The 55122-nt window shown below is 47.4% G+C and carries 69 protein-coding genes, 2 pseudogenes and 1 riboswitch (2 of these 72 running past the window's edge); of the genes and pseudogenes, 12 read left to right on the top strand and 59 right to left on the bottom strand.

What is annotated here, in order from left to right; translation table 11 throughout:
* The 13 genes and pseudogenes from sigX to MJQ52_RS00350 all read right to left on the bottom strand — a co-directional run.
* Positions 1–230, bottom strand: the start of a protein-coding gene (gene sigX / locus MJQ52_RS00410) for an RNA polymerase sigma factor SigX (RefSeq protein ID WP_003153399.1). 355 nt of this gene lie to the left of the window's left edge; only the first 230 of its 585 coding nucleotides appear in the window; the start codon lies at positions 228–230; the stop codon falls past the left edge of the window.
* Positions 231–420: 190 nt separating this feature from the next.
* Positions 421–2202, bottom strand: a complete 1782-nt coding sequence (locus tag MJQ52_RS00405; protein ID WP_094247826.1) for an ATP-binding protein — start codon at positions 2200–2202, stop codon at positions 421–423.
* Positions 2199–2919 (bottom strand): annotated as a pseudogene (resD, locus tag MJQ52_RS00400) (DNA-binding response regulator ResD). Before resD ends, MJQ52_RS00405 begins: the two are co-directional and overlap by 4 nt.
* Before the next feature lie 81 nt (positions 2920–3000).
* Positions 3001–4176, bottom strand: a complete 1176-nt coding sequence (gene ccsB / locus MJQ52_RS00395; protein WP_003153395.1) for a c-type cytochrome biogenesis protein CcsB — start codon at positions 4174–4176, stop codon at positions 3001–3003.
* An 18-nt stretch (positions 4177–4194) separates the two neighbouring features.
* Entirely contained in the window at positions 4195–5823 is a 1629-nt protein-coding gene (gene resB, locus MJQ52_RS00390) for a cytochrome c biogenesis protein ResB (RefSeq protein WP_094247825.1), read from the bottom strand.
* Entirely contained in the window at positions 5820–6359 is a 540-nt protein-coding gene (gene resA, locus MJQ52_RS00385; RefSeq protein WP_003153391.1) for a thiol-disulfide oxidoreductase ResA, read from the bottom strand. The genes resB and resA overlap by 4 nt, the downstream gene beginning before the upstream one ends.
* Positions 6360–6443: 84 nt before the next feature.
* A complete protein-coding gene (rluB, locus tag MJQ52_RS00380) occupies positions 6444–7178 on the bottom strand; it encodes a 23S rRNA pseudouridine(2605) synthase RluB (RefSeq protein ID WP_015388055.1) in 735 nt (244 codons plus the stop codon).
* Between the two features lie 93 nt (positions 7179–7271).
* Positions 7272–7808, bottom strand: coding sequence for a spore maturation protein SpmB (gene spmB / locus MJQ52_RS00375; RefSeq protein WP_003153387.1), 537 nt, complete (start codon positions 7806–7808; stop codon positions 7272–7274).
* A gap of 4 nt (positions 7809–7812) precedes the next feature.
* On the bottom strand, positions 7813–8403 hold the full coding sequence (locus tag MJQ52_RS00370) for a nucleoside recognition domain-containing protein (RefSeq protein ID WP_003153385.1): 591 nt from the start codon (positions 8401–8403) through the stop codon (positions 7813–7815).
* Positions 8391–9542 (bottom strand): D-alanyl-D-alanine carboxypeptidase family protein, encoded by a 1152-nt coding sequence (locus tag MJQ52_RS00365; RefSeq protein ID WP_003153383.1) that lies wholly within the window; start codon positions 9540–9542, stop codon positions 8391–8393. Before MJQ52_RS00365 ends, MJQ52_RS00370 begins: the two co-directional genes overlap by 13 nt.
* A 112-nt stretch (positions 9543–9654) precedes the next feature.
* Positions 9655–10140, bottom strand: coding sequence for a DUF3907 family protein (locus MJQ52_RS00360; protein ID WP_003153380.1), 486 nt, complete (start codon positions 10138–10140; stop codon positions 9655–9657).
* An 89-nt stretch (positions 10141–10229) separates the two neighbouring features.
* Positions 10230–10823: an SMC-Scp complex subunit ScpB gene (gene scpB, locus MJQ52_RS00355; RefSeq protein ID WP_094247824.1), complete on the bottom strand. Its 594-nt coding sequence runs from the start codon at positions 10821–10823 to the stop codon at positions 10230–10232.
* Positions 10813–11569 (bottom strand): annotated as a pseudogene (locus MJQ52_RS00350) (segregation/condensation protein A). The gene scpB and the pseudogene MJQ52_RS00350 overlap by 11 nt, the downstream one beginning before the upstream one ends.
* A gap of 207 nt (positions 11570–11776) precedes the next feature.
* On the opposite strand from MJQ52_RS00350, the gene MJQ52_RS00345 reads away from it, so the two are divergent.
* Positions 11777–11866: a YjcZ family sporulation protein gene (locus MJQ52_RS00345; RefSeq protein ID WP_003153376.1), complete on the top strand. Its 90-nt coding sequence runs from the start codon at positions 11777–11779 to the stop codon at positions 11864–11866.
* An 87-nt stretch (positions 11867–11953) separates the two neighbouring features.
* Positions 11954–12475, top strand: coding sequence for a DUF309 domain-containing protein (locus tag MJQ52_RS00340; protein WP_003153375.1), 522 nt, complete (start codon positions 11954–11956; stop codon positions 12473–12475).
* 65 nt (positions 12476–12540) lie between these two features.
* Here the strand turns inward: MJQ52_RS00340 and ribT are convergent, their stop codons facing one another.
* From ribT to MJQ52_RS00295, 9 genes are all read right to left on the bottom strand, one after another.
* The gene (gene ribT / locus MJQ52_RS00335) at positions 12541–12915 is read right to left on the bottom strand and encodes a GNAT family N-acetyltransferase RibT (RefSeq protein ID WP_003153373.1); all 375 of its coding nucleotides are present in this window, start codon (positions 12913–12915) and stop codon (positions 12541–12543) included.
* Positions 12916–13031: 116 nt separating this feature from the next.
* Positions 13032–13496, bottom strand: coding sequence for a 6,7-dimethyl-8-ribityllumazine synthase (gene ribH / locus MJQ52_RS00330; protein ID WP_003153372.1), 465 nt, complete (start codon positions 13494–13496; stop codon positions 13032–13034).
* 32 nt (positions 13497–13528) lie between these two features.
* Complete coding sequence (locus MJQ52_RS00325) at positions 13529–14725, bottom strand: bifunctional 3,4-dihydroxy-2-butanone-4-phosphate synthase/GTP cyclohydrolase II (protein WP_094247822.1); 1197 nt, start codon at positions 14723–14725, stop codon at positions 13529–13531.
* Between the two features lie 14 nt (positions 14726–14739).
* On the bottom strand, positions 14740–15387 hold the full coding sequence (gene ribE / locus MJQ52_RS00320) for a riboflavin synthase (RefSeq protein ID WP_003153370.1): 648 nt from the start codon (positions 15385–15387) through the stop codon (positions 14740–14742).
* Positions 15368–16483: a bifunctional diaminohydroxyphosphoribosylaminopyrimidine deaminase/5-amino-6-(5-phosphoribosylamino)uracil reductase RibD gene (gene ribD / locus MJQ52_RS00315; protein ID WP_014305330.1), complete on the bottom strand. Its 1116-nt coding sequence runs from the start codon at positions 16481–16483 to the stop codon at positions 15368–15370. Before ribD ends, ribE begins: the two co-directional genes overlap by 20 nt.
* 131 nt (positions 16484–16614) lie before the next feature.
* A riboswitch (FMN riboswitch) is annotated at positions 16615–16761 on the bottom strand.
* A 118-nt stretch (positions 16762–16879) separates the two neighbouring features.
* A complete protein-coding gene (locus MJQ52_RS00310; RefSeq protein WP_003153366.1) occupies positions 16880–17224 on the bottom strand; it encodes a hypothetical protein in 345 nt (114 codons plus the stop codon).
* Between the two features lie 247 nt (positions 17225–17471).
* On the bottom strand, positions 17472–18047 hold the full coding sequence (gene lepB / locus MJQ52_RS00305; RefSeq protein WP_032861567.1) for a signal peptidase I: 576 nt from the start codon (positions 18045–18047) through the stop codon (positions 17472–17474).
* Between the two features lie 80 nt (positions 18048–18127).
* Complete coding sequence (locus MJQ52_RS00300; protein WP_014305331.1) at positions 18128–18619, bottom strand: CcdC protein domain-containing protein; 492 nt, start codon at positions 18617–18619, stop codon at positions 18128–18130.
* A gap of 149 nt (positions 18620–18768) precedes the next feature.
* The gene (locus MJQ52_RS00295) at positions 18769–19200 is read right to left on the bottom strand and encodes a peptidylprolyl isomerase (protein ID WP_003153363.1); all 432 of its coding nucleotides are present in this window, start codon (positions 19198–19200) and stop codon (positions 18769–18771) included.
* A gap of 284 nt (positions 19201–19484) precedes the next feature.
* Here MJQ52_RS00295 and MJQ52_RS00290 point away from each other — a divergent pair, with 284 nt between their 5' ends.
* Positions 19485–20384, top strand: coding sequence for a DUF1002 domain-containing protein (locus tag MJQ52_RS00290; RefSeq protein WP_003153362.1), 900 nt, complete (start codon positions 19485–19487; stop codon positions 20382–20384).
* A gap of 44 nt (positions 20385–20428) precedes the next feature.
* Here the strand turns inward: MJQ52_RS00290 and lysA are convergent, their stop codons facing one another.
* The 24 genes from lysA to MJQ52_RS00170 all read right to left on the bottom strand — a co-directional run bounded on the left by lysA (position 20429) and on the right by MJQ52_RS00170 (position 40620).
* Positions 20429–21748, bottom strand: coding sequence for a diaminopimelate decarboxylase (lysA, locus tag MJQ52_RS00285; protein ID WP_014305333.1), 1320 nt, complete (start codon positions 21746–21748; stop codon positions 20429–20431).
* 124 nt (positions 21749–21872) lie between these two features.
* Positions 21873–23354, bottom strand: a complete 1482-nt coding sequence (locus MJQ52_RS00280; RefSeq protein ID WP_003153360.1) for a spore germination protein — start codon at positions 23352–23354, stop codon at positions 21873–21875.
* Positions 23308–23916 carry a stage V sporulation protein AE gene (locus MJQ52_RS00275; RefSeq protein WP_088037390.1) on the bottom strand — a complete coding sequence of 203 codons (609 nt, stop codon included), beginning with the start codon at positions 23914–23916 and terminating at the stop codon, positions 23308–23310. Before MJQ52_RS00275 ends, MJQ52_RS00280 begins: the two co-directional genes overlap by 47 nt.
* A gap of 3 nt (positions 23917–23919) precedes the next feature.
* On the bottom strand, positions 23920–24270 hold the full coding sequence (gene spoVAE / locus MJQ52_RS00270; protein ID WP_003153356.1) for a stage V sporulation protein AE: 351 nt from the start codon (positions 24268–24270) through the stop codon (positions 23920–23922).
* Positions 24271–25287: a stage V sporulation protein AD gene (gene spoVAD, locus MJQ52_RS00265; protein WP_025649812.1), complete on the bottom strand. Its 1017-nt coding sequence runs from the start codon at positions 25285–25287 to the stop codon at positions 24271–24273.
* Between the two features lie 11 nt (positions 25288–25298).
* Positions 25299–25751 carry a stage V sporulation protein AC gene (spoVAC, locus tag MJQ52_RS00260; protein WP_003153353.1) on the bottom strand — a complete coding sequence of 151 codons (453 nt, stop codon included), beginning with the start codon at positions 25749–25751 and terminating at the stop codon, positions 25299–25301.
* Between the two features lie 12 nt (positions 25752–25763).
* Positions 25764–26189 (bottom strand): stage V sporulation protein AB, encoded by a 426-nt coding sequence (locus MJQ52_RS00255; protein ID WP_003153350.1) that lies wholly within the window; start codon positions 26187–26189, stop codon positions 25764–25766.
* The gene (locus MJQ52_RS00250; protein ID WP_094247821.1) at positions 26179–26799 is read right to left on the bottom strand and encodes a stage V sporulation protein AA; all 621 of its coding nucleotides are present in this window, start codon (positions 26797–26799) and stop codon (positions 26179–26181) included. Before MJQ52_RS00250 ends, MJQ52_RS00255 begins: the two co-directional genes overlap by 11 nt.
* A gap of 125 nt (positions 26800–26924) precedes the next feature.
* Complete coding sequence (gene sigF / locus MJQ52_RS00245) at positions 26925–27692, bottom strand: RNA polymerase sporulation sigma factor SigF (RefSeq protein WP_003153348.1); 768 nt, start codon at positions 27690–27692, stop codon at positions 26925–26927.
* An 11-nt stretch (positions 27693–27703) separates the two neighbouring features.
* Positions 27704–28147: an anti-sigma F factor gene (gene spoIIAB, locus MJQ52_RS00240; RefSeq protein ID WP_094247820.1), complete on the bottom strand. Its 444-nt coding sequence runs from the start codon at positions 28145–28147 to the stop codon at positions 27704–27706.
* A complete protein-coding gene (gene spoIIAA, locus MJQ52_RS00235; RefSeq protein ID WP_007409411.1) occupies positions 28144–28497 on the bottom strand; it encodes an anti-sigma F factor antagonist in 354 nt (117 codons plus the stop codon). Before spoIIAA ends, spoIIAB begins: the two co-directional genes overlap by 4 nt.
* Before the next feature lie 95 nt (positions 28498–28592).
* Positions 28593–29762 carry a D-alanyl-D-alanine carboxypeptidase family protein gene (locus MJQ52_RS00230; RefSeq protein ID WP_003153342.1) on the bottom strand — a complete coding sequence of 390 codons (1170 nt, stop codon included), beginning with the start codon at positions 29760–29762 and terminating at the stop codon, positions 28593–28595.
* Positions 29763–29898: 136 nt separating this feature from the next.
* Positions 29899–30717: a purine-nucleoside phosphorylase gene (locus tag MJQ52_RS00225; protein ID WP_003153340.1), complete on the bottom strand. Its 819-nt coding sequence runs from the start codon at positions 30715–30717 to the stop codon at positions 29899–29901.
* 12 nt (positions 30718–30729) lie between these two features.
* A complete protein-coding gene (deoB, locus tag MJQ52_RS00220) occupies positions 30730–31914 on the bottom strand; it encodes a phosphopentomutase (protein ID WP_071391665.1) in 1185 nt (394 codons plus the stop codon).
* 167 nt (positions 31915–32081) lie between these two features.
* Positions 32082–32972, bottom strand: coding sequence for a site-specific tyrosine recombinase XerD (xerD, locus tag MJQ52_RS00215; RefSeq protein WP_012117897.1), 891 nt, complete (start codon positions 32970–32972; stop codon positions 32082–32084).
* Positions 32973–32979: 7 nt separating this feature from the next.
* Positions 32980–33207: a YqzK family protein gene (locus MJQ52_RS00210; protein ID WP_003153331.1), complete on the bottom strand. Its 228-nt coding sequence runs from the start codon at positions 33205–33207 to the stop codon at positions 32980–32982.
* Between the two features lie 114 nt (positions 33208–33321).
* Positions 33322–33771 carry a ferric iron uptake transcriptional regulator gene (gene fur / locus MJQ52_RS00205; RefSeq protein WP_003153330.1) on the bottom strand — a complete coding sequence of 150 codons (450 nt, stop codon included), beginning with the start codon at positions 33769–33771 and terminating at the stop codon, positions 33322–33324.
* Between the two features lie 112 nt (positions 33772–33883).
* On the bottom strand, positions 33884–34528 hold the full coding sequence (gene spoIIM, locus MJQ52_RS00200) for a stage II sporulation protein M (RefSeq protein ID WP_007409404.1): 645 nt from the start codon (positions 34526–34528) through the stop codon (positions 33884–33886).
* Between the two features lie 76 nt (positions 34529–34604).
* Positions 34605–34832, bottom strand: coding sequence for a hypothetical protein (locus tag MJQ52_RS00195; RefSeq protein WP_003153326.1), 228 nt, complete (start codon positions 34830–34832; stop codon positions 34605–34607).
* Between the two features lie 56 nt (positions 34833–34888).
* Positions 34889–35179, bottom strand: a complete 291-nt coding sequence (locus MJQ52_RS00190; RefSeq protein WP_003153325.1) for a hypothetical protein — start codon at positions 35177–35179, stop codon at positions 34889–34891.
* 112 nt (positions 35180–35291) lie between these two features.
* The gene (locus tag MJQ52_RS00185) at positions 35292–36605 is read right to left on the bottom strand and encodes an NAD-dependent malic enzyme (protein WP_070082058.1); all 1314 of its coding nucleotides are present in this window, start codon (positions 36603–36605) and stop codon (positions 35292–35294) included.
* A gap of 12 nt (positions 36606–36617) precedes the next feature.
* Positions 36618–38024: a Na+/H+ antiporter NhaC gene (nhaC, locus tag MJQ52_RS00180; RefSeq protein WP_077722549.1), complete on the bottom strand. Its 1407-nt coding sequence runs from the start codon at positions 38022–38024 to the stop codon at positions 36618–36620.
* Between the two features lie 141 nt (positions 38025–38165).
* Complete coding sequence (gene aspA / locus MJQ52_RS00175) at positions 38166–39593, bottom strand: aspartate ammonia-lyase (RefSeq protein WP_003153322.1); 1428 nt, start codon at positions 39591–39593, stop codon at positions 38166–38168.
* Positions 39594–39630: 37 nt separating this feature from the next.
* Complete coding sequence (locus MJQ52_RS00170) at positions 39631–40620, bottom strand: type I asparaginase (protein WP_003153321.1); 990 nt, start codon at positions 40618–40620, stop codon at positions 39631–39633.
* A gap of 176 nt (positions 40621–40796) precedes the next feature.
* On the opposite strand from MJQ52_RS00170, the gene MJQ52_RS00165 reads away from it, so the two are divergent.
* Complete coding sequence (locus tag MJQ52_RS00165) at positions 40797–41150, top strand: helix-turn-helix domain-containing protein (protein ID WP_003153320.1); 354 nt, start codon at positions 40797–40799, stop codon at positions 41148–41150.
* Between the two features lie 10 nt (positions 41151–41160).
* Here MJQ52_RS00165 and MJQ52_RS00160 read toward each other — a convergent pair whose 3' ends face one another.
* Both MJQ52_RS00160 and MJQ52_RS00155 read right to left on the bottom strand, forming a co-directional pair.
* Positions 41161–42324, bottom strand: a complete 1164-nt coding sequence (locus MJQ52_RS00160; RefSeq protein WP_094247819.1) for a TIGR00375 family protein — start codon at positions 42322–42324, stop codon at positions 41161–41163.
* The gene (locus tag MJQ52_RS00155) at positions 42324–42878 is read right to left on the bottom strand and encodes an NUDIX hydrolase (RefSeq protein ID WP_003153317.1); all 555 of its coding nucleotides are present in this window, start codon (positions 42876–42878) and stop codon (positions 42324–42326) included. The genes MJQ52_RS00160 and MJQ52_RS00155 overlap by 1 nt, the downstream gene beginning before the upstream one ends.
* A 78-nt stretch (positions 42879–42956) precedes the next feature.
* Here MJQ52_RS00155 and mciZ point away from each other — a divergent pair, with 78 nt between their 5' ends.
* A complete protein-coding gene (mciZ, locus tag MJQ52_RS00150; protein ID WP_003153315.1) occupies positions 42957–43079 on the top strand; it encodes a Z-ring formation inhibitor MciZ in 123 nt (40 codons plus the stop codon).
* A gap of 62 nt (positions 43080–43141) precedes the next feature.
* Positions 43142–44062 carry an aldo/keto reductase gene (locus MJQ52_RS00145; RefSeq protein ID WP_071391661.1) on the top strand — a complete coding sequence of 307 codons (921 nt, stop codon included), beginning with the start codon at positions 43142–43144 and terminating at the stop codon, positions 44060–44062.
* 32 nt (positions 44063–44094) lie between these two features.
* On the opposite strand, the gene MJQ52_RS00140 is transcribed toward MJQ52_RS00145, so the two are convergent.
* Entirely contained in the window at positions 44095–44319 is a 225-nt protein-coding gene (locus MJQ52_RS00140; protein WP_070082061.1) for a YqkE family protein, read from the bottom strand.
* A 122-nt stretch (positions 44320–44441) separates the two neighbouring features.
* On the opposite strand from MJQ52_RS00140, the gene MJQ52_RS00135 reads away from it, so the two are divergent.
* Positions 44442–45356: an alpha/beta hydrolase gene (locus MJQ52_RS00135; RefSeq protein ID WP_025649815.1), complete on the top strand. Its 915-nt coding sequence runs from the start codon at positions 44442–44444 to the stop codon at positions 45354–45356.
* Positions 45357–45395: 39 nt separating this feature from the next.
* On the opposite strand, the gene MJQ52_RS00130 is transcribed toward MJQ52_RS00135, so the two are convergent.
* The 5 genes from MJQ52_RS00130 to MJQ52_RS00110 all read right to left on the bottom strand — a co-directional run bounded on the left by MJQ52_RS00130 (position 45396) and on the right by MJQ52_RS00110 (position 47837).
* The gene (locus MJQ52_RS00130) at positions 45396–45635 is read right to left on the bottom strand and encodes a DUF2552 family protein (RefSeq protein WP_003153307.1); all 240 of its coding nucleotides are present in this window, start codon (positions 45633–45635) and stop codon (positions 45396–45398) included.
* Positions 45610–45972: an iron-sulfur cluster biosynthesis family protein gene (locus tag MJQ52_RS00125; protein WP_094247818.1), complete on the bottom strand. Its 363-nt coding sequence runs from the start codon at positions 45970–45972 to the stop codon at positions 45610–45612. Before MJQ52_RS00125 ends, MJQ52_RS00130 begins: the two co-directional genes overlap by 26 nt.
* A 72-nt stretch (positions 45973–46044) precedes the next feature.
* Complete coding sequence (locus MJQ52_RS00120; RefSeq protein WP_094247817.1) at positions 46045–47013, bottom strand: bifunctional GNAT family N-acetyltransferase/GrpB family protein; 969 nt, start codon at positions 47011–47013, stop codon at positions 46045–46047.
* Positions 47010–47354: an antibiotic biosynthesis monooxygenase family protein gene (locus MJQ52_RS00115; RefSeq protein WP_003153298.1), complete on the bottom strand. Its 345-nt coding sequence runs from the start codon at positions 47352–47354 to the stop codon at positions 47010–47012. The genes MJQ52_RS00120 and MJQ52_RS00115 overlap by 4 nt, the downstream gene beginning before the upstream one ends.
* 12 nt (positions 47355–47366) lie before the next feature.
* Positions 47367–47837, bottom strand: a complete 471-nt coding sequence (locus tag MJQ52_RS00110; RefSeq protein ID WP_003153297.1) for a GNAT family N-acetyltransferase — start codon at positions 47835–47837, stop codon at positions 47367–47369.
* A gap of 215 nt (positions 47838–48052) precedes the next feature.
* Here MJQ52_RS00110 and MJQ52_RS00105 point away from each other — a divergent pair, with 215 nt between their 5' ends.
* The 5 genes from MJQ52_RS00105 to MJQ52_RS00085 all read left to right on the top strand — a co-directional run bounded on the left by MJQ52_RS00105 (position 48053) and on the right by MJQ52_RS00085 (position 51347).
* On the top strand, positions 48053–49279 hold the full coding sequence (locus tag MJQ52_RS00105) for a DNA polymerase IV (protein ID WP_094247816.1): 1227 nt from the start codon (positions 48053–48055) through the stop codon (positions 49277–49279).
* 14 nt (positions 49280–49293) lie between these two features.
* Positions 49294–49638 carry a YolD-like family protein gene (locus MJQ52_RS00100; protein WP_071391657.1) on the top strand — a complete coding sequence of 115 codons (345 nt, stop codon included), beginning with the start codon at positions 49294–49296 and terminating at the stop codon, positions 49636–49638.
* Between the two features lie 99 nt (positions 49639–49737).
* Entirely contained in the window at positions 49738–49944 is a 207-nt protein-coding gene (locus MJQ52_RS00095) for a YqzH family protein (protein ID WP_003153294.1), read from the top strand.
* 73 nt (positions 49945–50017) lie between these two features.
* Positions 50018–51088, top strand: coding sequence for an AI-2E family transporter (locus MJQ52_RS00090; protein ID WP_094247815.1), 1071 nt, complete (start codon positions 50018–50020; stop codon positions 51086–51088).
* Between the two features lie 91 nt (positions 51089–51179).
* Entirely contained in the window at positions 51180–51347 is a 168-nt protein-coding gene (locus MJQ52_RS00085) for a DUF4083 family protein (protein WP_024085556.1), read from the top strand.
* A gap of 1 nt (position 51348) precedes the next feature.
* On the opposite strand, the gene MJQ52_RS00080 is transcribed toward MJQ52_RS00085, so the two are convergent.
* The 5 genes from MJQ52_RS00080 to MJQ52_RS00060 all read right to left on the bottom strand — a co-directional run.
* Entirely contained in the window at positions 51349–51738 is a 390-nt protein-coding gene (locus MJQ52_RS00080; protein ID WP_025852786.1) for a VOC family protein, read from the bottom strand.
* A 24-nt stretch (positions 51739–51762) separates the two neighbouring features.
* Positions 51763–52722, bottom strand: a complete 960-nt coding sequence (gene coaA / locus MJQ52_RS00075; RefSeq protein ID WP_003153290.1) for a type I pantothenate kinase — start codon at positions 52720–52722, stop codon at positions 51763–51765.
* A gap of 75 nt (positions 52723–52797) precedes the next feature.
* Positions 52798–54147 carry a D-serine ammonia-lyase gene (dsdA, locus tag MJQ52_RS00070; RefSeq protein ID WP_094247814.1) on the bottom strand — a complete coding sequence of 450 codons (1350 nt, stop codon included), beginning with the start codon at positions 54145–54147 and terminating at the stop codon, positions 52798–52800.
* A gap of 16 nt (positions 54148–54163) precedes the next feature.
* Positions 54164–54940 (bottom strand): SDR family NAD(P)-dependent oxidoreductase, encoded by a 777-nt coding sequence (locus tag MJQ52_RS00065; RefSeq protein WP_071181824.1) that lies wholly within the window; start codon positions 54938–54940, stop codon positions 54164–54166.
* A 5-nt stretch (positions 54941–54945) separates the two neighbouring features.
* Positions 54946–55122 carry the 3' end of an MBL fold metallo-hydrolase gene (locus MJQ52_RS00060; RefSeq protein WP_071181825.1) on the bottom strand. 783 nt of this gene lie beyond the right edge of the window, so 177 of the gene's 960 nt are visible here — the last part of the coding sequence; its start codon lies beyond the right edge, outside the window — the gene reads right to left on this strand; its stop codon occupies positions 54946–54948.

Raw genomic sequence — 55122 nt, 5'->3', positions numbered from 1 at the left:
CTGATCGTCTGCTGCTTGCGGAACCAGTCAATCGCCACATGGCGTGCGATGGACAACAGCCATGTTTTTTCACTGCTTCTTCCTTCAAATGTATGATAGGAATTCAAGACGCGGATATACACTTCCTGCGTCAAATCTTCAGCCTGCGACTTATCTTTTACCATATAAAATAAAAATTGATATAAATCTTGATGGTATGCATCGTATAATATCTGAAAGGTTTCTTCCATGGGAAACCCCTCCGTTCACTTTTTTGTCGTAAAAATGCGTTGAAAAGTTACATTACAACTATATTACGAGAAACTGGAATTTGGAAGGGAATTTATATTAACATATTCTTAAATTTTTAAAGGAGAAACAAACAAAAAACACCCGCAGAACATGCGGGTGTTTCGTATGGAACAAGATTGTTCGTCAATTTCAGACGTCATCCTGCACTTTTGTCGGAATATAAAATGTAAACGTCGTCCCTTTGTCGATGCTGCTGTGAACCGCAATTGAGCCGCCGTGGGCTTCCACGATATTTTTTACGATGGCGAGTCCGAGTCCGGTCCCCGCCCTGCCTCTTGTTCTTGCTTTGTCCGCTTTATAAAAACGTTCAAAAATAAAAGGCAGATCCTCTTCCGGTATTCCCGAGCCGGAATCTTTGATATCGATTTTCAGTCCGTCTTTTACGGTCTGAGCCGCGATATGAACGCTTCCGCCTGACTCCGTATGGCGCAGCGCATTATCTATAAGGTTGGTAAACACCTGTTCCATTTTGTCTTCGTCAAAGACACACTCCGGCTGAGACACCGAGATGTCCTCTGTGAGCGAAACGCCTTTTTCCTTCGCTACCCCAGAAAATTTGCGGGAGATCTTCTCCAGAAATTCATGCAGGTTTACCGTTTCATAGCGCAGACCCGTATGTCCGGATTCCATTCTGGCTAAATCCAGCAAATCATTGACGAGCCGGCCCATGCGAAGAGATTCATCATAAATGATCTGCGCGATTTCTTTTTTCTCCTCTTCGGTGCTTGCAATGTCGTCCACTATTGCTTCACTGTATCCCTGCAGCATAGAAATCGGGGTTCTGAGCTCATGACTGACATTGGCAATGAAGTCTTCACGCAATTTATCCAGCCTGCGCTCTTCGGTCATATCACGGAGCACGGCCACGGCGCCGCGGACGTGTGATTCCGCATAAAGAGGCGACATCAATAAAACCCATGACCTTCCTTGAAGCGTCATTTCAATCATTTGCTCTTTTTCCGTGTTCACTGCATTTTGAAATAGCTCTTTTGCTTCAGGGGGAAGGTTGTCTCCTTCTTTAATGTTCATGTTCTGCTCATAATACCATGCCTGCAGAAAACGTTCGGCCGGCGGGTTGGTCACCAAAATGGTGCCGTCGATATTAATGGTGATGACCCCGTCTGCCATACTGCTTAAAATATTGGACAGCTGTTCTTTTTCCTGATTCAGCGCGTTAATATGGAAATTGAGCTGCCGTCCCATCTGATTAAAGGCAATGGCCAGTTCCCCGATTTCATCTTGGGTCAGAATCGGAATTTTTGTATCAAACTTTCCTTTCGCCAAGTCTTGGGCGCCTTCCCGCATTTTCCGAAGGGGATATGTCACCCTGCTGGATAAAAAGAACGCGAAAAACGTTGTCAAGACGATGGCAATGCCCGCCGCAAGAAAAATATACCGTGTCGTATGTTTCGTCGTATCTTTGACGGCAAGCAGCGATTGGGATAAAAAGACCATGCCTTTTTTGCCGTCTTTTTCATAGGGCACTCCGACGATCAGCCGTTCGTTATCCGAACCGGCATTTTTGGGGACCGCGCGTTTGCTTACTTTATTGCGGTCTGTCAGCGCCTTGTGCAGATCCCGGTCATGTTTAATCTGCTCTAATGTAATAGAGGATAAATGATTATCGTCATTGGGCGAATACCAGACATGCTTATCATCCTGAATAATCGCGATGCTCGTTAAATTGTCCGCCAGTTCCCACGTGATGGATCTGGCAAGCGGCTGGTCTTCATGATTTTCTATTATGACCGCAATTTTATCGGCAAGCTGCGTTAAATCTTTTTCCGCTTCTTCAACGTGGTAATTTTCTATAAATTCCAGAAGCAGCACCGTTAAAATAAATAAAACAATTAACACGAGTGAAAGAATGGTAAACCAAAGCTTTCCTACTACGCTTTTCCAAAACTTCATTCAGCGCCTACCTCAAATTTGTATCCGACTCCCCAGACGGTGACGATTTTTTTCGCCGCTCCCGGGGACACTTTGTTTAATTTTTCACGGAGCCGTTTGACATGAGTGTCCACTGTTCTGAGGTCTCCGAAAAATTCATACTGCCACACTTCTTTTAAAAGCTTTTCCCTGTCATACACTTTATCCGGTGTTTTCGCCAGGAAGTACAGCAGTTCATATTCCTTCGGCGTCAGGCTCACCTCCGTGCCGTCCGCAGTCACCCTGTGAGCATCGTGATCAATGGATAGATGCGAGAAGACGAGCACATTTTTTGTCGGGGTATTGGCTGTCAGATAAGATGTTTGGGAAGCCCTTCTTAAAAGCGCCTTTACCCGAAGCACCACTTCTCTCGGGCTGAAAGGCTTGACGATATAATCGTCCGTACCTGCTTCAAATCCCTGGACGCGGTTGGCTTCTTCCCCTTTTGCCGTCAGCATGATAATCGGGGTCGCTTTTTTCTCTGAGCTGCCGGCATACTTCTATTCCGTCCGTTCCCGGCATCATTAAATCCAAGAGCACCAGATCATAATCTGATGCCAGCCCCATTCTAATGGCCTCGTCTCCGTTTTCCGCTTCTTCAATCACATAGTTTTCCCGTTCAAGGTACATTCTTAAAAGGCGTCGAATTCTGGCTTCATCATCTACTACTAATATTTTAGTTTCATTTGTTTGATCCATCGTTTTCCCCCTGCTTTCCTTCTGTTACTTTCATTTTAACAAACTATGCGGCAGCTTGAGAACTGTATCGGCTTTTTGCATCTATGCGTACGAATGAAGTCCGGCAAGCACGAGATTCACAAAAATTAAATTAAACATAATAATGGCGAAGCCGATGACGGCAAGCCACGCGGACTTTTCGCCATGCCAGCCTCTTGACAGCCGCAAGTGCAAATACGCTGCGTAAAATAAAAAGGTGATCAGCGCCCATACTTCCTTCGGGTCCCAGCCCCAAAAACGCGTCCATGCAAGCTGCGCCCAAATCATCGCAAACACAAGCGCGCCGAGTGTGAATACCGGAAAACCGATGGAAACAGCGCGGTAGCCGACTTCATCGACCAAGTCCAGATTCACATTTTTGACGAGCGGGCTTATAAGAGCGCTGATTCTCTTTCTGAATATCAGCCTGAGCGCCCCGTATAAAACGAGACCTGCGCCAAACGACCAGATCACCGTATTGACCTTTCTGCCTGAAAAAATGGCCGGAAGCTCAATAAGCGGCTTCATTGCGCCTTCCGTAAGCAGTTCTCCGTCATGCGGGCCGACAAGCGCAGGCATATCATATATCATCACGCTTTTAGCCTCTTTTTTATCCACCCAATTAAATTCTGCTTTGTAGTCCGCCAGCCGGAATGCCGACGTGACGGCGATAAATGCCACGGTCGTCACGAGTATAAACATGATGACTTCAAGCCAGAACGTTTTTTTGCCAGGTCTGGATTGGTCGACATGCTTTAACAGGAAAATGACGCCGGCTACAAAACTGATCGCAAGAATCGCCTGCCCGAGCGCAGCCGTCGTGACGTGAATGTACAGCCAATTGCTCTGCAGTGACGGAATAAGCGGCGTGATGTCTGTCGGAAACATGCTTGCATATGCGATAAGCAAAAGCGCGATAGACAATGTGAACATGCCTAATGAAGGCAGTCTGTAAATAAAGTAAATAATAATAAAAGCGAGAACAAGCATCATGCCGAATGACGTCGTAAATTCAAACATATTGCTGACAGGAGCATGTCCGCTTGCCGACCATCTCGCAATGAAATAGCCGAGATGACAAAGAAATCCGAAAATGGTTAACGTGATTCCGATAGCCGACCAGCGGCCCTTACCGTCCTTCGCACCTTTTGTTCCCCGGATGGCGCCGCCGAAAACCGGGACGGCAATTAAATAAATCAAAAAGGCAGCATAAAGAAAATTTGCGCTCAGCTCCGCCATGACACCACTCCTTTTTCACTAGGCCTGATTTTTGGCCAATTCTTTTTGATCGGCCGGCTCTTGAATCCCGGTCCCGCTAAGAACAAATTCGATATCCTTTTTCAGACCGAACCAGTTTTTGTTCGTATGTCCCGCCACAAGCACTTCATGATCACCTGTTTTGATCCAGATCCTTCTGTGCTGCCAGTACATCCCTTGAATGACGCCGATCATAAAGATCGCGCCGCCGACGGCAAGCACCCATAAGGTTAAGTCTTTTCTGACAGTGAGTCCTGTAATGTTTTTCGTTTCCACATGGTCGAATTTTAATTTGTACTTGTTACTTTCGGAACCTTCAACAGTCTGCTGAATCGCAACAAAACTTTTCTCCCCTTTCGGCTTGTCGGGAGCCGTGATTTTAAAGACAAAAGCCGGATTGTTAGGAACCTTCGTTTTCGTGCTCGGTTCTCCGTCCTTGTTAAAATAAAAATCAGGAAGATAACTGGCGATCTGCACTTTGTAACCGTTACCAAGATCGTAGTCCGTGTCGGGATCAAGAAGATTGATCTTCAGTTTGCCGAATGACTGTTTTGTTTTTTGGTCGATCAGCTGAAATACCATCTGGTCGAGCTGGTTTTCTTTATAGTCCACCTGATACACAGAATAGGAGTCAAAGCGCAGCGGTTCATTGACGCGGATATTGTTTTCTTTGACTCTTTTAAGCTTCGGCTTTTCACCGAATACAATGCCGCCTTCCCTCTTGTACAAAACCGCGTCCGTTGTGAAGGATTTGGCGACTTTGCCGTTTCCGGCTCTGTCAATGGCGTCGGCGAATACTTTTTTCTCAGTGTCTTTGTTATATGTCTGCATCGTGAACCGGTTGTTTTTTAAGTAATATTTGCCGTCAGTACCGGGGATCTGGGCGGTTTCGCCTTCACGGACCCAGAGCGTTTCATCGACATACATACCGGGTACAAATCTCAGCATGGCTCCGATCAGAAAAATGATCAGGCCGATATGATTAACGTAGGGCCCCCACCTTGAAAAACGGCCTTTTTCCGCCAGGATGCTTCCCTCTTGTTCTCGCACTCTATAATGCTTTTTTTTCAATCGTGTTCTGAGGCCATCAGCCGCATCCCCGCTCAGCTCGGTTTCTGTCCGGCTGTATAGACGCTGCCTCTTCAAAAAGACCGGATTCCGCCGTACTCCTTGATTTTTCAGCGCCCTGTACAAAGGAATCACCCGATCCAGGCTGCAGATGACCAGTGATATGCCAATGGATGCGATCAGGAGCATATACCACCATGAGCCGTACAGGTGATGAAACCCCAGCAAATAATACAGTTGGCCGATTATGCCGTACTGCTGTTCATAATATGTATCCGGCTGGGCGCCCGGCGGCAGATAAGCTTCCTGCGGAAAAACCGTGCCGAAAGCAGATGCCGCCAGAGTAATGACAATCAGCCATATTCCGACTTTTACGGAAGAAAAGAAGTTCCATACCTTATCTACGATTGTTTTGTTATATGTTTGCGAACGCCTTGCGCTGCCGTCGTACCGCATATCGGCAAGCGGCGATTTTTGATCATCAAGCGGCTTCCCGCACGACTCGCACAAAACCGTCCCGGCTGGATTCACGTGCCCGCATTCACATTTGACCTTTTTCATGAAGACGCCTCCGGCTTAATTAAATTCATATAGTCATGAACCATGCGTTCTGTCATCGTGCCGGTCACCACTTTCACGACTTTTCCGTCGGGATTGATCAAAAATGTCGTCGGAATAGGTGATACGCCGTACGCGTCCAGCACTTGCCGGTCAGTATCAAGCGCAACCGGGAAATTGACGCCGTATGTTTTCATAAAATTATGTACTGCAATTTTTGATTCGCCGACATTTACCGCAACCACCTCGACACCGAGGTCTTTAAAATGCTTGTATTGATTCTCCATGTAGGGAAATTCCTGCTTGCACGGCTCACACCACGTTCCCCAGAAATTCAGAAAAACACCTTTCCCTTTTAACTGACTCAGTTCTATGAGTCTGCCCTCTGTATCTTTCAGCGCGAAATTCGGGGCTTTGGACCCCTCAGATATACGCTCTCCGTTTGTGTAAACGGCATTATAGATGGTATATCCGAGCGCGCAGAGTAAGATGAGAAGGATGCCGGTCCGAATGAATAAACGCCGCCGTTTTTTGTTCATTGTACACTGCTCCCCTCCCCTGTCTGCAAATCCATTCAATTATATCATCTACACGTTTTGTAATTTTTGAAGGTTATGTGAAAATTAGAAAGCGTTTTTACCGTGTTCAGCTAAAGCCCGCAGCCTTTTCACCTCATGCGGCGTCAATTCTCTTGCGTCTCCTGTGCGCAGACCTCTTAAATCTAAAAATGCGTATTCTTCACGTTTGAGTTTCAGCACGTCATGACCGATCGCCTCAAACATGCGGCGGACCTGTCTGTTTCGGCCTTCATGAATCGTCAGCTGAATAATGCTCGTCTGCTTTCTTTTGTCCAGGGAAAGCATTTTCGCTCTGGCCGGCGCTGTCTTGCCTTCTTCAAGCTGAATGCCGCGCTCAAGCTTTCTCAGAAGTTCCTTGGAAGGAATCCCCTTCACTTTGGCGACGTACGTCTTATCAATTTCGTATTTCGGATGCATGAGTTTGTTGGCAAACTCGCCGTCATTTGTCAGCAATAAAAGTCCGCTCGTATCATAATCAAGCCTGCCGATCGGATAAATGCGCTGCGGCACTTCTTTGAAAAAGTCGGTCACCACTTTCCGCCCTTTGTCGTCATCAGCTGCTGAGATCACTCCTCTCGGTTTATAAAGCAGAAAGTACACGGGTTCTTCCCGCTCCACCTTTAATCCGTTTACTTCAATCTGATCAGAACCGGTCACTTTTACGCCGAGCTCTGTTATTACTTTTCCATTCACCTTTACTTTTCCTTCTTTTATCAGCTCTTCTGCCTTTCTGCGTGATGCCACGCCGGCATGAGCAATAACTTTTTGCAGTCTTTCCATGTCGTTCACCTCAAGTATAATCTTACTTTTTTCCCCTTGAACAAACAAGCTTTTTCAAGGAGAGTTATTCTGATATATAAAAAGCGCCTGATTTCAGGCGCTTCCAAATAATAACGTAACTATGATGATTGATGCAACCACCCCGATCAGATCAGCAAGAAGACCAACCTTTAAAGCATCCCCCATTTTTTTGATGCCGACCGCCCCGAAATACACCGTCAGGACATACAGCGTCGTGTCAGTCGATCCCTGCATGACCGAGGCCAGTCTGCCGATAAATGAATCAGGACCGTACACGGCGATCAGATCTGTCGTCATGCCGAGCGCCGCCGTCCCCGAAATCGGGCGGATCAGAGCAAGCGGCACGACTTCTGCGGGAATGCCGAGCGCTGTAAAGAAAGGCTTGCACAGCCCCATGACAAAATCCAGCGCGCCTGAGGCCCGGAATACGGTAATCGCCACCAGCATCCCGACCAAATACGGAATGATGGAAAACGCAATCTCAATTCCTTCTTTTCCGCCTTCAACGAATGATTCATACGTCGGCACTTTTTTGATCGTGCCGTATATCAATATACCGGCGATAATAATCGGAATCATGGCTAAAGACAGCCAATTCACCATTTCCATTCGCTTACCTCCCTTTTCTTTTGCGGCGGTACCAGAAGTAGCGGTCAATGAAAATCGCGCCGATTCCCGAAATTAAAGTCGCTAAGATGGTCGGCCCGACGATATCGGTCGGTGATTTCGCCGAATAAGCCATGCGCACGGCAATGACGGTTGTCGGTATCAATGTAATACTCGAAGTATTTACCGCCAAAAAGGTAATCATGGAACGGCTGGCCTCAGACTTACCTCCATTCAGCTTTTTCATCTGCTCCATGGCTTTAATGCCGAGCGGTGTCGCCGCATTTCCCAGTCCGAAAAAGTTTGCCATGAGATTTGATAAGATGTATCCCATCGCCGGATGATCAGGGGGAATATCGGGAAACAGCTTAGAGATAAACGGGCGGCACATTCTGCTGAATATATCCAAAAGGCCGGACTGCTCGGCTATTTTCATCAGGCCGAGCCAGAAGACGAGGACGCTCATTAATCCGAACGAGATCGTAACCGCTTCTTTCGCTCCTTTAAAAACAGCTTCATTCACATCCTGCAAAGTACCGTTAAACATCGCAAAGACAAGTCCGATTACTGTCAGACATACCCAGATTAAATTGACCATGACGAACCGCCCGCCGCGCTCATAAACAGGCTCGTAAACGTCTCAATGAAGTGCTTTTTCGGTTTTTTATGGCGCTCGTTTTCATAATAGACGGGAATCTTGGCGATCACTTTCCCATCATGCATAACAGTCATCCGGCCGACGACATCAGGAATGAGAGAGGCGTCCTTTTTCCAGGCTTTTTTCGGTTTTATTAAGGTTGTGCGGATTTTTACATCGTCGATTTCATCCTCTTTTAATAAATATTTGACATCCCGGGCAATAAAAGCGTGTTTTCCGTAAAACGTCTTTTTCAGCTTCGGGATGCCGCCTTTTTTAGCGACGACATAGGTTTTATAGTGCTCAAAGACATAATTAAACATATTCATATGGTCATCCCAGTCATCCGGATCATTTATGGTGACCGCGATGAGATCCGTTCCGTCTTTTGAAGCCGTCGAAACGAGCGTCCGTTTCGCGATTTTTGTGTAACCCGTTTTTCCGCCTGTGCTGTAACGGTAGAGCCCAGTCAGAAGCTTGTTTTTATTTTTCCATACCCGGTCCATCGTTTCCGCCTTATACACTTTTGTGCCTGAAACGGTCCGGTATTCCTTGATTTTCATCGCGTATTTAGTCAAAAGCGCCATGTCATACGCCGTAGAATATAAATTTTCATGGTCGTCCAGCCCGTGCGGATTTTGAAATTTTGTATTTTCCATCCCGATTTGCTCGGCTTTTTTGTTCATCATAAATACAAAACCGTCAAGGCTTCCGCCGACATATTCCGCTATTGCCGCAGCGGCGTCATTTCCTGATCTCAGCATAAGCCCGTAAACGAGATCTTTCAGCTTTACTTTTTGTCCCGGCTGAAGATAAATGGCTGAGCCTTCCGTTTTCACAGCATTCGGGGAAACCGTCACGGTCTCTTCCATCTTCCCTGATTCAATCGCCAGCACCGCCGTCATGATTTTCGTAATGCTTGCAATCCGCCGCTTATGATGTTCATCCTTGGCGAATAACACCCTGCCAGATGCTCCGTCGATAATAATCGCGCTTTTTGCGCTGACATGTATTTGGGCATGTGCCGTATTGCCGTCTGTAATGGAAAAAAGAATAACAAAAGTCAAAAGAAATACGGCAGCTTTTTTGAGAAAGCGCATGAATGCTCACGTCCTTGTTGTGGGTTTGTACAAGTTTATGCGCCTGTCCATGACTTATGAATACCAATTGCATCACTTTCACATAAAAAAACTCTCCCAAAAGGAAGAGTTTTTATCTGACTGATGCCATATTTGAGCCTGATGCTTCATATTGCGCCAATTCTTCCCGCATGCGCAGAAATTCACTGCTGAGCGAAAGCAGAAGGCTCCGCAGCGAGTCCGGCACTTGCTGGTAGAATTCAATCGCGCTTTGGCCTGTATAAGCGGCGCGGCTGTTTTCGTACCATGTATCCTTTTTCGGCATGAAAAACTCTTCCACGCACTGATGATACACTTTATACAGCGTTTTTTCCGCTCTCACCTCATGAAACGGCTCCTGCATTAAGAGCCGCCGGCAGGCTTCCTGGGCGCCTTCGCAAAAGACGGTCATCCTCCTCAGCACACTGAGCACGTCGCGGCAGTATGCCTCATCCGCCTCTCCTTGAGCCCGCATCTCCGGCAATGTTGTATGATTTAAATAGCTGCTGACCATCGTGACAACCTCGGCTAAAAATTCACCAGTTTCTTCAGTATGGGCCCTCACAATCGAATTTCCCATTTCCGTCCGTTTCCTTCCTCTCTTGTACGTCGTCATTTGCGTCATTCATCAATGGCCTTTCCCTACTATCGTATGATGAAAAACGGTTATTATTTAATATCCTCAAAAGTTTGGTTGAAGTTTTCAAAGAATAAATCGGCTTCCTCCTGGAGAACGTCTTCCTCCGCATTTTCAGGAAGCGGCGGGAGCTCATCCAATGTTTTTAAGCCGAATTGTTCAAGAAATACCGGTGTCGTGCCGTATAAAATCGCCCGGCCGGGACCGTCGGCGCGGCCCACCTCACACAGCAGCGCTTTTGACACGAGGCTGTGCAGAATCCGCTCAGACTTCACGCCCCGGATATCTTCAATTTCCGCCCGTGTGATCGGCTGCTTGTACGAAACGATCGCCAGCACTTCCAAAGAAGCCTGTGACAGCCCTTTTGACGGCACTTCGATTAGTTTTTTCAAATAAGGCACGAATTCTTTTTTCGTTCCAAGCATATACGTATCCGCATATTCGGTAAGCTCGATGCCTCTGTCGTCTTCCTTGTACTGAGCGGCCACTTCTTCCATGATTCCGGCCAGTTCCGCTTCTTCTATTTCAAGCACCGTCACCAATTGCTTTTTGGTCAGTCCTTCATCACCCGCCGCATACAGCAGGGCTTCCACAATCGCTTTCCAATTCACGATATCAAACGCCATGAATGGATTCACTCCCCGTAATGTATATATCTGAAAAGTTTTCTTCCTGTTCAATGATAATCTGCTGATTTTTCATCAGTTCCAGGACTGCTAAAAACGTCACGACGAGATGGTCTTTTTGCCGAGAAGGAAAAAGCTCCGTGAAGTTTATTCTTCTCCCCGCCGTTTTTAAGCTTTTAACGATTTCGTTCATTCTGTCTTCAATCGGTATTTCCTGTCTTGTAATGGTCGTTTCTTTCGGCCGCGTGATTTTTTTACGCTGAAGCACCTTTTGAAACGCGCCGATCATGTCATAAACGGTCACCGACAGTTTCTGCTCGGTCTGTTTGATTTCTTTTGCATACTCACTTAAATCACTCGGCGGCTTTGTAAATGACTTTTGTCTTTCTTCTTCCCGCTCTTTTAAATCCTTCGCAGCGGTTTTATACTTTCTATACTCAATCAGCTTTTCAATCAGCTCGTCCCGAGGGTCTTCTTCTTCAAGCATTTCGTCTTCAAACAGCTCTTCCTCTTGTTTCGGGAAGCAGCATTCTGCTTTTAATGCTGAGAAGCGTCGCCGCCATGACCAGATATTCACTGGCGACATCAAGTTCAAGCTCTTGCATTGTATGTACATATAATAAATATTGTTCAGTAATGGTTGCCACGGGTATGTCGTATATGTCGATTTCAAGACGGTTAATCAGATGAAGCAGCAGGTCCAATGGGCCTTCAAACGTATCAATTTTCACTTGATATTCTACCATTATCTCACCATTTTCAGTATCACTCTCATTGCCGGAAAAACTGGCTACCCTTTAGTATAATCCACCGAAATGCTCTCGTCCAATACTTTTATACACGTCCTCCGTTATTTAGAAAATACTGAAAAAGAAGATATACGCCTATACCTTTAAAGGCGGATGCACATATGATAGCCGTGTAAACTTGAAACAAAGGGAGGCTGATTTCACATGAGCGGAGCTTGTTTCGGCGGAGGTTTTGCATTAATTGTTGTTCTGTTTATTTTGCTCGTTGTCGTAGGAGCATCTTACATCTGCTAGTTCCTCAGGCTTCAGACACCAAGCCGCTCTTTTTTCCTTTTCATAGCGCTGTGGTACACTGGTTTTAGCATAAAAGGAGGAAGCGGCTTGTATCCTAAAGCTTATATCGGCTTTTTGGCCGAATTTCACGCATCAAGAGATTATTTTGAGTGTCATGAACTGTTAGAGGAATATTGGAAAGAAAGCCCGGCTGAAAAGCGGAGCATTCATTGGGTCGGCCTGATTCAGCTTGCCGTCGCTCTGTATCACCAGCGCAGGGGAAATGAAGCCGGGGCGAAACGGCTGATTGCCAACAGCTTACGTATTCTGCGGTCTGAAAAGCAGGCGGTCTGTTCTCTCGGGCTCAGCCATCCGAAGCTGATTGAGCTGATAGAAACGCTGTCAGACGATATAGAAGCGGGCCTGCCTTACAGAAGTGTTATGCTTCCGATTACAGATGAAGCCCTGAAAGAAGCATGTCTTGCCGAATGCCGCCGAAAGGGCTATACATGGGGGCAAGACGGCGTATCAGATACCTTTCTTATCCATAAACACCGCCTGCGGGACAGGACGGATGTCATTAAGGAACGCGAACGGGAAATTGAGAGAAGAAAAAAAAGCAGAGGCTGACGGTCAGCCCTGCTTTTTCTATATCAAAACAGCTCCCGAAACCGTGAAGATTCCGGGAGCATTTGTCAGTTATTATATGAGATATCCTGATCTTTTTGATGTTGACAGCGTTCAAAAAAGCTTTGCGTTAATTCATTCGGAACGAGTGCCTCCGTTTTGAACAGACGTTTTAAGGCGTCCATCATTTGCTTTCCGATTCCTTGATGGCGGTGAGAAGGATTCACGCTGATATGCCGGATTTCAACCTCTGAGTCCTTTTTTTCGACTCCGATCGCTCCGACGATATCTTCATCCTCTTTCCAAAGAAAGAGCTGGCGGCCAGTATCCGTTTCATAGTCCTTTATTGTCTGCTGAAGCTGCTTGAGATCTTTTTCATTCGGCATAAATGACAGAAGACCCATCGCAATCTTTTCAAACGATTTTTTATAACGAATTAACATAAAAACCCCTCTATATCCAAAATGTCCATTCATGTCCTATCAAACGGATACATAAAGGCGATCCGTTTTCTCACATTATATCATTTTCGCCGCGGTTTTAAACGCTTTTCAACAAATTATTCAAATGAGCGGTTTAAATTTGCCATTTCAATGGCAGATACTGCACAATCCGCTCCCTTATTTCCGGCTTTTGTTCCGGCTCGTTCGATGGCCTGCTCAATGGTTTCAGTCGTCACGATGCCGAAGATAACCGGGACGCCCGTCGCCGTTCCCGCCTGGGCGATGCCTTTTGCCGCTTCATTGCAGACATAGTCATAATGCGTTGTCGCTCCTCTGATAACCGTGCCGAGCGTAATGACGGCATCGTATTTTTTCGTTTCCGCCATTTTCTTTGCCGCAAACGGGATTTCAAACGCTCCCGGCACCCAAGCGACGTCAATGTCATTTGATTCTACACCGTGGCGAAGCAGCGTGTCTTCCGCTCCGCTTAACAGCTTGCTCGTTATAAATTCATTAAATCTGCCGACGACGATTCCGATTTTAAGTCCTGTTCCTACTAGGTTTCCTTGTATGATATTCATATGTTATCCATCCTTTTTTGTGAGATTTGTTTTTAGAAATGAAGCAGATGTCCAAGTTTTTTCATTTTGGTCTGTAAATACTGTTTGTTATGCTCACTCGCTTCCATTTGAAGCGGCACCCGTTCTGAAATGCTGAGACCGTATCCTTCGAGGCCGGCGATTTTCCGGGGGTTATTGGTTAAAAGTTTCATATGCTGAACCCCTAAGTCGCGGAGAATCTGGGCGCCGATGCCGTAGTTGCGCAGATCAGGCAGAAAGCCGAGCGCTTCGTTCGCTTCAACCGTGTCGTACCCTTGTTCCTGCAATCGGTACGCCTTCAGCTTATTGATTAAACCGATTCCTCTGCCTTCCTGGCGCAAATACAATAGAACGCCGCGGCCTTCTTCAGCAATTTGCGCAAGCGCGGCATGAAGCTGAGGTCCGCAATCACAGCGATGGGATGCAAACACATCGCCCGTCAGGCATTCTGAGTGCACTCTGACAAGAACGGGTTCGCTGCTAAACGGGACATCCCCCATGACAAAGGCGAGATGTTCTTTTCCGTCAACCTCGTTTGTATATCCGTAAACTCTAAACGTGCCGAAGTCAGTCGGCAGCGTAATATCAACTTCTCTGTTCACAAGTGTCGTAATGTTGTAACGGTACTCTATTAAGTCTTTTATCGTAATCATTTTCAGCTGGTGGCGTTCGGCGATTTCGGCTAACTCCGGCACTCTGGCCATTGTGCCGTCTTCATTCATAATTTCACAAATGACGCCCGCTCCCTGAGATCCGCAGGCTTTTGCAAGGTCAACGGCTGCTTCCGTATGGCCCGCCCGCTTCAGGACGCCTCCTTTTTTTGCGATTAAGGGGAAAATGTGGCCCGGACGCTGAAAATCGTCAGACACAGATTCCTCGTTCAACAGCGCCTGAATGGTAAAAGAACGTTCTTGAGCGCTGATGCCCGTTTTTGTCAGCCTGTGGTCAATACTGACCGTAAACGCGGTCTCATGTGAGTCCGTATTATGATCGACCATCGGGTGAAGATCCAGCCGGCCGGCGATGTCTTCAGACAGCGGCGTGCAGATCAGGCCTCTCCCATGGGTCGCCATAAAATTCACCACTTCAGGCGTGGCATGCTCAGCCAGCGCTACGAAATCTCCTTCGTTTTCTCTGTCTTCATCATCGACAACAATGATGACTTCACCTTTTTTCAGCGCCTCTAACGCCTCTTCTATCGGATGAAACATATCGATCTTCCTTTCTAAAAGCCGTTCTCGCTTAAAAAGGCTTCCGTGATAGTTTGATTGCTTTTCGTTTGTTCTGTTTTGTGCAAAAAGCGGTATAAGTATTTGCCGATCATGTCACACTCAATATTTACGGTCGATCCGACTGTTTTCGTCTGAAAAATCGTTTCTGAGATGGTATGCGGAATGATGGATACCGTCACGCTTTCATCTGATAGACCGAAAATCGTCAGGCTCACGCCGTCTACCGTAATTGAACCTTTCAATACGAGCGTTTTTGTCAATTCCGGCGAAAGTTTTAAATCGTAATAGACCGCGTTGCTTTTTTTCTCGATCCGCGTAATTTCCGCCGTTCCGTCCACATGCCCTGATACAAAGTGGCCGCCGAACCGTCCGTTGGCGGACATCGCTCTTTCCAGGTTTACTTTACTGCCTTTTGACAAGCCGTTCAGCGAAGTGGATTTCACTGTTTCCGGCATGACATCAACCGTAAATTGATTGTCAGAAAATCCGGTTACGGTCAGGCAGATGCCGTTTACCGCAATGCTGTCGCCAAGTTTCACATCACTTGTCACTTTTGAAGCGGCGATGGTTAATGCCATGGAAAGGCCTGTCTTTTTGATTGCTTGGATCGTGCCTGTTTCTTCAACGATTCCTGTAAACATCGTCACCATCCTTTCCATCTTTAGGTATGGCCGTCAGTTTTATATCCGGCCCGATTTGGGTGATTTGTGTGAATTGCAAATGGGGGACATCTTTCATTGATTGAAAACCTTCACCGGAGATCAAGCTGGGAGCAAGCGTTCCTCCGATTAATTTAGGGGCGAAATAGAAATGAAGCTCTTGGAAACAGCCTTCCTTCACAAAACTTCCGTGTACGGATGCTCCGCCTTCCACATAAACGGACATTATGCCGTTTTCAGCGAGAACACTGAGCACCTCAGGGATGTGAATGCGGTCTGTTTCCAGCGGAAAAACTTTTATTCCGAGTGCGGTCAGCCGGTCTTTCTTTTGCACGTCTGCACCTTTGGCCGTAAATATCCATGTCGGCGCAGCGCCGTCAGTGAGCACATTTGCCGTTTCAGGAATGGTCAGCTTTGTATCGAGAATCACTCTGACCGGCTGCTTCACCGCATCAGGAAGCCTGCAGGTCAGGCTCGGATTATCGGCTTTGACTGTGCCTGCTCCGACAAGAATGCTTTGATGCGATTTCCTGTATTGCTGGGCATCAAGCCTTGCCGCCTCTGATGTAATCCATTTGCTGTCACCGGTTTCGGTCGCTGTTTTCCCGTCAAGGCTCGCGGCCGCTTTCAAGGTGACATACGGAAGTCCGGTCCGCATGAAGTGAAGAAACATTTTATTCAGCTCTTCTGCCTGCTGCCTGAGAAGGCCGGTTTTCACTTCGATGCCCGCTGCTTCCAGCATTCCGATGCCTTTTCCGGCTACAAGCGGATTCGGATCTTTCACAGCAATGAACACCCTTTTTATCCCCGACTTTATTATCAGTTCGGCGCATGGCGGTGTTTTTCCGTAATGGCTGCAAGGCTCCAGCGTCACATACAAATCGGCGCCTTTTGCGTGTCTGCCGGCCATATTAATCGCGTGAACCTCGGCATGCGCTTCTCCGTATTGCAAATGGGCGCCCATTCCGACGATCTGTCCGTTTTTGACGACGACAGCGCCGACAAGAGGATTGGACTGTGTCTGTCCTTCACCGCGTCTGGCAAGTTCTATTGCCGTATTCATATAATATTCATCCATCGTTATCCCTCCCTTCTTCCACGCAATTTGGCGTCAAAAAAGCCCCGAATGTTTACACAGTTCGGGGCTTTGCCAGTTTTAATCCATAGGAAATAAGACTATACAGTAAGTTTATTTTTTGCATAGCTTCTCTCATCCTTCTCCCATCCAGACTTTCACTGTCGGCTTCAGCTTTTCACTGAATCCACCGTATACAGATGCATACGGGTCACGGGCTGTAAAGCGCAAAGCGCCTTATTACCGCCGGTCGGGATTTTCACCCAGCCCCGAAGGATACAATCAATATTTTTTTGTCCTTATCCGCTATTATAACATCCTTTGCGGCAGGCGCAATGAATTTGCACCTCATTATTCAGAAAAATAAAAAGCGCCCTTTCCCATAAAAGGCGTCTTTATTTATTCGTTCACTTTGACGACCTTCAATAAGCCGTCAATCCGGTTTGATTTGCTGAAATACGCTTTAATCTTATCACCTTTTTTTACATCGGAGAGATCCTGCTTCAGCTTGTCGCCGTTAAAAATAATTTTTGTGCCGTTCGCTGCCGTACCGTGGTACTCAGTTCCTTCGATTTTCGTAATTTTATATGTTTTGACTGTATATTCTTCTTTTTCCTGGGACAGGGTTTGTCCGATTGCAGTCGGCACGTCTTTCAGTTCAATATCGTTTATGACCATATAACCGCCCGCTAATAACAGCAGCAGTACAAGTAAAATGGCTGCTTTTGTTTTAATTCTTCCCATTTTTCTACCTCCAGCCCGTATCAATCTATTCATTACTATGTCATATTCCTTTTTTTCATGAATAGAAAACCGTTCTTCCCTGCGTGAGTTATTCATATAACGTTTCATAAAGGGAAGATGTTTCATGTATCTGTAAAACTTTCTATCTATTAAATAGATATACGAATTTATGTTCTGTTTTTGAGGGTGGAGAGATAAATTTATATAAAAAAAGCAGTTTTCTCATGAAGAAAACTGCCTGTACGGTTTATTTCGTCTTGCGAATTTCGTTAAACGGGAAGAAGACGAATTTTGATGTGCCCGCTATTTGTTTTTTTGTAAAAAGACCGAGGCCGTTGCGGCTGTCCATAGATTCTCTGCGGTTATCACCCATGACGAAATATTTGTCGTCCGGCACTTTCACCGGGCCGAAGTCTTCTGTCAGCCGGTCATAGCCGTCTTGCTTCGCCTTGTGCTTATTTGCCGCTAAATACGGTTCGGACACTTTTTTGCCGTTGATATACAGCTGATCGTTTTTCATTTGCACCGTGTCGCCGGGAAGTCCGATAATCCGTTTGACATAGTGCTCATTTTCTCCGTTCAGCACGACGATCTGGCCGCGTTTGAAGTCGCTTATGTATTTGACCGTCATATTGACAAAGATTCTCTCGCGGTCATGCAGCGTCGGATCCATTGATCTTCCATCAACGAGATAAGGGGCAAATAAAAAGTTTCGGATGAGCAGTGCCAGAACGACAGCGATGATAATGGCTTTCGCCCAATCAAGTACGGCGCTTTTTTTAGAAGTTTTTTCTTTTTCTGATTTCAAGTGATTTCCTCCCATTAGCCATGGTCATTTTTATTTTACCATGAATCCCTGCACAGAGGGCAAATAAGCCCCGCACCCCATCCATTTTTTTCATTTTATAAGCCGGATCTGCTGATTTTACGGTATTTCACGAAGCTTCCGATCCGCCAAATGCACAAATACACAAAAGCAAGCTCCATCGTTAAAACGGCGAATTCCGCCGCGTCAATGCTTTTGAAATATTGGCTGAGCGCGATACGGATCGCAATAATCGCGATAATGACATATTTAAAGTTTTTATTCCGCTTGGAGTAGACAAAGCCGTCTTCCCGGATTTCATAGGCGGTTTGCGACAGCATGATGATACCGAATACCGCGCCTAACAGTCCGGCGATGGCGAGCTCCCAAAGAGCGGGAAAATGAAACGGCTTTCCCGGGATATTCATGAGCTGGCTGATACTGAATGTGAAAATGACGGCGATAATCAAAAGCGGGAGAATGATGCCTAAGCCGCCGCCTTTAATCGGCCTGTTTCCCTTTTTTACCCTGAACCAAATCATAAGTGCGAGAATGATAATGACAAATAAAACGGTTGCCAATTGAACCAACGTTTCTACCTCTTTTCATTGTTGTAATCGGTCTTTTTCACTATACCAGAATGATCACCGATGTTCATATATGTATTTTTTCATGATTTACACATGAGAATTTTCATATACATAAAAAAACCCGCCTGAAAAAGGCGGGTTTTCCGTCATTATCCTTCTACACGGATTTCTTTCATTTTGTCTCCGTTAGACATGTTTTTCGCATGCTCTAAACCGCTTGTCACTTTTCCGAATACAGTATGAACGCCGTTTAAATGCGGCTGCGGCTCATGTACGATGAAGAATTGGCTTGAACCCGTGTCTTTACCGGCATGCGCCATTGATAAAGAACCGGCTTCGTGTTTATGCGGATTGCCTTCTGTTTCACATTTGATCGTTTTTCCGCTTCCGCCCATGCCTGTCCCAGTCGGATCTCCGCCTTGGCTGACAAAGCCCGGAATCACGCGGTGGAAAATAACGCCGTCATAAAAGCCCGTATTCGCCAGATTTTCAAAGTTAGCGACTGTATTAGGCGCTTCATTCGGATAAAGTTCAAATTCGATTCTGCTGCCGTTTTCCATTTCGATGTAACCAGTTTTCATTCTCATTCCTACTTCCGTATTGTTTTTTGTCAAAGCCTTCTTTAATATGAATTTCAATTGTAAGCCGGCTTTCTTTTTGATATTCTTTTGAAGGAAGAGGCCTCTGCTCTTCTTTTCGCGGCTATTATACCACACCTTCAGCCGGAAAACGAATCTCCCCGCTTCCGCAGAAAGAAAATGAAACCAGAACAGCTTCACAGCCGTCTATGTATCGGAACTGCTTCACGCAGGTCCTCACAAACCGCTTCAAAACGGCATTTGTGAAAAGAAGGAGGTTAACCGCTTTGAAAAAAATGTGGATTGGATTGCTGGCGGCGGCCGTTGTATTGTGCACAATACCGAAAATCAGCCTGGCCGATGCCGCAGTCGGAGATGTCATCGTCACACTGGGGGCGGATCTGTCAAACGAAAACCGTCAGAAAGTGCTTGACGAATTAAATGTCCCTGATAACGCGACAAAAGTGACGGTCACTAATAAAGAAGAACATGAATATCTGGGAAAATATATATCGAATGCCCAAATCGGCACAAGAGCCATCTCTTCGTCATCCATTACGGTGGCAAAGAAAGGGTCCGGGCTTGACGTTAAGACCCATAATATCGATTCCATTACGGATGAAATGTACTTAAACGCCCTGATGACAGCAGGAGTGAAAGATGCGAAAGTATACGTGACGGCGCCGTTTGAGGTATCAGGCACCGCAGCATTAACGGGAATCATCAAGGCATATGAAGTCTCATCAGACAAAGCGATTTCAGAAGATGTAAAACAGGTCGCCAACCAAGAGCTTGTCACCACTTCAAATCTCGGGGATAAAATCGGGGATAAAAACGCCTCCGCGCTTATCGCAAACATTAAAGATGATTTCGCGAAAAACGGTGTGCCCGATACAAAAGAAGGAATCGAGAAAAAGGTCGATGATGCGGCTTCAAACCTTAATATTACACTGACTGACGCTCAAAAAGACCAGCTCGTTTCATTGTTTAATAAAATGAAAAATGCCAAGATTGATTGGGGCCAAGTCGGCAGCCAGCTCGATAAGGCAAAAGACAAAATCACGAAGTTCATTCAATCCGATGAAGGCAAAAGCTTTGTTCAAAAAGTTATTGATTTCTTCGCTTCGATTTGGAATGCGATCGTGTCTGTATTTACAGGAGACAGCGGATCAAGTTCTGACAGCTGAACGCAAAAAGAGACCGGACGCCATTGTTCCGGTCTCTTTTTTATTTATTGTTTGACCCCCGTCTTAAACGGCAGATCCAGTTTTACAATGTCTTCATAAGTTTCTCTTCTAATGACAAGATGCGCTTCGCCGTCTTCCACAAAAACGACGGCGGGACGCGGAATACGGTTGTAGTTGTTAGCCATGCTGTATCCGTACGCTCCCGTGCAGAAAACGGCGAGAAGATCGCCTTCTTTCACTTCCGGAAGGTCTATATCCCAAATGAGCATATCCCCGCTTTCACAGCACTTACCCGCGATGGATACCGTTTTATCGTGGTGTTCTCCGATTCTGTTTGCCGATACGGCTTCATATTTCGCCTGATACAGCGCAGGACGGATATTATCGCTCATGCCCCCGTCAACCGCTGCATATTTACGGGTGCCGGGCACTTCTTTTTGCGAACCGATGGTATAAAGCGTCGTTCCGGCATCTCCGACGAGCGAGCGTCCCGGTTCAATCCAGATCTCCGGAATGTCAAAAGCGTGCAGCGCTGCGTTTTCTTTTACCGCTTCGATAATTTTTTCCACATAAACGGCGGGATGAAGGGGTTCATCCTCTTCCGTGTAGCGGATGCCGAAGCCCCCCCCTAAATTCAGCACTTCAGAGACAAAGCCGAATGATTCTCTCCATTCATTGAGTTTTGCAAAGATTTTTTCTGCGGCCAGCACAAAGCCCGCCGTATCAAAAATTTGCGATCCGATGTGGCAGTGAACGCCGAGAAGGCGGATATGGTCTGACTGCAATACTTGTTCAATCGCCTTTTCTATTTGCCCGTTATGCAGATCAAAACCGAATTTGGAATCTTCCTGCCCCGTTGTAATATAATCATGCGTATGGGCCTCTACCCCCGGAGTGATCCGGAGAAGCACATCCATTGTGCGCCCTGATTTGCGGCACAGTTCCGCGAGTAAGGATATTTCATAAAAATTATCAACGACGATGCAGCCGATTTGATGATCGAGCGCCATTTTCAACTCTTCTTTGCTTTTGTTGTTGCCGTGAAAATGAATCCTGTCAGCCGGAAAACCAGCCGCAACCGCCGTAAACAGCTCTCCGCCGGATACAACGTCCAATGAGAGCCCCTCCTGCTCAGCGAGCTGTATCATCGCAACGGAAGAAAACGCCTTGCTCGCGTACGCGACCTGCGCCTTTAAATCCGCGTCAATGAATGCCTGTTTAAAGCTTTTAGCGCGCTCACGTATTAAAGCCACATCGTAAACATAAAGAGGCGTGCCGTAATGCTCCGCTAAATACAGCGCGTCCACACCTCCGATTTCCAAATGACCTAGTTTGTTTTGTCTGCTTGTGCCATGTAAGAACAATGCTCATTCCCTCTTTCTGATCCGCCTATGGGTGAAAAGGACAGCTTCTTTTGAGCTGTCCTTATACAAGTCCCGTATAAGTTAAGACATACAATATCATAATCTTCTGTCGGTTTCAATGCGATTATGAACCGCTTGGCTGTCTTTGACGGTCTTTCGGGTGAACAATGCTCGGTCTGACTTTCGCTCCCGGCACTGTCGTCCGGACGAGCACCTGCCACAGCGCCTTGCCGTTAAACGGTAAAAACGGCCATAAATACGGCGTATGAAACGAACGGATATTCGCCATTATGATCAGCAGCAATGTAAAGCCTATCACAAAGCCTTTCACTTGGAAAATGGCCACGAGCACCATTAAGATGAGGCGTATCATTTTATTGGCGAGGCTGAGCTCATAGCTCGGCGTGGTAAATGATCCGATGGCGGCGATCGATACGTACAGAATCACTTCTGCTGAAAACAGCCCCACCGCTATGGCGATTTGACCGATCAGCACCGCCGCAATCAGACCCATGGCGGTGGATAAAGCGGTCGGCGTATGGATCGCGGCCATCCTGAGAAACTCAATCCCCAAATCGGCTAAAAAGATTTGCAGAATGATCGGGATGTGCGTATTTTTATTTAAACCGATAAAATCCAATCTTTCAGGCAGAAGAGACGGTTCGAGAACAAAGAGAAACCAGATCGGAAGCAGAACCGTTGAAGCGATAATACCGAAGAACCTGATCCATCTTAAAAATGTTCCCACTGAAGGCGCCTGCCTGTATTCTTCCGCATGCTGAACATGGTGAAAAATCGTTGTCGGCGTTATGATCACGCTCGGTGACGTATCAACGACGATGATGACGTGCCCTTCCAAAATGTGATTGGCGGCCACATCCGGCCGCTCCGTGTATCTGACCATCGGAAACGGGTTGTAGCCCTGTTTGACGATGAATTCTTCCACCGTTTTATCAGACATCGTCAATCCGTCAATGTCAATCGCATTCACTTCGTTTTCGACGATGCTGACAAGGTCCGGATCCGCGATGTCTTCTATATACACAATGGCAAGATCGGTCTTAGAGCGCTCGCCGACTTTCGTAATTTTGACGCGGAGCCTTTCGTCCCTGATTCGTCTTCTGATCAATGCTGTATTAATGACGATATTTTCGATAAAACCGTCTCTTGCCCCGCGGACGACCTTTTCCGTATCCGGTTCTTCCGGTGTGCGTCCGGGGTAACTTCTGACGTCAACGATAAAGGCGAAGCCCGCGTCTTCAACGATAACGGCCACAAGTCCGGAAAGCACTTGATCTGTTGCTTCGTCGAGCGTTTTGACTTTTTGGACCTGCTGATTGACAAGCCTGTTTTCAACAACGTCAATCGCTTCATCCGCATTCTCATCATAATTATTGACGTCGACGAGCTGTTCCATTAAATGAATGATAAACAAAGTATCGGTTAATCCGTTGACAAAGTAAATCTGGACTTCCCGGTCTAATACTCGAACTTTGCGGACGCCGACATCATAGCTCGTTCCCATACCGACGCGGTCTTTAAAAAATTGTTCATTTTTTCTAGGATCCCGGTATACCTTGATCATGTTTTCCGGTTTTTCCGGCATGACTTTCGCTCCTTTCTAAAATGAATTCGACCGCCTTCATCGTAATCGGCGAGCCTTTGGATATGTCATCTTTTCTCCCCATCTTTCCTATGTCGCCGATGCCCACAATGAGAGGAACGTCCAATTTATCCAGACAATACACCGTATCTCCGTTCATTCTGTGCTCGTCCATTTCTCTCATTCCGGTTTTATCGACGCCATACTCCGTCACTTCTCCATCACGGTCAATGGAGACATCGACTTTCGTCCATTCAGCCTGATGGGTCTTAGAAGCGACCGCAATCACCCCCAGCACTTCAATGTCCCGATGTGAGGCGACATATTTCAGCGCCGTTTCGCCCGGCCCTTCCCCTTGCAGGCCTGAATCGTCAAACATGACAAACACCGGGTCATTCGGCGCGGCTTTAATCAGTTGAACAAGTTCGGGGCCGCTTCTGGTTGACGGATTGCCCTTTGATTGGGAAATACACCGCCCGCCTGCTTTTTCCGCGGCATATTCAATTGTTTTGGCGGCGTATACGTCCCCGTCTGTCACAAGAATGACCTTCCGTTTCGTCATCAGGCATTATCCTTTCGGTTTAAAAATAATGGCTACAAGAAATGCGAATAAAATCGCTGAAGATATACCGGCGGAAGTAAGTTCAAAAATCCCCATGGCGATCCCGATAAATCCATGCTCGTGAGCTTGATGCATGGCGCCGTGCAATAAGCTGTGACCGAAGCTGACAATGGGAACCGTCGCGCCCGCACCTGCAAATTCGATAAATTTGTCATATATTCCGAACCCATCCAACAAGGCGCCGATGACGACAAAAGTTGTCATCACATGGGCGGGTGTCAGTTTAAAAATGTCAAGCAGCAGCTGACCGATAATGCATATGATTCCCCCGCAAACAAAAGCCAACAGATATTCCATTTATGATGCACCTCCCGCCCGCTCAAATACCACACCGTGCGCGATGGTCGGAATGGTTTCTTTCTGCTGGATCATTGTCGGACTTAAAAGCGCTCCTGTCGCGACAACGAGCACCCTGTTCAGAGCCCCTGATTTTAATTGATTAAAAATATGTGTGTACGTAACAAGCGCGGAGCAGGCGCAGCCGCTTCCGCCCGCAAACACCTGCTGGTCCGGCGTATAGATGAGAAGACCGCAGTCATCGTGTTTCGTTCCGACGGGATAGCCTTCTTCTTTGAGCAAATCTTTCACGATCGGCGAGCCGACGCCTGAAAGGTCTCCCGTTAAAATCAGATCATAATCATCCGCCGTGCGGTTTAAGTCCTGCAGGTGCTGTTTGATTGTGTCGGCGGCAGCTGGCGCCATGGCGGATCCCATATCGAACGGATCTGTTATTCCGAGGTCGCTTACTTTTCCCACTGTTGCGCTTGTAATCTTGATATCAGAAGGGTTTTGGCTGATGATGACCGCCCCGCCCCCCGTGACCGTCGAAGTGGCGGTATCCGGTTTTTGCCCGCCATATTCCGTCGGATTGCGAAATTGCCGTTCTGCGGTCGCGTTATGGCTGCTCGTGGCTGCGATCGCCCGGTTCGCAAAACCGCCGTCAATGAGCGCGGATGCGACGGCAATCGTTTCCATTGATGTCGAACAGGCGCCGAACAGACAGAGGAACGGGATTTTCAGATGTCTGGCGACGTAGTTGGCGGTCACATTTTGATTTAAAAGATCCCCCGCGAGTAACAAATCAATATCGCTCTTTTTCAAATTCTGTTTTTGCAAAGCTGAGTTGATGGCATCTTCCATTAACTGACGTTCCGCCATTTCCCAGTTTTTCTGATTGCAATGCATTTCATCGTATGTCTTATCAAACAGCGAACCGAGCGGGCCGTCTTTTTCTTTCGGTCCGGCTGCCGTCCCCGCCGCATTTACAAATAACGGGTTTTCAAACACCCAGGTTTGCTTTCCGGTTAATTTCATTTTTTCTCCTCCTACGAAAACAGTTTTTCACAAGCAAACCGTATCAGGCCTACGATATAGGCTGCCACGACGCCGAACACAATGACGTTTCCCGCCAATTTAAACATGTTTGTCGCTACTCCGAGCACGAGTCCTTCACTTCTGTGTTCCAGAGCCGCGCTTGTCATACTGTTTGCAAAACCCGTCACCGGCACGGCTGAACCCGCTCCGGCAAACTGCCCGAGTCTGTCATAAATGCCGAATCCGGTCAAAAGGGCGGAAATTAAAATAAGAGTGGCGGCCGTCGGGTTGCCCGCTGTTTTTTCATTAAAATTAAAAAAGTGGATGTAAAAGTCTTGAAGAGCCTGCCCGATCAGACAGATCAAACCGCCGATCAGAAAGGCTTTGACGCAATTCCAAACATATGGCGGTTTCGGCTGATAGTCTTTCACTTTTGTTTTGTAATTTTCTTTTAAGTTTGTCACGTCGGTTCCTCCTTATGAATGATGGATAAAATACAGCCAATGAAATAAAGAGCCGGCTATTTTGCCGAACACAATGGCCATCAGCAATATGATGATTTTGCTGCCGAAGCCGATCCGTTTGGCAAGAATGGGAAGCACATTCAGCACTTCTGTAAGCGCTGCGGCCAGCATGCCGATAAACATGCCGGCCAAAAGCCCGACCGGAACGGCCAGCCATTCAGATAAAAAAAAATGATTCATATTTAAGGTTTCCCAGCCGCCGAACACAGCTCCTGAAATAACAGCTCCTTCGTAGGCCTGTACAAAGCGCATTGTTTTTGTCAGCTGCATAAGGCGGGGGACGATTCCCATAACGGTTAAAAAAGCCACAAAGCCCGCGCCCACGGTCAGCCCTCCGCCAAGCCCGACAAATATAACGAAAAGAATGCTAACGATCATGCAGATCTTTCATCGTCTCTTCATTTTCGTGCATTGCGACATAATGATCGAGATCAATCTGATAATTAAACATCTCGACTTCCAGCGGGCTTGGCTCTTCATTCAGGCGTTTTTTGAAGATGTGATTAAAAAAGACGATCATACCGAGACCGAGGCCGATGCTGTATGGAATCTGAAGCAGATACGGGTATTCATTCCGTTCGCCCGTTATGATTTCATATAAGGCGATATGAACTTCTCTCATACTGACATCTTCATGAAAATTCATAATGGCAAGACATGAACCGATAAAAAGCAGGAGCCAGACACCGACGAATAAAACGGCTGACAGCTGCTTTTTCTGGTAATGGATTTCCACTATCGTTTCAGCGCCGCCGACGGTCTGTACATCAAGCGCGGGAAAAGCGGTATTAATGGTTTTCAGCACTTTTATGATGTCCAGCACGACGATATTTTTGTCTTTTTTCGTGACCTTATACAGCGGCAGTGCCGACAGTTTTTTTTTCAGCTTTTGCTGTCCCGCAATCTGCGCGGCGTCGCCGACTGTGATGATATCTCCGGTATGAGCCTTCACGCGGTGGCGAAGTCTGAGAAATATTCGTCTTTCCACTTGCATCACCATCTTTCGGGTGGTTATATATGTAGTATGTGGTTCACTTTTGTTCTCATTCATCAGCGGCAAAAGACCATAAATTACCACCGATGCACAAATAAAAAAAGCCGGCCCGTAAAAGGTCAGCTTTCCGTATGATCCATCTGCACTTTAATCTGCTTTAATATTTTTTTCTCCAGCCTCGATACCTGAACTTGGGAAATCCCGAGCCGTTCGGCTACTTCCGACTGTGTCTGATCTTTATAATATCTCAGATAGACAATGAGTTTTTCCCGTTCTTCCAAATCACTGATCGCTTCCTTGAGGGCGATTTTGTCAAACCACTTCTCTTCTGAATGATCAGCGATCTGATCAAGCAGGGTGATCGGGTCTCCGTCATTTTCATACACGGTCTCATGAATGGATGAAGGCGCCCGCACCGCTTCCTGCGCAAGCACCACATCCTCCGCATCAATTTCTAAATGATCCGCAATTTCCTGAACGGTCGGCACTCTTCCGTATGTTTTTGACAGTTCATCTTTCGCCCGGCGTATTTTATTGCCGAGCTCTTTTAAAGATCTTGATACTTTGACGGTTCCGTCATCGCGGATGAAGCGCTGGATTTCTCCGATAATCATCGGCACGGCATAAGTTGAAAAACGGACATCATAGGACAAATCGAATTTATCAACGGATTTTAATAATCCGATACAGCCGATCTGAAACAGATCGTCCGGCTCATAGCCTCTGTTTAAAAACCTTTGAACGACGGACCACACAAGACGCATGTTTTTTTCTATGAGGAGGTCTCTTGCCTGCTGGTCGCCCTCTTGGCTCTTTTTGATTAATTCTTTGACTTCATGGTCCTTGAGCTGCGCGTTTTTGCTGTTTTTCTTAACCTCCACATCCATAACAAATCTCCTTAATTACAAAGCGCTTTGCTTTTTGTTGATAGGTGTTTTGTTAAGCGTATCGTCGTTCCCATCTCCGGCGAAGAATCAATCGTGACATCATCCATAAAGTTTTCCATAATGGTAAAGCCCATACCGGAGCGCTCAAGCTCGGGTTTTGTCGTAAAGAGCGGCTGGCGCGCTTCCTCAAGATCTGTGATCCCGAGGCCTTCGTCACGTATGGTCAAATAGACGACATGATCCTCCAGCGTAACGGAGATGTACACCTTTCCGTCGCAGTTTTCTTCATAGCCGTGGATGATTGCGTTTGTTACCGCTTCTGATACGACGGTCTTGATTTCCGTCAGCTCATCCATCGTCGGGTCGAGCTGTGCGATAAAAGAAGCAACCGTTACGCGCGCAAACGATTCGTTCTGACTGAGGGCTGAAAATTCAAGATGCATCTCGTTTTTCATGATGCCACCCCCAACGTTAAAAGCGCTTTTTGTTCCGATTGTTCGAACCTGATGATTTTAAACAGGCCGGACATGTCAAACAGACGTCTCACCGCGGGCGAAATCGCGCACACGACCATTTCTCCGCCGAGCTGTTTAATTTGTTTATAACGCCCTAAAATCACGCCGAGGCCGGAGCTGTCCATGAAGGTAAGATCTTCAAGGTTCAGCACAATGTGACGGATGCCGTCAGCCTCCAGCGATTCAGTAACCTTTTGTTTTAATGATTCTGCCGTATGATGGTCGAGTTCACCTGTTAATCGAATACAAAGCACGGATTCTTTGACATGAAAGTCAATTCCAAGGCTCATGCTCATTCCTCCTTGATATGATCGGATAATGAGTGTTTCGATTTTCGGGAAAGCAATTCCTTCACTATGACAAAACTAGTGCCCGTTCGCCACGATTATTTAAATTTTGTCCAATCTCCCATCGTCCGCTTCAGAAAAGTGAGAAAACCCGCTTTTTCCATGTCGTCTTTTGCCGTGACCGGGCTTTCAACGAGCACCTTTCCGTCTTTTTTCAGAACGAGGCTGCCGAGCACCTCTCCTTTTTTAACCGGAGCCGTTACATTGCCGTTGATTTTCACTTCTTTTTTTACTTTGTCCATGTTCTCTCCCTTTTTGGCCAGAAGAGAGATCGGCTCAGATGTGGTCAGCTTGATCAGTTTCTGTTTTCCTTTTTTCACTTTTACCGTTCCGACGATTTGATTCCGTTTGTACAGCGGGTGTGTTTTGAACTGGCTGAAGGCGTAATCAAGCATTTTGGTCACTTGGGCGTTTCTTTCTTTCGGGGTGCTGGCTCCGAAAACGACAGCGATGACCCTCATATTTCCTTTTTTAGCGGTAGCGGTTAAACAATACTTCGCTTCGCCTGTAAAGCCCGTCTTCACGCCGTCTACACCCGGGTAAAATTTGATCAGCCGGTTTGTATTGACGAGCCAGAACTTTTTGTCTGTATTTTCTCTTAAATAATCCTCATACGTTCCCGTAAATTGAGTGATTTTATCGTACTTTAATAATTCCTTCGCCATTTTCGCCATGTCATAAGCAGAGCTGTAATGGTCTTTTTCAGGCAGTCCCGTCGGGTTTTTGAAGGAGGTATCTTTCAATCCCAATTCTTTTGCTTTTTTGTTCATCCGGCTGACGAAATCCTCTTCTGAACCGGCGATATACTCCGCCATTGCGACAGATGCGTCATTTCCGGAAGCTATCGCAATTCCTTTGAGCATTTCTTTTACCGTCATTTCTTCTCCGGGTTCAAGGAAAATCTGTGATCCGCCCATAGACGCGGCGTGTTCACTCGTCCTGACTTTATCGCTCATCTTTATTTTCCCTTTGTCAAGCGCTTCCATGATTAAAAGCATGGTCATGATTTTTGTCATGCTTGCCGGCGCCAGACGCTCCCGGCTGTTCTTGTTATAAAGAATGCTTCCCGTATCGCGTTCAATCAGCACGGCGCTTTTGGCTTCATGAGCGAGCTCCGATGTATGTTTTCCGTCCGGCTTTGCAAAAGCGGACGGTGCTGATGCCGTTAATAAAATGCCAATCAACAAAGTGGATATAAGACGTTTCATCTCCAAAGCCCTCCATTTCATAATCCTTTTTATTTTTTCCAAATCCGGTGGTTTTATACGCCTCATCTGGAAAATGTTTCGTGTTGAGGGCACAAAAAAACAGCTGCTTCCGAAGAAACAGCTGACTTATGCTGACTTATTTTTGAGATCGTGCGACTACGGCTTTGACAAGCTTCAAAAAGCCGCCTTTTACTTTTTCCGTCATTTCCATTACTTCTTCATGGGATAACGGCTGGTCAAGAATACCTGCCGCCGCGTTGGAAATGCATGAGATGCCGAGCACGCGCATCCCCGCGTGGTTGGCGACGATGACTTCCGGCACGGTCGACATGCCGACAGCGTCAGACCCCATCGTTCTTAAAAACCGAACCTCAGCAGGTGTTTCGTAAGACGGCCCCGTAACAGCTGTATACACACCTTTTTGAACAGGAATGCCCAGCTCATCGGCCGTTTTTTCAGCCAAGCTTGACAGCTCTTTGTCATAGGCTTCTGACATGTCCGGGAATCTCGCTCCGAATTCAGCTTCGTTCGGCCCGATTAACGGGTTGGTGCCTGTAAAGTTGATATGGTCTGTAATAATCATCAGATCGCCGGCGCGGAATTCAGTGTTGATACCGCCGGCTGCATTCGTCACGACGAGAGATTCAACGCCGAGCGCTTTCATCACGCGGACGGGAAATGTGACCTGATCCATCGAGTAGCCTTCATAGTAATGAAAGCGGCCCTGCATCGCGATGACCTGCACGCCTTCAAGCGTTCCCATCACAAGCTGGCCGGCATGGCCTTCTACCGTTGAGACCGGAAAATCAGGGATCGTTTCATATGTAAGCTTGACGGCTCCTTCAATTTCATCGGCCAATACGCCGAGCCCTGATCCTAAAATCAGACCGATCTTTGGTGTTTCTTTCACGTGTTCTTTAATAAATGCAGCAGCACGTTCGATCTTTTGTTTCAAAAAAAAGTCCCCCTACTGTAATCTTGATAAAAAGCTTTTTCCGTATTCCGGCTTTTCCGTTTTGAAATTATCCGCAATGGTTGCGCCGATATCGGCAAATGTTTCCGCAAGCGGCAGCTGTTCAGTGTGTTTGTGCTTTTTGCTGTAAACAAGAAGCGGCACATACTCCCGCGTGTGATCCGTGCCGTGATGGACAGGATCATTGCCGTGATCCGCAGTGATGATCAGCAGATCGTCTTCTTTCATTTTTTCAAACACTTCCGGAAGCCTCGCGTCGAATTCCTCAAGCGCTTTTCCGTACCCTTCCGGATCGCGGCGGTGTCCGTACAGCGCGTCAAAATCAACGAGGTTGGCAAAGCTCAGGCCCGTAAATTCTTCACCGAGCGTTTCAATCACTTTGTCCATGCCATCCATATTAGATACCGTGCGGCGGGAAGATGTAATGCCTTCTCCGTCATAAATATCAGAAATTTTGCCGATGGAAATGACGTCTAATCCGCTGTCTTTCATTCCGTTCATTACCGTGCGGCCGAACGGTTTGAGCGCATAATCATGACGGTTCGGCGTGCGTTTGAAGCTGCCCGGTTCTCCGACGAACGGTCTTGCGATAATCCGGCCGACCATGTACTTCGGATCAAGCGTCAGTTCTCTGGCCGTTTCACAGATGCTGTACAGCTCTTCCAGCGGAACGACATCTTCGTGAGCCGCAATCTGCAGCACGGAATCTGCTGATGTATAAACGATCAGCGCACCCGTTTCCATATGTTCTTTTCCGAGCTCGTCCAGAATCGCCGTGCCTGAAGCCGGCTTATTTCCGATGATTTTCCGTCCTGAACGCCGCTCAAGTTCCCGAAGAAGTTCATCCGGAAATCCTTCCGGGAACACTTTAAACGGTTTTTCAATGTAGAGGCCCATAATCTCCCAGTGCCCCGTCATCGTATCTTTCCCGTTTGACGCCTCCTGCATTTTTCCGTAGTACGCAAGAGGGTGCTCCGTTTTTTCCACGCCCTTAATGTCTCCGATCAGTCCGAGACCGAGCTGCGCCATATGGGGCATATGTAAGCCGTTCATGTGCTCTGCGATGTGTCCGAGCGTATTTGCGCCTATATCATTAAAATCGGCAGCGTCCGGCGCTTCACCGATTCCGACAGAATCCATTACGATCAAAAATACCCGGTTATATTTGTATTCAGACATCATAAAAGCCTCCTTTTCTTCCATCTGTCCATTGTAGCTTACAGAGGTCAGACAACTCAAGTATAAACCGTTTACATTCTTGTTGACAATGCCGATTCAAATAATTAGAACCTTCTCTGTATTCCGCCAATCCGGCAAAAAAGCCGCGGCCCCTCCGGCAGCGGCTCCTAAGCGCGCGGATGATACTGTTTGTACACGTCCTTCAGCCTTGTTTTCGTCACATGCGTATAAATTTGCGTCGTGGAAATATCGGCATGTCCGAGCATCTCCTGCACGGCGCGCAGATCCGCGCCGTTTTCGAGCAGGTGCGTTGCAAAAGAGTGCCGGAGCGTATGCGGTGTCAGCTCTTTTTTAATCCCCGCTTCAAGGGCGATTTTTTTCAGGTTTTTCCAGAACCCCTGACGGCTGATCTGCCTGCCGTGATGATTCAGAAAAAGCGCTTCGGTTACGTTTTTCTTTAATAATTTCCCTCTGGCTTTTTCAATGTATGCTTCTATCGCATGGGAAGCGGCTTCACCAATCGGCACAATCCGCTCTTTCCGCCCTTTTCCGAAGCAGCGGACGAATCCCATCGTCAAATGGACGTCGGATAATTTCAGCTCGATCATCTCGCTGACCCTGATGCCGGTTGCGTACAGCAGTTCAAGCATGGCTTTATCCCTGAGACCGAACGGGCTGTCAAGCTTAGGCGTGTCCAATAACCGCTCAACTTCGTGAAGCGCCAATACTTTCGGAAGCGTCCGCTCTGTTTTTTGTGTTTCAATATGTACCGAAGGATCTTTATCCGCGGCTTTTTCCCTTAACAGAAATTGATGAAAAGACCGGATCGACGCCAAATGCCTGGCAGACGTCTTGCCGGATTTCCCGGAGTCCTTTATATGCTTTAAATATTGAATAATATGAAGACGGGTCACATCATTCCATGAAGTGATCTGAAGGGTTTCAGTTAAGAAGAGAGAATAACTTTTCAGATCACGCTCATAGGACATCATCGTATTTTGGGACAGCCCTCTTTCAACCCTCACATAATGGATGAAATCCTTAATTTGATCCTTCACTCTTGATCTACTCCCCGTTTTGGTAAAAAAAGATCAATCGGCCGAACCAGCCGTCTTTCTCCTCATGTTCCGTTTTGGCCACTTTGACGGCGGAGCCTTCCGGTTTATCGTACCGATGATAGTTTTCATACTCTGAATTCACCCATATCATAGCATAATAGAACAGCGCGGTAAAACCTGTGAACAGAATAAACACTTTGATCGTATCCGCGGCTGTTTTCAGGAATCTGCCCATCTTTCGATCGACCCTTTCTTTGGCGGCTGTTAGTACACCTTATGCCAATTTCAAAGGCTTTTATACATAAAAACAGCAAAAAACCCTTTCCTGGCAGAAAAGGTTCATAGGCTTTTACTCTGTTTCATCCCCGCGGCAGCGGTGGCAGATTCCGTGAAAAGTCAATCTATGATCTTTAATTTTAAATTTCCAATCACGTTCAATCACTTCTTCAACGTCTTCAAGCAGATCTTCTTCAATTTCATCGACGGCTCCGCACTCCATGCACACCAAATGGTGATGAAAGTGAGCCGCGCCTTCTTTGCGAAGGTCGTAGCGGGATACGCCGTCCCCGAAGTTAATTTTATCAACGACTTTTAATTCTGTTAATAATTCTAATGTACGATATACTGTAGCGAGACCAATTTCAGGAGATTTCTCTTTTACGAGGAGGTATACATCTTCTGCGCTTAAATGGTCTTCTTCGTTTTCAAGCAGCACTCTTACCGTTGCTTCCCGCTGTGGCGTAAGCTTGTAACTTGACGAGTGCAGCTGCTTTTTAATTCGATCAATACGGTTTTCCATGTCTTTCCCTCCTACGCCGCATTCCATGACTCATTATAACAAAATACGCGCAGAGTTCCAACTATAATTATTATAAACTGATAAATAAAAGTATTATTTTGTGATAATCATTCTAAAATATGCGTGAAGACAGCTTTTCCATAAACAGCGGAGACACGTACGCTTCGAGCAGCGAAGCGATGACCGAGAAGAAAACGATGAGAATCAGTACGAAGGCGTAACGTCCGAACCATTGGATCGGCGCGTCATGAAGGCTGCGTTTGACAAACAGCTGCCGGATCAGTTTCAGTGAAAAAGCGATGGAGCATGTCCCCATGATAAGATATGCCGGAATGAGAACGATGTTTTGCGGCAGAACCGAAATAAATGACAGGAAAAACCCGTTCATCCCCATTTGATTCACTAAAAAACCGACCGTGAAGCCGACGACGATTCCTTTTAAAAACACCATAATGAAAATAACCGGAAGACCGATCACGGAAATACCGAGAATCCACATCAGCCCCAAATATTTTACATCATGAAAGACGGCCTGCCAAAACATTTCTGAAGCGCCGGCATGTTTTCCGTCAGACAGCTGTCCGAAAAACTTGCTTAAATAGTAATACAAATCTTCTTTCTGCGTGATGGTCATGCTGTTGACGATGATCGCCCCGAAAATGACTCCCATCAAAAACAAGACGAACACAAATATATAAAGTGACAGATGATCCTTTACATGGCGAAAAAACAGTTCTTTGTACGATTGTTTTCTCATACCGCTTTCCTCCCGCTAATCTATTGACTTGATTTAGTAGATTGTATGAAAGAAAAGAGAAAACATGACAGAGAAATCATAGAAAGGCGCGAGATTCGGGCATAAAAAAAGAACCCCCGTCATCACTCCGGTGATCATAGGGGTTCCTTTTTTTATGCTTTATTCTTTCAAGCCTGTCTTTTTTGGTTTTCGTCACTCTTTCATGGGTGCTGAAAGACGGCGCCGTCCCCCTTGACAAGACTGCGTCACGCATCCCGTTTCTTCTGAGATGCTCCCGCATTTTTTTCGTTTTGCTTTTCGCCATGTGCCAATCGCTCCTTTTTGCCTTTTCTTTATCATAACAAAAAAATCCAGATGTATTCATGAATACGGCTCATGTTTCGACCGGTAAGCGCGCAGAGACGTTTTGGCAGATGAATAGCTCCCCATGGCGGCGTATCCGTAAAAAAATCCCATAAAAATCCCCGCATACACGTGTTCATGGTGACCGAAAACGATAGACACAACATTTCCGGCAGCAAGGGCAATCGTGGGAACGAATATGCCCGGAACCCGGCAGAACACTTTGATCAGCTGTGTAACGCATAAGACGACCGGCACGCCGATCACAGCATCCCAAATATTTGTATGGATCAGCGGAAAATAATCCACATCGACACCTCTTTATTCCGTCTTTTGCTATCTGTTAGCCTGCCTAAGAATTCCGCTTCCTATTCATGATAAAAAAACAGCACCGGCACATGTCCGGTACTGTAAGAGTTGTTTATTTTCCTGCCGCGGCCCGTTCTACGGCTGCTGATACGGCCTGATGCACGTCCGCATCCAAAGGCTGAGGCACGAGATCGCCGTGTTTTGTGCAAGAGGCGATGGCTTCTGCGGCCGCCACAAGCATTTCATGGTCGATTTTCTTGCTTTTGGCGTTCAGCGCGCCGCGGAAAATACCCGGGAAGCCGAGAACATTATTGACCGAACGGCCGTCGGCTGCATAAGCGGCCCCGGCTTGTAATGCCTCTTCCGGTTCAATCTCCGGCTTCGGATTAGATAAGGCCAGAATGACATGTCCTTTTCTGACATCCTCTTTTTTAATGAGACCCGGAACTCCGGTGGTACTGATCACAATGTCACACGTGTCCATTAAATCTTTGATGCTTCCAAGCGGCTGACCTCCGTACTGAGCGAGGCGGTTCATTGCGTCTTCTGACTTGTCCGTTCCGCAGACCGCTTTGACTCCGTATGCCATAAACATGCGGCAGATGGCGACGCCTGCCGCGCCGAGACCGATCTGTCCGACCTTCGCTTCTTTTAAATCAAGACCGGCGCTTTTACAAGCGGAAATGGCGGCGGCGAGCGTGACGACCGCCGTGCCGTGCTGGTCATCGTGCATAACCGGAATATCCAGTTCTTCTTTCAGGCGGTCTTCAATGTCAAAGCAGTGAGGCGAACCGATATCTTCAAGCAGAATTCCGCTGAACCCCGGAGAAATATGTTTTACCGTACGAATGATTTCTTCCGGATCAGAGGTGTCGAGCAAAATCGGAATTCCGCTGATACCCGCCAGCTGGTCAAAAAGCGCGGCTTTCCCTTCCATTACAGGCATTCCCGCGACAGAACCGATATTGCCGAGGCCGAGAATCGCCGTGCCGTCGGTGACAATGGCGACAGAATTGCTGATTGTCGTATAGATGGACGCTTTTTCGGGCTCGTTTTCAATCAGTCGGCACACATCGGCGACGCCCGGCGTATAAACACGGCCAAGCTCAGCCAATGTCCGGATCGGCATTTTGCTTTTCATCTGAATTTTGCCGCCTTCATGAGCAGAGAGCACTTCATCTGAAACTGTATGAAGCCGAATGCCTTCCCCGAGAGCTTCAATGGCTTGAATGATTTCCTGCAGCTGCTCTTCATTTTCGGCCTGCACCGTGATGTTGCGCATTGTGTAGTTCGGGCCGACTTTAACGGTTTCAACTTCCCCGATATCTCCGCCCATCACTCCGATGGCGGTTGCCACTTTTCCGAGATTTCCGGGAACAGTCGGCGTTTCAATCATTAACGTCCGAATCATATGCTTTGTAATCATGAAATGAACCTCCTAACCCAATTTTTGAGATTGCAAGGATTTTTCTTTCGTGTACCAAATGAATTTCCCCGTGTATCCGTACAATATTGCCAGTCCGATAGATACAAAACTGAGCCACATGAACGGCAGATAAGAAAATGTGGATACGCCGAGAATGCCGGCCATATAGATGCCGTTATCAGACCACGGCACCATCCCTGAAGTAAGCGTGCCGCCCACCTCTGCGTTCCGGGATAAAACTCTTCTGTCAAGTTTCAGTTTATCATAACTGTTCTCCATGATTTTCGGCGTCAGAATCAATGACACGTACATCGCACAGCCGAAAATGTTTCCTAAAAGGGCGACGATCAATGTCGAAAGCGTTACATTTCCCGGTGTGGTCAGCTTTTTCTCAAAAGTTGAGACAATCACTTTTAATACGCCGAGCTTCTCAAGAATTCCCCCAAAACCGAGACCGAACAGAATAACGACTAACGTATCCAGCATACCGGTAATGCCTCCGCGGTTTAACAGGCCGTTTAAAAATTCGACGTCCGTTTTAATGGAAAAACCATTATAAGCAGTCGCAATGGCATCGGCAAAATTCATTCCCTGAAAGACGGAAGCCCAGATTGCGCCAAGCAAAGCACCGATGACGATAACGGGCATAGACGGCTTTTTCAAAATCAGAAGGACAACGACGACAACAGCCGGGATGAGCATCCATATATGAATGTCAAACGTTTTCTGCAATGAAGACTTTAAAAATTCCACTTTGTCGAGATCAATATTTTTTCCGCCGTATATAAATCCCGTTACGGTAAATAGAATGGCCGTAATAATATAGGACGGAATTGACAGATACATCATCGCTCTGACGTGTGACAGCACATCCACCTTAGAAAGCGTGGAGGCAAGCACCGTACTGTCAGACAGCGGTGAAAGCTTGTCTCCGAAGTAAGCGCCGGACAAAACGGCTCCCGCTACGATCGGAAGCGGTATACCCATTCCCTCTCCGATGGCAATCATGGCGATCCCCGCGGTTCCCACGGTTCCCCACGACGTTCCGGTCGCAACGGACATAACGGAACAAATAACCAGTGTAGCCAGAAGGAAAATATGGGGATTAATAAACTCTAAACCATAATAAATTAACGTCGGCACAACACCGCCGGCAATCCATGTCCCGATGAGCGCACCGACCGAAACGAGAATCAACACCGCTTCAAGACCGTTTGATATCCCGGTGACAATCGAATCCTGCAAGTCTTTATATGAATATCCCAGCCTGACTCCGAGAATAATAGCGAAAAACCAGGATATTAATAGAGCTAGCTGGATCGGCAGGTCTAAAAACACTGTGAACGATAAGACAAGTGCTAAAAACCCGAATAATAAGATAATAATTTCCAATAAATTTGGCAATCTGACCTCTTTCACAAGAAAATCCCCCTAGAAGAAAAAAGCTAAAACGCTTTCATCAAATGATATAACAAATTATACTATACTGCCTCATCCCTTTGTATGGCAACCGCCTATTCACTGAAAAACGTGAAAAGGCGGCTGTTGTTGCTTTAAAATTTATTTTTCTAATAGATCTTTTCCGGCAATCCCCGGTTTTGTCATTTCATACGGATTCAAAATGATATCCAATTCTTCTTCTGTCAGGACATCATTTTGAAGGCAGAGATCTCTTACAGATTGCCCCGTCATGATGGCTTCACGGGCAATTCGCGCAGCCGCTTCATACCCGAGGTGCGGATTGACCGCTGTAATGACGCCGACGCTCTTTTCCACGTATTGCTTCAGACGTTTTTCGTTGGCTTCAATTCCCGCCAGACAATGATCGGTAAATGAACGGAACCCGTTATTCATGATGCTGATGGATTGAAGCAGGTTAAATACGAGTACCGGCTCCATTACGTTAAGCTCCAGCTGGCCCGCTTCTGAAGCGAGGCAGATCGTATTGTCATTCCCGATGACCTGGAAGGCGATTTGGTTGATCAGCTCTGCCATTACAGGGTTGACTTTCCCTGGCATAATGGATGATCCCGGCTGACGGGCGGGCAGTGAAATTTCCGCAAGTCCCGCGCGCGGGCCTGAAGCCATTAAGCGCAGATCGTTGGCGATTTTAGACATGTTCATCATGCATACTTTCAACGCGGCTGAAACTTCCGTATACGCATCAGTGTTTTGTGTGGCGTCAACCAAATGGCCGGCGCCGACAAGCGGCAGTCCGCTGATGTCAGCCAGGTGCTTTACAACCTGTTCTATGTAGCGCGGATCGGCGTTAAGCCCCGTCCCTACGGCCGTTGCCCCCATGTTGACTTCATACAGATGCTGGCGGGATTGTTTAATTCGCTTTATGTCACGCTCGAGCACGCGGCTGTATGCTTCAAATTCCTGTCCGAGACGGATCGGCACAGCGTCCTGAAGGTGTGTGCGCCCCATTTTAATGACAGAATCAAATTGTTTCGCTTTATCCTTAAAGACACTCAGCATATGCGCCATCGTATCAAGGAGCTTATCCAAAAGTTTTAAGGTGGAAATATGGATTGCCGTCGGGAACACGTCGTTCGTCGATTGTGACATGTTGACGTGTGTGTTCGGGCTGAGGTGAATGTATTCACCTTTTTTATGCCCCATGATTTCAAGCGCTCTGTTGCCGATTACTTCGTTGGCATTCATGTTCATGGACGTTCCGGCTCCCCCTTGGATCGGATCGACGATGAATTGGTCATGCCATTTCCCCTCAAGAATCTCGTCTGCGGCCTGGACAATCGCATTTCCGATTCCTTCATACAGCCGTTTTACATCCATATTGGCAAGCGCCGCCGCTTTTTTGACGATGGCGAGCGCATTAATCATTTCTTCGTGGATGCGGTATCCGGTAATCGGAAAGTTTTCTTTCGCGCGCAGCGTTTGTATTCCGTAATACACATCAGCTTCAATTTGTTTTTCTCCGAGGAAATCTTTTTCCTGACGATATTCTTTTTGCGCGTTTGTCATGCTAAAACCCTACTTTCTCTTTGTGGTAGTCATGTTTTTACAGTACAACGTCGTCTGCGATCGGTGTCTCCATAATGTTTTTGACTTCAGCCAAGTTGTGAGACTGGCCGAGCGCCCACATTAATTTCGGCACGATGGCTTCCGTGTTCATATTTCTGGAGCGGATAATGAGATCTTGATTGACTCTTCGGCCGACTTCATAGACGCTCATGTCCTCTCCTTCTTCAAGACATTGTGTCGTAATGACGACGACAATGCCGCTTTCAATCATTTCATTGACTTTGGCGAGAATGTCTCTTCCTTCAAACGGCACGCCGCCGCTGCCGTAGCTTTCAATGACGATTCCTTTGTACATGCCCTTTAATGCGTCAAACATTTCCGGTTTCAGCCCCGGGTGGAGCTTGAGCAGGCACACGTCCGTGCAAAGTGATGTATTGACCGTAAAGGCATCGTCTTTTGGCATGTGCACTTGTTTGTTGTATTCAATTCCGTTTTCGGTAATAAACGCGATATACGGATAGTTAATGCTCTCAAATGCATCATAGCTTTTCGTTCTTAATTTAATGGCGCGTGTGCCTTGAATGACTCTGCCGTCAAATACGACGTATACGCCGCCCACCCCTTCACATGCGAAGCGGATCGCGTCCGTGATATTTTTTTTGGCATCGGTTTTTTGAAATGTAATCGGGATTTGCGAACCCGTAATGACGATCGGTTTATCAGCATGCTGAAGCATATAAGACAGTGCCGCTGATGTATACGCCATTGTGTCTGTCCCGTGCGTAATGACGAACCCGTCATATGCGTCATATTTTTCTTTGACAGCATTTGCGATTTCGGCCCAGTATTCAGGCTGCATATTTGTGCTGTCGATGTTCATTAACGAATGGGTTTCCATCGTGTAATCGTTATCAAGTTTTGATACGTAGGTTAACAATTCGTCTGCTTTCACCCCGGGTGCAAGCCCGTTTTCTCCTTCGACTGAGGCGATTGTTCCTCCGGTTGTTAACAGCAATAATTTTTTCATACCCTGCACCTCTTCATCCATTTCTCAAGATGTGTTAAGCATTCGCTTTTCGCATACTTTTAATCAAATTATAGACAGACGATTGAAATTAATCAAGTGATTATTATTCAATTCGCGTACACTTTTGCATATCGATATGATATAATTTGCTCAAGTGAAAAGGAGCGGTTTTGAATATGAATTTAGATCGTTTAACTGAACTGAGAAAAAAGAAAAATTGGTCTCTTCAATATACGGCTGACCGTCTCGGCATCGCCAAAAGCACGTACGCCGGGTATGAATCAGGATACCGGCGTCCGTCATTCGAGGCGCTGGGCACGCTTGCCGATCTGTTTGACACGACGTGCGACGATTTACTGGGGCGCACTGAAAAAAAGGCGGAGCCGTTTACCCAGACCATCGAATTAACAAACGCCGCACAAGGCCGCGGCACACTGACCGTTGACGGACAGCCGCTGAATCAGGATGAAATCATCGAATTGATTGCGTTTGTCCGCACGAAAAAGAAGGTGCAGGAGGAGCTCCGCTAATAACCGGCTTTTACGGCTTGATTCTGCCGTACGTCCCTCCGCCCCCGGCCTCAAGGACAAGCTGCCCGGTGCGCGCTTTATGAATGACAGCCGCTATTTTAGGCTGGACGACACGCGCCAATTCCTCTTCTTGCGCCTGATGAAGAATCGCCATCTCCGTCCCGAAAGCCCGCTTCAGTTTGTCTAACGTTTTCGGCCCGACCCCCGGAATGAACTGCAGCGGGATCTGATGAATATACGGCGGCCGCGGCACGCGGCTTTTTTTCGGTCCGCTCAGTTCCTCCAGCCGTTCACTGACCCCTTTTGTCATTGTTTTCCCCCCGCACTCCGGACAGGCGGAAGCTCCTTTTTCAACCGGGCTGCCGCAGCGGTCGCAAGCCGTCCGGTAATACTTCCCGAGCTTCGGGTTCAGCCCGTAATTCGCCTTGATTTTTCTTCCGTCCTTCCCTTTTAAAGCCAGCGAAAATTCCGTGAAATTCGCTTCTTTAAGAAGCATTTCATTATATTCTCTGCCGATTTTTCCTAAGGAATGCGCATCAGAATTTGTTAAAAATGTATACGGATCAAGTTCCGTTACCCGCGAAGCCATGTCGGTGTCACAGCTTAACCCGAGTTCCGCCGCGTCAATGAGCGCCGGGTCGAAAACTTCTGTCAAAGAAGATATGACCCCTTTTCCGTACAGGCTTTTATGCGGGGTGAACATATGGGCGGGAATAAACAGCCCGCCCAATTCCTTTGTTTTCCTTTGAAGATTCAAACCGGTTTCATAAATACGCTGGGAACTGAGATGGATATTTTTAAGCCTTTTTGCGAGCCACTCAGAAAACATCTTCATTTCGGCAAGAGACGGCATAAAGACGAGAACGTGAATCGGCCCGCGGCATGTGTGATCATAGATTTCAAGCTCACTGCCCAATAGAAGCGTCGTATTCCGATACCGGATGCCGCCTTCTTTCAGCTCACGGTACCTGCCTTCATCAATTCCGCGCTCGATTTCTTCTATGACTTCCGGAGAATGGCAGTCGATGATGCCCAATAGTTCAATTCCCTTCCCCTCACTGGCTTCTTCTAAAATCCGGTGCAGCGTCAACGTTTTGGCCCCGGTGATTTTGACCGGTTTTCCCGTATAGGTGCGGCCGATATGAATATGCAGATCGGCATAGATGGTTTTCATCATTTTTCCTTCAGCGCTTCTTTCAGCTGGAGATACTGAATCGCGTACGCCGTTTTTGCGTCATACACCCTGCGGGATTCAATCAGCTTCACGGCCTCTTCAAGCGTGACCTGCATGACTTCGACAAATTCATCCTCATCCAGTTCGCGCTTTTCTTCCAGCGGCGAAAGCCCTTCCGCAAGAAAGAGATGCACGATTTCATCAGCAAACCCGGGTGATGTATAAAAAGCGGTGATTTTCGTCAAGGTTTCCGCCGTATATCCCGTTTCTTCCTCGAGCTCTCTTAACGCCGTATGTTCCGGCTCTTCTCCCTTTTCAAGCTTCCCGGCCGGAATTTCAACGATTGTCCGTTCCAGCGGCTTTCTGAACTGGTTCACCAAAATGATTTTTCCTTCTTCGGTCACCGCAAGTACGGCCACCGCTCCCGGATGTTTGACGATTTCCCGCTTGCTTGTTTTTCCGTTCGGGAGCTCTACATCCTCTAAGTAAAGATCTATGACTTTCCCGTCATACAGCTTTTTTTTCGCAAGTGTTTTTTCTTCTAAATGTTTCATCATGTCATCTCCCGTTCTGTCTCTCTATTATGCCTCATATATTTTATCATACATGCATGAGAGGGAGGTGCTTTTCGATTGAAGGTGTACCGGAAGGATAAAAGTATCGTATTGGTCGGAAAGGCGTGGGAAGTGCGGGCTAAACTGAAAGAATACGGACGGACATTCCGCTATGTCGGAGATTGGATCACCGGGCCTTAACAGTTGAAAACTTCGCGCCTTTATATTACGGTCAATAAAAGACTATAAAAAGGAGCGAAACGATGAGAAAACGCACACTGGGACATTCTGATTTAGAAATAAGCGAAATCGGGCTCGGCTGTATGTCGCTGGGCACGGATAAAGCTGAAGCGCTGTCTATTTTGGATGAAGCGATCGAGCTTGGAATCAATTATTTAGATACCGCTGATCTTTATGATTTCGGCAGAAATGAGGAAATTGTCGGGGAGGCCGTCAAAAACCGCAGGCACGACATCATTTTAGCCACGAAAGCCGGAAACCGCTGGAATGATGATAAAGACGGCTGGCATTGGGACGCCTCCAAAGGATACATAAAAGAAGCGGTCAAAAACAGCCTGCGCCGGCTGAAAACGGACTATATCGACCTTTATCAGCTGCATGGCGGCACGATGGAAGATCATATTGACGAAACGATCGAAGCGTTTGAGGACTTAAAACAGGAAGGCGTCATCCGGTATTACGGCATTTCCTCGATTCGTCCGAATGTCATTAAAGAATATGTGAAAAAATCAAATATCACCAGCGTTATGATGCAATACAGCCTGCTGGACCGGCGTCCTGAGGAGTGGCTTCCCCTTTTAGAGGAGAACGGGATCAGCGTTGTCGCCAGAGGGCCTGTCGCTAAAGGGCTTCTTACGAAAAAACCGCTTGATCAAGCAGCCGCAAGCGTAAAAGAGAACGGCTATTTAACATATTCTTTTGCGGAACTGGAAGAAACCAAAAAAGCGATCAGCGCTGCCGCACCTGACTTGAGCATGACGGAGCTTTCCCTTCAATACTTACTGTCACAGCCGGCCGTCGCTTCTGTCATCACCGGAGCCAGCTCACTTGAGCAGCTGAGAGAAAACTGTTCGGCTGCAGAGGCCCGGCGTTTAAGCAGCCAGGAAATCAAAGCCCTGCAATACCATACAAAACGGGACGTATACGAAGCCCATCGTTCTTAAACAATAAAACCGGCACCTTGTCAGATGCCGGTTTATTTATATTTGTGCCAATCGAGACTGCTTTCATTCAGCAGCTCTTCAAAGCTTTTATTTTTTTCTTTTTCTTTTCGTTTTCTGATTTGTTCCGCCTTTTGCTGCGCCTGTTTTTTCTCGTCTTCTTCCTTCAGCTCACTTTTCATTTGCAAAAGCCTGGCCTTCAGATCTTCCCCCAGATCGTCTTTTAAGCTGTGTTTTTCTTTAGGCAGCTGCTTTTTCATCATTACGCCCCCCGTATCTGAATATGGTGAAGCAAGTGTACCACGGAGCGCCGGCGGCCGGTAACGTTCACGGGCCTGAAAAGCCAGAGGAAGGATTTTCCATATGAAAGGAGGGTGCCTGTGTGAAAAAATGGCTGGCGGTGTTCGGTTCGGCTTGCGCAGTCTTTTTGGCTGCCGGATTCGCTTTTACGAATCTGATTATGTTTATGAAGAAAAAGACGGATGAAGATATCATGAAAAAAGAAACGGCCGACGGGCATGATAGATTTGATTCCTTTCAGGCCATGGAAAAAGAAGAGGCCGTCATCCTGTCACGCCACGGGTATGAGATCAAAGGCTTTTACGTCGCCCCGCATCATACGGCAAACACCATGATTATTTGTCACGGCGTTACCGTAAATTCGTTCAATTCATTGAAATACATGGATTTATTTTTAGATTTAGGCTGGAATGTGCTCGTATATGACCACCGCGGGCACGGAAAAAGCGGCGGCAGAACGACGAGCTACGGCTATTTTGAAAAAGATGATTTGGAAGAAGCCGTGAATTGGGTGAGACACAAAACGGGAGACGGCGGTCAAATCGGCATCCACGGGGAATCGATGGGAGCGGTGACGGCCTTATTATACGCGGGCGGGCATCAGGATGAAAACGGCGCTGATTTTTATATTGCGGACTGTCCGTTCGCAAGCTTTCGCGATCAGCTCGCCTACAGGCTGAAGCGGGAGTTCCGGCTGCCTCCGTGGCCGCTTCTGCCTTTGGCTGATTTCTTTTTGCGGATGAGAGAAGGATACCGTATCCGTGATGTATCGCCTTTATCGGTTATCAGCCGAATCCGGCAGCCCGTGCTGTTTATTCACAGTAAGGAAGATGATTATATACCTCCCGCTTCTTCCGAATTGCTGCACCGCAGAAAACGCGGCCCGAAGATGCTCTATCTGGCCGAATCGGGCGGGCATGCCATGTCGTACACCAAAAATCCGGAGAGCTACCGCAAAGCCGTTCAAACCTTTTTAGATACCATGACGCAAACGTAAAAAAGCGAAAGAACGTATGCTGGTTCTTTCGCTTTCCCGTCATAAAACGTCGGTAATCCCGTCCATATTTTCTCCGATCCAGTCAATGGCGAGGTCGATTGTCGTAAACTCCTGCGCTTTGAAGGTCATCTCATCCTGAAGCAGCCAGACATCCTTCTGAACGGATTCAGCGCCTCCGATGGACCAGTGCAGCAGACTGTACGGGTGGTTGTTGTTCAGAAAGGATACCCACGTTTTATGCTGTGCCGTCTGTTTAATGGCTTTCAGCTTTTGATTCACTTTCCGTTTCTCCCTGCTTTACTAATATGCTCATTCTCGGGCTCAGCATCTCTGCCGGGCTTTTTAAGACGAGCGTTTTTGCCTTTTCATTGTAATCGATTGTCATTTCCTCGTCAAAAAACACTTTTTGTGAGGTCTGGATGTAAAGCGGAAGTCCGTTGGTTTCAATGGCCTCGCATTGTCCCGTTAATTCGTCCGCCAGCCAGATGGTCGGCACGCCGCTCACCGCGCACCCGCAGCCTTCTGCGTCATAGCGGAGCTGCGCTTTTTTCCCCGGGTTGGCGTCCATCGCCTGCTGAAGTGTGTGTTTCGCCACATCCGTCACATGTATTTGCATAGATGATCCTCCGTTTTTCATTTTCGCCATTGTAGCATACCGGAGCCGCTGTATGCATTGTTTCTGCTTTCTTTACAGAAGCCCGCTCTCCCAGTCCTTTGCCTCTTGTTCAGCCGCCTTGATCCAGTCATTTTTCCCTTCACTATACTTTGCCATATCGTACGGGTATGCCTTAGCGAGCCGCCGTTTCAGTTCCATGTATTGAGCCGCTTTTTCAGGCTTTGCAGTGAGGTAATCCCGGAACAGCAGATGACGCTTCACATCCGGATGGCCTGTTTCGTATATGTGGACGTGGTGTGTGCGCTTGCTGCCGCCTTTTTGAAAGAAACGCCGGCCCTCTATCCCGTTTTCCCCTTTCGCCTCATAGCCGAGTGCTTCCAGCTGCGGACTGAATCGGTCAGCGTCCAAAATATCTTTGACCTCCGCCAGTATATCAATGACGGGTTTTGCGGCCATTCCCGGGATGGAGGTGCTGCCGATATGGCTGACAGAATGAAGAGCGGGGCCGAAGATTCGGATCAAGTCCGCCTTCTCTCTTTCAAACATCTCTTTCCATTCCGGCTTGTACGGAACAACTTCCGCTTTCCTCTTCGGATAAAGATGAAAAAACGAGAGGGTCAGCCCTTCCGGCGTCTCTGTCTGTCCGGCTTCTATGAACCCGGTTTTTAAATAGAGAGAGACTGCCGGAACGTTTTGACTGGCGGTAGCCGCCTCTATTTTTTGGGCGTCCCGGTTTTGATCTATCACAAATTGAATAAGCGCCTGTCCGATTCCTTTCCGAAAGCCGGACGGGTGCACCGTCAGCCTGCATATGACAAGGTCATATCCCTTTTTTTCATACGAAATGACGCCTGCAAGCCGATCTTTTTCCTTGAAACCGGCAAACGTCTCCCGTGACCGCTGTATGTCATCGGGTGTTTCATGCAGGGCTGGAATGCCGAAAAAGCCGATCAGCTCGGCTTCTTTTTGATAAGAGCAGCGTTGAACCGCCGCAATTTCCCGCGCCGTCTGTTCTTGTGTATGCCGTAAAAATGTAATCAATCTTCCGCCCCTTTTGACGCAAACATCCGCTGTGACTCCGTCTTCGTAATGCGGACCGCGTACGCTTCATACCAGGCGCTTTTTCCTTTTTGTTTTGCCGCCCGGTGGTCAGTATGGTCTTTCCACCTTTTAATCGCCTCCAGGCTGTCCCAGTAGGAAACCGTGATGCCGCAGCCGTTTTCCTCCCGAACGCTTTCCGCGCCTAAAAAGCCCGGCTGTCCGCCTGCCAAATTCATCATGCGCTCTGCCGTATGCTCATATTCCTCATCATATTTTCCCTTTATTGATGAAAAAATGACCGCATAATAGGGCGGTTTGGGCGTGTCAGCTAAAAAACCCATATTCATCCCCCTCTACATATATTTCACAAACAGAATCCGGTCTTCTCCCGGACCGTCATAATTCGCAAAAACAGGGATTCCGTTTACGGTTTTGGTTCCTTTTTCAACTTCAAAGCCTAATTTTGTATGATAAGCGATTGATACTTTATTGACAGGCGCCGTCACGCAATTGACTTTTGTGCAGCCCCTTTTTTTCACCGTCTCCATAAATCGATCGTAAAGCTGTTTTCCAATTTGCATTTTTCTGAAATCCGGATGCACACCGGAAAAATGAATGTAGGCTGTCTCAGGGTCTGATTGTGACTGAAAACCGATTAAAAAACCGGTCATTCCCTCCGGCCCGTACGTGATAAAGCTCGTGTCCTGAAAATGTTCAAAAAACAAGCGCGGCAGTTTGTCTTTCATCTGCCTGCCGCCCCACCATTCATTCAAAACAGACGTAACCATTTCATAGTCTTCAGAGGTAATTGTTCGAATATCCATTATCGATTGACTCTCCTTTTCGTCCGGCAAAATGAATGTCAGCTCTTCTCATTGGAATATAAAAAATTATATGTGGGTTGTTTGCAATTGTAAATGATTTCTTTTCAAGCAAACGAATCAGCACGTCTTCCAGCCGGGGAATGATTTACCAGTATAAACGTGATCATTGTTCGGGTACAATGAAAAACAGAACAAATGTTCCCGGAGGTTTTTTTATGGCTGATATTCTTCTTGTTGATATGCAATCGTTTTATGCGTCTGTAGAAAAAGCGGAAGCGCCTCATCTCAAAAGCCGGCCCGTGATTGTCTCGGGAGATCCCGAAAGACGCAGCGGCGTCGTGCTTGCGGCTTGTCCGCTCGCCAAACGATACGGCGTAAAAAATGCCGAACGGCTGTGGGAAGCGCAGGCCAAATGTCCCGACGCCGTTATTGTCCGTCCGCGGATGCAGCGGTATATTGATGTATCCGTCGTGATTACCGAACTGTTTGAACGATATACCGATCTTGTAGAACCCTACTCCATCGATGAGCAGTTTCTCGACGTGACCGGAAGCAGGCGGCTATTCGGTGATCCTTTTACAATTGCCGAAAGCATTCAGCAAGCGATTATGCGTGAATTCGGAATTTATGCCCGTGTCGGCATCGGACCGAATAAGGCGCTCGCGAAAATGGCTTGCGACCATTTTGCCAAAAAAAACGCATCCGGCATCTACAGATTGGATATGTCAAATATCAGGGAGGATCTGTGGCCGCTGCCGGTCGGAAAATTATTCGGCATCGGAAAACGGATGGAGCATCATTTAAGACGGATGGGCATCAGCACAATCGGCGGGCTTGCCGTGCACCCCGCCGAACTGCTGAAAAAACGCTGGGGCATTAACGGCGAATTGCTTCAGCGGACAGCCCGCGGCATCGATCCCTCTCCGGTCACCGTCAACACGCACAGCCGGCAAAAAGCGATCGGCCATAACATGACCCTCCCGAGAGACTACAGCCGCTTTGAGGATATCAAAGTCGTGCTGCTGGAGTTAAGCGAAGAAGTGGCCCGCCGCGCCCGTTTCAAACAATACATCGGCCATACGGTTTCGGTCAGCATCAGAGGCGCTGATTTTGAATTCCCTTCAGGTTTTCACAGACAGAGAAAGCTGGTCTCTCCGACTAATTTCGGAATGGATATTTTTAAAGCGGCGGTCAAGCTCTTCAAAGAGCATTGGAACGGTGAGCCCGTCCGCAGCGCCGGCGTCTCCCTTTCCCAGCTGGAGCCCTGTGATTATGTCCAGCTGAGCCTGTTTGATGCTCAGGAAAAAAAGATCAGTCTCGGCAAAGTATTGGATGATATTCATGAGCGGTACGGCCCTGCGTCGCTCCTCCATGCCGCTTCGCTGACAGAGGCCGGCCAAGCCTTTCACCGGGCTGAAAAAATCGGCGGGCATTACAAATAATTGAGGTGATATACATGAATCCGAACAAATTAACACCCGGGTATAATGTCATGTGGGAATCAAGCCGGATGATGCTGCCCGAACATCGGGAGCAGCTGCTTGCAAAAAAACGAAAAGAACGGGAATTCCGGCCTCCGGAACTGAGCGAAGAGCAACTGAACGACATGAACCGCATCATTGCGGCGTCGATTGAAGAAGACAGAGCCATCTCGGTCACCTATGCTTCAGCACACGGCCCCCGCCGCTTTTGGGGATGGGTAAAACAAGTGAGGCATGACGAAAAACGTTTAAAAATCATAAACGATGAAGATGCGTTAACGCTGCCGTTTCATCTTATTCTCTCGGCTGAACTGGAATAAGAGCCTAAATCGTCCTGACAGAAAATATGATAGAAGAGTGGGAGGATCACATGATATTTAGTATAATAAAGATGAATGACAAGAATAGGAGAATATATGATGGATCAATTTATAGAAAAAATGCTGGGACAAGCCCTCCGCCAGTATGGACGGAATGTGTCGACAGATCCGCTGAGCCCCTATGAAAAACAGAGTTTAAAAAAAGCTTTAGAAGAAAGAAGGAATGAAGAACCCGATGAGGATCTCCATGCCCATGTAGAAGATATTATCTACGATTACGTCACCAATCAGGGGCAGTTTTCCTGACACGGACGTTTATGCACTGGGCGATAAGGGAAACGTCCGAGAGTAAACCCTTAAAGATTGCGTGGTGCAGGATATGCCTGTCGGGCCTTATTTCAAGATCGGTTATGCCGTTCTTCTGTTATTTCTCATCATTTATCTCGGAACATTAATAGACTTTTTGTTCCAGCCTGTTGTAATTACGGTTAAAACCTTGTTTCCGCCCATTGTATTATCGGGCGTCCTTTACTATTTGTGCCGCCCGCTCGTCAGAGTGCTGCATGCGAAATTAAAGCTGCCCGAAGGAATCGCGATTTTAGCGATTTATGCGGGAACAGCCGGCCTTCTTGTCCTCTTCCTTTATACGGCGGGCCCTGCCGTTCAAAAACAGTTTACAGCCTTCACAGATCATATTCCGGAACTTTCCGCAAAAGCTGAAAATTGGATCGGGCATCTTCAGGACAGCAAATGGTTTTCCCGGCTTCAGCATGGAGATTCCTTAAAAAAATTAGCAGACAAAGCCGCAAATTATTCCGGTTCAATCGCTGATTCTCTCAGCAGCCTGGCCGGTACGGCTGCCAATGCCGCCATCACCGCAGCCATTATTCCGTTTGCGCTGTATTACATGTTAAAAGAAGGAAATAAAGCCCCCCGGCGACTGCTGCGGCTTCTTCCGGAAAAACATCAAAAAGAAGGAAAACAAATCCTTCGGGACATGGATGAAGCTCTCAGTTCATACATACAAGGACAGCTGCTCGTCAGTTTCTGTGTCGGCGTTCTCGTCACAATCGGCTATTTTATCATCGGGCTCGATTATCCGCTCGTTCTGGGCGCGTTCGCCATGGTGACAAACCTGATTCCGTTTATCGGGCCTTGGATCGGCACATTTCCCGGAGTCATTGTCGGATTGTTCGATTCACCGACCGAGGCGGTGCTGGTGATTACGGTCGTCGTCATTGTCCAGCAGCTTGAAAGCCAGCTGATTTCCCCGCAAATTATGGGACGGAAGCTGGACATTCACCCGCTGACCATTATTTTTCTTCTGCTTGCCGCCGGCAAATTCTCAGGAATTGCCGGGATGCTGCTGGCCATTCCGGGATATGCGGCCGCAAAAGTGGTCATAAGCCACATGCAGAAACTATTCATTCTCAGAAAAACACAAAGCTAAGAGAGAAATGATTCATCCCCCATGTCTTCACATCGGTTAAAATGAAAAAACGGCGGGCTGAAGAAGCCCGCCGCACACGGAGGTAAAAAAGATGAACATCGGTGATGTCATTTTTCAATTGATCTCATTTATTGCAGCCGCATTTTTCCTGTTTGCCGTGATATACGTATTCAGAAGCTTGAAGCAGCGCCGCATACAATTGGACAGAATCGAAAAGAAACTCGACGCGCTGCGCGAAGAAAAAAACGAGAAGTTATAGTTCATTCAGAGGCAGGCGCAGCCAGCTCCACCTTTATCCGATCCGGGTCCTCCGTGTATACGGCGTAATGCGTGCTTCCGCCTGCATATGGATGGCGGTCCCTGTAAAGCACGGGGCATCCTCTGGCAAGCAGCTTTTCCGTCATCTCGTCAACCTGCTCTCTTGATGCAGCATGAAAAGCCAGATGGTTCAGCCCGACCCGGCATCTGTGGTACTCCGGTGTTAAAAAACGCTCCTCTGTCTGTACAAGCACAACATAAAATCCTGCGTTTTTCCAGCTGATGCCGGAGTCCCAATTTTGAAACTCCCTATAACCGAGCTCACCTAAAAACCATCCCCAAAACCGGGCGGAGGCTTTCAAGTCAGATACATACAATTCAATATGATGCATCATAATATTCGCTTCCTCCTCATATCACACCCGCCTTACCAGCACCTCTTCAACTTTATGGCCGTCACCTTTTCTCAAAATCAAATCCGATCTGAATTTTGTCGGCAGGATATTTTCATACAGATTCGGACGGTTGACGCTCTCCCAAATGGAGGCGGCCATGGTATCCGCTTCTGCATCAGACAAATCCTTAAATTTATGAAAATAAGAAGCCGGATCCTGAAAAGCGGTTTCTCTTAAGAGGCGGAAACGCTCCAAATACCACGTGAAAATCCGGCTTTCTTCGGCATCCACATAGATCGAAAAATCAAAGAAATCCGATACAAAAATCCGCGGATCTTCCCTGTCGTCCTCTAAGGTCGGCGACTGCAGGACATTGATTCCTTCGATAATAACGATATCCGCACCTTCGACAACCTCGACGGCGCCCTCTTCCCTGTCATAGGTAAGATGGGAGTATACGGGCGCCTCCACTCTCTCTTTCCCTGACTTTATATCGTTCAGAAACTCAAGCAGCGCTTTCACATCGTAACTTTCCGGAAATCCCTTTCTGGACAGAAGGTTTTTCCTTTTTAATTCCGCCGTCGGATACAAGAAACCGTCGGTTGTCACCAGGCTCACCTTCGGCCTGTCCGGCAGACGGGAAAGAAGCTTTTGCAAAATTCTCGCCGTCGTGCTTTTGCCGACGGCGACGCTGCCCGCGATTCCGATGATAAACGGGATTTTCGCTGAATGCGGATGTTTCAGAAACACGTTGACATGCTGATTCCGTCTTGCGGCAGACGTGACATGAAGATGGAGCAGGCGCACAAGCGGAATGTAAATCGTTTCTACTTCTTCCACCGACAGGTAGTCATTCAGCCCCTCTACGGCCTTGGCTTCTTCCTCTGAAACGGCAATGGAAAGATGGCCGCCGAATCCGGCCCACGACTCGCGGCTGTGCTGCGTATACAATGTATGTAAGTTCAATTCTTTACTTTTCACAATTCACACCAATCTCTCTGTATGGCTTTCCGATTAAAAAACAAACGCTTACAAAGATTGTAACGGAAAACCGCCTCACTGTCTGCCCATTTTTTTCACAAATGAGAAACCGATCCGGCTGTACTCTTCCATTTCCTCCTTGGGAACCATGCTTCCGCCGGTACTCCACACAAGGTGCACGGCATTTTCCATCTCAAGCCCCCGCTCTTTTATATAACGGTTACCGGCTTCGGTCTGAACGAACTTGACGGCTCCGGCCATACCGGCAAGTGCAGAGGGTTCAAGGCTCTTATTCTCGGCCGCTCTTAATTGATAAAGCAGCGAAAAAAGCGTGCCGTCATCAGCGGTATAACAGCCGCTGAGTATAGGCTCCATCAGAGGGCCGGCCAGTCCGGACGGCCTTCCCACCGCAAGTCCGTCGGCGGCTGTTTGATTATCAAGGCCGATATCCTGCACGCTGATTCCGTCATGCAAGCCGGAAAACAGTCCTAACAGCATACACGGTGAATGCGTCGGCTCACCGAAAAAAATATGGACATGCCCGCCATAGATCTGCTTTAGCGCAAGCGCGACGCCGCCCGGGCCTCCTCCGACCCCGCACGGCAAATAAACGAAAAGCGGTTCATCTGCACCCGGCTTTATGTTCATTTGATCGAGCTGCTTTTTCACACGGCTTCCCGCAACGGCATACCCCAAAAACAGATCCCGGGAATGCTCATCATCAATAAAATAACAATAAGGGTCCTGCTTCGCCTGCATGCGCCCCTCTTTGACAGCCAGACTGTAGTCTGCTTCATATTCGATGACGCGAACCCCCTTTTCCCGGAGCAGCTCCTTTTTCCACTGCTTTGCGTCACTGGACATATGAACTGTCACACAAAAGCCGAGCTTCGCGCCGATTATGCCGATACTCAGACCTAAATTGCCCGTAGAACCGACGGCTATAGAGTATTTTGAGAAAAAAGCGGTAAACCGTTCTTCAGTCAATATGCTGTAATCATCGTCTGTTGAGAGCATTCCCGCTTTTACCGCGAGGTCTTCGGCATGCTTCAGCACTTCGTAAATCCCGCCGCGCGCTTTAATGGAACCGGAAATCGGAAGTTCGTCGTCGCATTTCAAAAGCAGACGCCCGGGGAAAGCCTGAGCGGCGCTTTGTTCCAGACGCTTTTTCATTTCATTGATGAAGACAAGCGGAGACTCAATGAGGCCTCCCGCCGCTTCCGTCTCCGGAAAAGCCGATGCGATATAAGGCGCAAACCGGCGCAGCCTTTCTTCCGCTTCGGCAATCTCCTCTTTCCATTCAGCGCCATTCTTTACTGGATCATCGGTTTTATGCGGGTTGATCCAAAATACTTCACGCGCCTCCGCCATTTGCCTGACTAAAGGCTCTGTCATCAATGCCTTGTGTATATCCCGGTCGGACATTCCTTTCTCCCCCTTGTTACTTTTTCTTTAATGCGCGGCCGGCCAGTTTTTCTGTAAACGAAGGGAAAAGCTGATACAGCTTCGTCCCGAGACTCATCCATCGCGGAAGATTCATTTCCCGTTTATCCGTCAGAATTACGGATGTAATACGCTCTGCCACACGGTCGGCATCAAGCATCCATCTGCCGACGCTTTTCACATAACCGCCCTCTTTATCTGCAATTGTAAAGAAGTCTGTTTTGATCGGACCGGGATTAACCGTTGTCACAGCTACACCCGTACCGGCCAGCTCAAGCCGCAGCGCATTGGAATACCCTAAAACGGCGTGTTTCGTTGCGGAATAAAGGCTTGATTTCGGCGTCGCCAATTTGCCGGCCTGTGAGGCGATATTGATAATATGGCCGCTTTTCGCATGAAGCATCACCGGAAGACAGGCCTTCGTACAGGCGATTAATCCGAAGACGTTGACTTCAAACATTGCCTTCATATCATCCAAAGATGAATCAGCGGCCGTTTCAAAAATGCCGAAGCCGGCGTTGTTGATTAATACGTCAACATGACCGATCAAACGCCTTACGTTTTCAGCCTCTTCTGCATGCCGGACGTCAAACGGAATGACATCACACTGTCCGCCGCGCGCGGTAATCGTTTTTTTCACTTCCTGCAAGCGGTCCTCCCGCCTGGCGGATAAAAAAACATGAGCCCCTTCTGCCGCGCAGGAATATGCAAGCCGTTCTCCGAGTCCGCCGGATGCTCCGGTGATCCAAATCCGCTTATCCGTTAATCTGCCCATTTCCTTCACCCCTTCACAGCTTTAAACATCAGAGTGCTTCCCGACTGAAAGGATTCGGCCTTCCCTTTTGCAGCCAGTACGTCAAGATGGCCGATCGTTTCTGACATCGTTAAAAACAATTCATTTTCATACACAGCCGGAAACAGCCGCCGGCATACCTGGAAAGCCGTCAGCGTTTCCTC

This window comes from Bacillus sp. jun7, assembly GCF_051034795.1.
In the GTDB taxonomy this organism is placed as follows: Bacteria; Bacillota; Bacilli; order Bacillales; family Bacillaceae; genus Bacillus; species Bacillus velezensis.
This window is presented reverse-complemented; position numbering and strand designations above follow the sequence as displayed.

Bases quoted from the DNA above. Each gene is read 5' to 3' on its own strand.
- MJQ52_RS00405 (WP_094247826.1), bottom strand. From the start codon at position 2,202: ATGAAGTTTTGGAAAAGCGTAGTAGGAAAGCTTTGGTTTACCATTCTT.
- ccsB (WP_003153395.1), bottom strand. From the start codon at position 4,176: ATGGCGGAGCTGAGCGCAAATTTTCTTTATGCTGCCTTTTTGATTTAT.
- resB (WP_094247825.1), bottom strand. From the start codon at position 5,823: ATGAAAAAGGTCAAATGTGAATGCGGGCACGTGAATCCAGCCGGGACG.
- resA (WP_003153391.1), bottom strand. From the start codon at position 6,359: ATGAACAAAAAACGGCGGCGTTTATTCATTCGGACCGGCATCCTTCTC.
- rluB (WP_015388055.1), bottom strand. From the start codon at position 7,178: ATGGAAAGACTGCAAAAAGTTATTGCTCATGCCGGCGTGGCATCACGC.
- spmB (WP_003153387.1), bottom strand. From the start codon at position 7,808: ATGGAAATGGTGAATTGGCTGTCTTTAGCCATGATTCCGATTATTATC.
- MJQ52_RS00370 (WP_003153385.1), bottom strand. From the start codon at position 8,403: ATGGTCAATTTAATCTGGGTATGTCTGACAGTAATCGGACTTGTCTTT.
- MJQ52_RS00365 (WP_003153383.1), bottom strand. From the start codon at position 9,542: ATGCGCTTTCTCAAAAAAGCTGCCGTATTTCTTTTGACTTTTGTTATT.
- MJQ52_RS00360 (WP_003153380.1), bottom strand. From the start codon at position 10,140: ATGGGAAATTCGATTGTGAGGGCCCATACTGAAGAAACTGGTGAATTT.
- scpB (WP_094247824.1), bottom strand. From the start codon at position 10,823: ATGGCGTTTGATATCGTGAATTGGAAAGCGATTGTGGAAGCCCTGCTG.
- MJQ52_RS00345 (WP_003153376.1), top strand. From the start codon at position 11,777: ATGAGCGGAGCTTGTTTCGGCGGAGGTTTTGCATTAATTGTTGTTCTG.
- ribT (WP_003153373.1), bottom strand. From the start codon at position 12,915: ATGTTAATTCGTTATAAAAAATCGTTTGAAAAGATTGCGATGGGTCTT.
- ribH (WP_003153372.1), bottom strand. From the start codon at position 13,496: ATGAATATCATACAAGGAAACCTAGTAGGAACAGGACTTAAAATCGGA.
- MJQ52_RS00325 (WP_094247822.1), bottom strand. From the start codon at position 14,725: ATGTTTCATCCGATAGAAGAGGCGTTAGAGGCGCTGAAAAAAGGTGAA.
- ribE (WP_003153370.1), bottom strand. From the start codon at position 15,387: ATGTTTACAGGAATCGTTGAAGAAACAGGCACGATCCAAGCAATCAAA.
- ribD (WP_014305330.1), bottom strand. From the start codon at position 16,483: ATGGATGAATATTATATGAATACGGCAATAGAACTTGCCAGACGCGGT.
- MJQ52_RS00310 (WP_003153366.1), bottom strand. From the start codon at position 17,224: ATGGGAAGAATTAAAACAAAAGCAGCCATTTTACTTGTACTGCTGCTG.
- lepB (WP_032861567.1), bottom strand. From the start codon at position 18,047: ATGGGAGGAAATCACTTGAAATCAGAAAAAGAAAAAACTTCTAAAAAA.
- MJQ52_RS00295 (WP_003153363.1), bottom strand. From the start codon at position 19,200: ATGAAAACTGGTTACATCGAAATGGAAAACGGCAGCAGAATCGAATTT.
- MJQ52_RS00280 (WP_003153360.1), bottom strand. From the start codon at position 23,354: ATGCCGGAAAAACCGGAAAACATGATCAAGGTATACCGGGATCCTAGA.
- spoVAE (WP_003153356.1), bottom strand. From the start codon at position 24,270: ATGGAATATCTGTTGGCTTTTGTTTGCGGGGGAATCATATGCATTATC.
- spoVAD (WP_025649812.1), bottom strand. From the start codon at position 25,287: ATGAAATTAACCGGAAAGCAAACCTGGGTGTTTGAAAACCCGTTATTT.
- MJQ52_RS00255 (WP_003153350.1), bottom strand. From the start codon at position 26,189: ATGATCGTTAGCATTCTTTTCGTTATATTTGTCGGGCTTGGCGGAGGG.
- sigF (WP_003153348.1), bottom strand. From the start codon at position 27,692: ATGGATGTGGAGGTTAAGAAAAACAGCAAAAACGCGCAGCTCAAGGAC.
- spoIIAB (WP_094247820.1), bottom strand. From the start codon at position 28,147: ATGAAAAACGAGATGCATCTTGAATTTTCAGCCCTCAGTCAGAACGAA.
- spoIIAA (WP_007409411.1), bottom strand. From the start codon at position 28,497: ATGAGCCTTGGAATTGACTTTCATGTCAAAGAATCCGTGCTTTGTATT.
- MJQ52_RS00230 (WP_003153342.1), bottom strand. From the start codon at position 29,762: ATGAAACGTCTTATATCCACTTTGTTGATTGGCATTTTATTAACGGCA.
- deoB (WP_071391665.1), bottom strand. From the start codon at position 31,914: ATGTCTGAATACAAATATAACCGGGTATTTTTGATCGTAATGGATTCT.
- MJQ52_RS00210 (WP_003153331.1), bottom strand. From the start codon at position 33,207: ATGGGCAGATTCCTGAAAACAGCCGCGGATACGATCAAAGTGTTTATT.
- fur (WP_003153330.1), bottom strand. From the start codon at position 33,771: ATGGAAAACCGTATTGATCGAATTAAAAAGCAGCTGCACTCGTCAAGT.
- spoIIM (WP_007409404.1), bottom strand. From the start codon at position 34,528: ATGAGAAAACAATCGTACAAAGAACTGTTTTTTCGCCATGTAAAGGAT.
- MJQ52_RS00195 (WP_003153326.1), bottom strand. From the start codon at position 34,832: ATGGCGAAAAGCAAAACGAAAAAAATGCGGGAGCATCTCAGAAGAAAC.
- MJQ52_RS00185 (WP_070082058.1), bottom strand. From the start codon at position 36,605: ATGATTACAAAGCATATGATTCGGACGTTAATGATTGAAACGCCGACT.
- aspA (WP_003153322.1), bottom strand. From the start codon at position 39,593: ATGACAAACGCGCAAAAAGAATATCGTCAGGAAAAAGATTTCCTCGGA.
- MJQ52_RS00170 (WP_003153321.1), bottom strand. From the start codon at position 40,620: ATGAAAAAATTATTGCTGTTAACAACCGGAGGAACAATCGCCTCAGTC.
- MJQ52_RS00165 (WP_003153320.1), top strand. From the start codon at position 40,797: ATGAATTTAGATCGTTTAACTGAACTGAGAAAAAAGAAAAATTGGTCT.
- MJQ52_RS00160 (WP_094247819.1), bottom strand. From the start codon at position 42,324: ATGAAAACCATCTATGCCGATCTGCATATTCATATCGGCCGCACCTAT.
- MJQ52_RS00155 (WP_003153317.1), bottom strand. From the start codon at position 42,878: ATGAAACATTTAGAAGAAAAAACACTTGCGAAAAAAAAGCTGTATGAC.
- MJQ52_RS00145 (WP_071391661.1), top strand. From the start codon at position 43,142: ATGAGAAAACGCACACTGGGACATTCTGATTTAGAAATAAGCGAAATC.
- MJQ52_RS00140 (WP_070082061.1), bottom strand. From the start codon at position 44,319: ATGAAAAAGCAGCTGCCTAAAGAAAAACACAGCTTAAAAGACGATCTG.
- MJQ52_RS00125 (WP_094247818.1), bottom strand. From the start codon at position 45,972: ATGCAAATACATGTGACGGATGTGGCGAAACACACACTTCAGCAGGCG.
- MJQ52_RS00115 (WP_003153298.1), bottom strand. From the start codon at position 47,354: ATGGGTTTTTTAGCTGACACGCCCAAACCGCCCTATTATGCGGTCATT.
- MJQ52_RS00110 (WP_003153297.1), bottom strand. From the start codon at position 47,837: ATGGATATTCGAACAATTACCTCTGAAGACTATGAAATGGTTACGTCT.
- MJQ52_RS00105 (WP_094247816.1), top strand. From the start codon at position 48,053: ATGGCTGATATTCTTCTTGTTGATATGCAATCGTTTTATGCGTCTGTA.
- MJQ52_RS00100 (WP_071391657.1), top strand. From the start codon at position 49,294: ATGAATCCGAACAAATTAACACCCGGGTATAATGTCATGTGGGAATCA.
- MJQ52_RS00095 (WP_003153294.1), top strand. From the start codon at position 49,738: ATGGATCAATTTATAGAAAAAATGCTGGGACAAGCCCTCCGCCAGTAT.
- MJQ52_RS00090 (WP_094247815.1), top strand. From the start codon at position 50,018: ATGCCTGTCGGGCCTTATTTCAAGATCGGTTATGCCGTTCTTCTGTTA.
- MJQ52_RS00085 (WP_024085556.1), top strand. From the start codon at position 51,180: ATGAACATCGGTGATGTCATTTTTCAATTGATCTCATTTATTGCAGCC.
- MJQ52_RS00080 (WP_025852786.1), bottom strand. From the start codon at position 51,738: ATGCATCATATTGAATTGTATGTATCTGACTTGAAAGCCTCCGCCCGG.
- dsdA (WP_094247814.1), bottom strand. From the start codon at position 54,147: ATGTCCGACCGGGATATACACAAGGCATTGATGACAGAGCCTTTAGTC.
- MJQ52_RS00065 (WP_071181824.1), bottom strand. From the start codon at position 54,940: ATGGGCAGATTAACGGATAAGCGGATTTGGATCACCGGAGCATCCGGC.